The organism is Streptomyces sp. NPDC046881, assembly GCF_040645015.1.
GTDB lineage: Bacteria > Actinomycetota > Actinomycetes > Streptomycetales > Streptomycetaceae > Streptomyces.
Genome location: NZ_JBEYXJ010000007.1, coordinates 56,372 through 113,923, shown reverse-complemented (window position 1 = coordinate 113,923; position 57,552 = coordinate 56,372). Strand labels below are relative to the sequence as shown.

At 72.6% G+C, this 57,552-nt stretch carries 46 protein-coding genes, 1 tRNA gene and 1 pseudogene (2 of these 48 only partly in view); 20 read left to right on the top strand and 28 right to left on the bottom strand.

Translation table 11 applies throughout. The features are described 5' to 3' along the window. The 7 genes and pseudogenes from ABZ923_RS06140 to ABZ923_RS06110 all read right to left on the bottom strand — a co-directional run. A protein-coding gene (locus tag ABZ923_RS06140) for a CoA ester lyase (protein ID WP_361467423.1) crosses the window boundary here: on the bottom strand, positions 1-18 show its 5' end (the start). It extends 795 nt beyond the left edge of the window; 18 of the gene's 813 nt are visible here — the first part of the coding sequence; the start codon lies at positions 16-18; the stop codon falls past the left edge of the window. Continuing rightward, positions 15-1,238 (bottom strand): CoA transferase, encoded by a 1,224-nt coding sequence (locus ABZ923_RS06135; protein ID WP_361467420.1) that lies wholly within the window; start codon positions 1,236-1,238, stop codon positions 15-17. Before ABZ923_RS06135 ends, ABZ923_RS06140 begins: the two co-directional genes overlap by 4 nt. Further along, a complete protein-coding gene (gene rbsK, locus ABZ923_RS06130) occupies positions 1,235-2,128 on the bottom strand; it encodes a ribokinase (protein WP_361467418.1) in 894 nt (297 codons plus the stop codon). The genes ABZ923_RS06135 and rbsK overlap by 4 nt, the downstream gene beginning before the upstream one ends. Further along, positions 2,125-3,486 carry an ADP-ribosylglycohydrolase family protein gene (locus ABZ923_RS06125; protein WP_361467415.1) on the bottom strand — a complete coding sequence of 454 codons (1,362 nt, stop codon included), beginning with the start codon at positions 3,484-3,486 and terminating at the stop codon, positions 2,125-2,127. Before ABZ923_RS06125 ends, rbsK begins: the two co-directional genes overlap by 4 nt. Then, complete coding sequence (locus tag ABZ923_RS06120; RefSeq protein WP_361467413.1) at positions 3,474-4,703, bottom strand: ADP-ribosylglycohydrolase family protein; 1,230 nt, start codon at positions 4,701-4,703, stop codon at positions 3,474-3,476. The genes ABZ923_RS06125 and ABZ923_RS06120 overlap by 13 nt, the downstream gene beginning before the upstream one ends. 8 nt (positions 4,704-4,711) lie before the next feature. Then, a complete protein-coding gene (locus tag ABZ923_RS06115) occupies positions 4,712-5,830 on the bottom strand; it encodes an ADP-ribosylglycohydrolase family protein (protein WP_361467410.1) in 1,119 nt (372 codons plus the stop codon). Between the two features lie 875 nt (positions 5,831-6,705). Next, positions 6,706-7,692 (bottom strand): annotated as a pseudogene (locus ABZ923_RS06110) (ADP-ribosylglycohydrolase family protein); the annotation flags it as partial. A 262-nt stretch (positions 7,693-7,954) separates the two neighbouring features. Between ABZ923_RS06110 and ABZ923_RS06105 the strand changes: the two are divergent. The 4 genes from ABZ923_RS06105 to ABZ923_RS06090 all read left to right on the top strand — a co-directional run bounded on the left by ABZ923_RS06105 (position 7,955) and on the right by ABZ923_RS06090 (position 15,978). Further along, positions 7,955-8,686: a VIT1/CCC1 transporter family protein gene (locus ABZ923_RS06105; RefSeq protein WP_361467408.1), complete on the top strand. Its 732-nt coding sequence runs from the start codon at positions 7,955-7,957 to the stop codon at positions 8,684-8,686. A 472-nt stretch (positions 8,687-9,158) separates the two neighbouring features. Next, complete coding sequence (gene gltB, locus ABZ923_RS06100; protein ID WP_361467508.1) at positions 9,159-13,670, top strand: glutamate synthase large subunit; 4,512 nt, start codon at positions 9,159-9,161, stop codon at positions 13,668-13,670. Next, a complete protein-coding gene (locus ABZ923_RS06095; protein WP_361467405.1) occupies positions 13,663-15,126 on the top strand; it encodes a glutamate synthase subunit beta in 1,464 nt (487 codons plus the stop codon). The genes gltB and ABZ923_RS06095 overlap by 8 nt, the downstream gene beginning before the upstream one ends. 114 nt (positions 15,127-15,240) lie before the next feature. Further along, complete coding sequence (locus ABZ923_RS06090) at positions 15,241-15,978, top strand: VWA domain-containing protein (RefSeq protein ID WP_361467402.1); 738 nt, start codon at positions 15,241-15,243, stop codon at positions 15,976-15,978. Here ABZ923_RS06090 and ABZ923_RS06085 read toward each other — a convergent pair. Together ABZ923_RS06085 and ABZ923_RS06080 are read right to left on the bottom strand one after the other, a co-directional pair. Then, positions 15,975-16,928 (bottom strand): acyl-CoA dehydrogenase family protein, encoded by a 954-nt coding sequence (locus tag ABZ923_RS06085; protein ID WP_361467399.1) that lies wholly within the window; start codon positions 16,926-16,928, stop codon positions 15,975-15,977. The genes ABZ923_RS06090 and ABZ923_RS06085 overlap by 4 nt on opposite strands. Further along, positions 16,928-18,067: an acyl-CoA dehydrogenase family protein gene (locus ABZ923_RS06080; protein ID WP_361467397.1), complete on the bottom strand. Its 1,140-nt coding sequence runs from the start codon at positions 18,065-18,067 to the stop codon at positions 16,928-16,930. The genes ABZ923_RS06085 and ABZ923_RS06080 overlap by 1 nt, the downstream gene beginning before the upstream one ends. 66 nt (positions 18,068-18,133) lie before the next feature. Between ABZ923_RS06080 and ABZ923_RS06075 the strand changes: the two genes are divergently transcribed. The 3 genes from ABZ923_RS06075 to ABZ923_RS06065 are packed head-to-tail and all read left to right on the top strand — an operon-like array spanning position 18,134 to position 20,740. Next, positions 18,134-18,919 (top strand): SDR family oxidoreductase, encoded by a 786-nt coding sequence (locus tag ABZ923_RS06075; RefSeq protein ID WP_361467395.1) that lies wholly within the window; start codon positions 18,134-18,136, stop codon positions 18,917-18,919. Positions 18,920-18,945: 26 nt separating this feature from the next. Continuing rightward, positions 18,946-19,557, top strand: a complete 612-nt coding sequence (locus ABZ923_RS06070) for a TetR/AcrR family transcriptional regulator (protein ID WP_361467392.1) — start codon at positions 18,946-18,948, stop codon at positions 19,555-19,557. 25 nt (positions 19,558-19,582) lie between these two features. Next, complete coding sequence (locus ABZ923_RS06065; protein ID WP_361467390.1) at positions 19,583-20,740, top strand: acetyl-CoA C-acetyltransferase; 1,158 nt, start codon at positions 19,583-19,585, stop codon at positions 20,738-20,740. On the opposite strand, the gene ABZ923_RS06060 is transcribed toward ABZ923_RS06065, so the two are convergent. Genes ABZ923_RS06060 through ABZ923_RS06045 form a run of 4 tightly spaced genes read right to left on the bottom strand, consistent with a single transcriptional unit; the run spans position 20,724 to position 24,123 of the window. Continuing rightward, positions 20,724-21,782 (bottom strand): nitronate monooxygenase, encoded by a 1,059-nt coding sequence (locus tag ABZ923_RS06060; protein WP_361467388.1) that lies wholly within the window; start codon positions 21,780-21,782, stop codon positions 20,724-20,726. The two genes, ABZ923_RS06065 and ABZ923_RS06060, sit on opposite strands and share 17 nt — an antisense overlap. Beyond that, the gene (locus tag ABZ923_RS06055) at positions 21,782-22,522 is read right to left on the bottom strand and encodes a CoA-transferase (protein ID WP_361467385.1); all 741 of its coding nucleotides are present in this window, start codon (positions 22,520-22,522) and stop codon (positions 21,782-21,784) included. Before ABZ923_RS06055 ends, ABZ923_RS06060 begins: the two co-directional genes overlap by 1 nt. After that, positions 22,519-23,370, bottom strand: coding sequence for a CoA-transferase (locus ABZ923_RS06050; protein ID WP_361467382.1), 852 nt, complete (start codon positions 23,368-23,370; stop codon positions 22,519-22,521). Before ABZ923_RS06050 ends, ABZ923_RS06055 begins: the two co-directional genes overlap by 4 nt. Further along, positions 23,371-24,123 carry an enoyl-CoA hydratase family protein gene (locus ABZ923_RS06045; RefSeq protein ID WP_361467379.1) on the bottom strand — a complete coding sequence of 251 codons (753 nt, stop codon included), beginning with the start codon at positions 24,121-24,123 and terminating at the stop codon, positions 23,371-23,373. An 85-nt stretch (positions 24,124-24,208) separates the two neighbouring features. Here ABZ923_RS06045 and ABZ923_RS06040 point away from each other — a divergent pair, with 85 nt between their 5' ends. Together ABZ923_RS06040 and ABZ923_RS06035 are read left to right on the top strand one after the other, a co-directional pair. Then, positions 24,209-24,985 (top strand): SDR family oxidoreductase, encoded by a 777-nt coding sequence (locus ABZ923_RS06040; RefSeq protein WP_361467376.1) that lies wholly within the window; start codon positions 24,209-24,211, stop codon positions 24,983-24,985. A gap of 1 nt (position 24,986) precedes the next feature. Beyond that, positions 24,987-25,910: an SDR family oxidoreductase gene (locus tag ABZ923_RS06035; protein WP_361467374.1), complete on the top strand. Its 924-nt coding sequence runs from the start codon at positions 24,987-24,989 to the stop codon at positions 25,908-25,910. A 26-nt stretch (positions 25,911-25,936) separates the two neighbouring features. Here the strand turns inward: ABZ923_RS06035 and ABZ923_RS06030 are convergent, their stop codons facing one another. After that, the gene (locus ABZ923_RS06030) at positions 25,937-26,311 is read right to left on the bottom strand and encodes a hypothetical protein (protein ID WP_361467371.1); all 375 of its coding nucleotides are present in this window, start codon (positions 26,309-26,311) and stop codon (positions 25,937-25,939) included. 101 nt (positions 26,312-26,412) lie between these two features. Here ABZ923_RS06030 and sigJ point away from each other — a divergent pair, with 101 nt between their 5' ends. After that, entirely contained in the window at positions 26,413-27,327 is a 915-nt protein-coding gene (gene sigJ, locus ABZ923_RS06025; protein WP_361467370.1) for an RNA polymerase sigma factor SigJ, read from the top strand. Between the two features lie 42 nt (positions 27,328-27,369). On the opposite strand, the gene ABZ923_RS06020 is transcribed toward sigJ, so the two are convergent. Next, complete coding sequence (locus ABZ923_RS06020; RefSeq protein ID WP_361467367.1) at positions 27,370-27,840, bottom strand: MarR family transcriptional regulator; 471 nt, start codon at positions 27,838-27,840, stop codon at positions 27,370-27,372. A gap of 114 nt (positions 27,841-27,954) precedes the next feature. Between ABZ923_RS06020 and ABZ923_RS06015 the strand changes: the two genes are divergently transcribed. Continuing rightward, positions 27,955-29,394, top strand: coding sequence for an MFS transporter (locus ABZ923_RS06015; protein WP_361467365.1), 1,440 nt, complete (start codon positions 27,955-27,957; stop codon positions 29,392-29,394). A 52-nt stretch (positions 29,395-29,446) separates the two neighbouring features. Here ABZ923_RS06015 and ABZ923_RS06010 read toward each other — a convergent pair whose 3' ends face one another. Next, entirely contained in the window at positions 29,447-30,328 is an 882-nt protein-coding gene (locus ABZ923_RS06010; protein ID WP_361467363.1) for a hypothetical protein, read from the bottom strand. Positions 30,329-30,417: 89 nt separating this feature from the next. Beyond that, on the bottom strand, positions 30,418-32,175 hold the full coding sequence (locus ABZ923_RS06005; RefSeq protein ID WP_361467360.1) for a beta-galactosidase family protein: 1,758 nt from the start codon (positions 32,173-32,175) through the stop codon (positions 30,418-30,420). A gap of 124 nt (positions 32,176-32,299) precedes the next feature. Between ABZ923_RS06005 and ABZ923_RS06000 the strand changes: the two genes are divergently transcribed. The 6 genes from ABZ923_RS06000 (at position 32,300) to ABZ923_RS05975 (ending at position 40,087) form a co-directional block, all read left to right on the top strand. Continuing rightward, positions 32,300-33,190, top strand: a complete 891-nt coding sequence (locus ABZ923_RS06000; protein ID WP_361467358.1) for an AraC family transcriptional regulator — start codon at positions 32,300-32,302, stop codon at positions 33,188-33,190. Between the two features lie 34 nt (positions 33,191-33,224). Further along, positions 33,225-33,575 (top strand): chorismate mutase, encoded by a 351-nt coding sequence (locus tag ABZ923_RS05995; protein WP_030347791.1) that lies wholly within the window; start codon positions 33,225-33,227, stop codon positions 33,573-33,575. Positions 33,576-33,702: 127 nt separating this feature from the next. Then, on the top strand, positions 33,703-36,204 hold the full coding sequence (gene pepN / locus ABZ923_RS05990; protein WP_361467356.1) for an aminopeptidase N: 2,502 nt from the start codon (positions 33,703-33,705) through the stop codon (positions 36,202-36,204). A 115-nt stretch (positions 36,205-36,319) separates the two neighbouring features. Continuing rightward, positions 36,320-37,144, top strand: a complete 825-nt coding sequence (locus ABZ923_RS05985) for an NAD(P)H-binding protein (protein WP_361467353.1) — start codon at positions 36,320-36,322, stop codon at positions 37,142-37,144. 166 nt (positions 37,145-37,310) lie between these two features. Continuing rightward, complete coding sequence (locus tag ABZ923_RS05980; RefSeq protein ID WP_361467351.1) at positions 37,311-38,678, top strand: aminotransferase class V-fold PLP-dependent enzyme; 1,368 nt, start codon at positions 37,311-37,313, stop codon at positions 38,676-38,678. Continuing rightward, entirely contained in the window at positions 38,675-40,087 is a 1,413-nt protein-coding gene (locus tag ABZ923_RS05975) for a SidA/IucD/PvdA family monooxygenase (RefSeq protein WP_361467348.1), read from the top strand. Before ABZ923_RS05980 ends, ABZ923_RS05975 begins: the two co-directional genes overlap by 4 nt. A 181-nt stretch (positions 40,088-40,268) precedes the next feature. On the opposite strand, the gene ABZ923_RS05970 is transcribed toward ABZ923_RS05975, so the two are convergent. Continuing rightward, positions 40,269-42,074, bottom strand: a complete 1,806-nt coding sequence (locus ABZ923_RS05970; RefSeq protein WP_361467345.1) for a 5'-nucleotidase C-terminal domain-containing protein — start codon at positions 42,072-42,074, stop codon at positions 40,269-40,271. Positions 42,075-42,292: 218 nt separating this feature from the next. Here ABZ923_RS05970 and pyk point away from each other — a divergent pair, with 218 nt between their 5' ends. Then, on the top strand, positions 42,293-43,729 hold the full coding sequence (gene pyk / locus ABZ923_RS05965) for a pyruvate kinase (protein WP_361467342.1): 1,437 nt from the start codon (positions 42,293-42,295) through the stop codon (positions 43,727-43,729). A 156-nt stretch (positions 43,730-43,885) separates the two neighbouring features. On the opposite strand, the gene ABZ923_RS05960 is transcribed toward pyk, so the two are convergent. Next, positions 43,886-43,958 (bottom strand) — tRNA-Leu (locus ABZ923_RS05960). 102 nt (positions 43,959-44,060) lie between these two features. Here ABZ923_RS05960 and ABZ923_RS05955 point away from each other — a divergent pair. Further along, positions 44,061-44,717, top strand: a complete 657-nt coding sequence (locus ABZ923_RS05955) for a response regulator (protein WP_358639796.1) — start codon at positions 44,061-44,063, stop codon at positions 44,715-44,717. Positions 44,718-44,803: 86 nt separating this feature from the next. On the opposite strand, the gene ABZ923_RS05950 is transcribed toward ABZ923_RS05955, so the two are convergent. The 9 genes from ABZ923_RS05950 to ABZ923_RS05910 form a co-directional block, all read right to left on the bottom strand. Then, complete coding sequence (locus tag ABZ923_RS05950; protein WP_361467339.1) at positions 44,804-45,520, bottom strand: ABC transporter ATP-binding protein; 717 nt, start codon at positions 45,518-45,520, stop codon at positions 44,804-44,806. After that, a complete protein-coding gene (locus tag ABZ923_RS05945; protein WP_361467336.1) occupies positions 45,517-46,428 on the bottom strand; it encodes an ABC transporter ATP-binding protein in 912 nt (303 codons plus the stop codon). Before ABZ923_RS05945 ends, ABZ923_RS05950 begins: the two co-directional genes overlap by 4 nt. 5 nt (positions 46,429-46,433) lie before the next feature. Continuing rightward, positions 46,434-48,260: a branched-chain amino acid ABC transporter permease gene (locus ABZ923_RS05940; protein WP_361467333.1), complete on the bottom strand. Its 1,827-nt coding sequence runs from the start codon at positions 48,258-48,260 to the stop codon at positions 46,434-46,436. Positions 48,261-48,265: 5 nt separating this feature from the next. Further along, on the bottom strand, positions 48,266-49,195 hold the full coding sequence (locus tag ABZ923_RS05935; protein WP_361467330.1) for a branched-chain amino acid ABC transporter permease: 930 nt from the start codon (positions 49,193-49,195) through the stop codon (positions 48,266-48,268). Between the two features lie 111 nt (positions 49,196-49,306). Next, the gene (locus ABZ923_RS05930; protein WP_361467328.1) at positions 49,307-50,539 is read right to left on the bottom strand and encodes a branched-chain amino acid ABC transporter substrate-binding protein; all 1,233 of its coding nucleotides are present in this window, start codon (positions 50,537-50,539) and stop codon (positions 49,307-49,309) included. A 291-nt stretch (positions 50,540-50,830) separates the two neighbouring features. Then, positions 50,831-51,466, bottom strand: a complete 636-nt coding sequence (locus tag ABZ923_RS05925; RefSeq protein WP_361467325.1) for a Tat pathway signal sequence domain protein — start codon at positions 51,464-51,466, stop codon at positions 50,831-50,833. Continuing rightward, a complete protein-coding gene (locus ABZ923_RS05920; RefSeq protein ID WP_361467324.1) occupies positions 51,463-51,906 on the bottom strand; it encodes a hypothetical protein in 444 nt (147 codons plus the stop codon). The genes ABZ923_RS05925 and ABZ923_RS05920 overlap by 4 nt, the downstream gene beginning before the upstream one ends. A 54-nt stretch (positions 51,907-51,960) precedes the next feature. Then, positions 51,961-52,449 carry a hotdog fold thioesterase gene (locus ABZ923_RS05915; RefSeq protein ID WP_361467322.1) on the bottom strand — a complete coding sequence of 163 codons (489 nt, stop codon included), beginning with the start codon at positions 52,447-52,449 and terminating at the stop codon, positions 51,961-51,963. Between the two features lie 48 nt (positions 52,450-52,497). Beyond that, positions 52,498-54,810, bottom strand: a complete 2,313-nt coding sequence (locus ABZ923_RS05910; RefSeq protein WP_361467320.1) for an FdhF/YdeP family oxidoreductase — start codon at positions 54,808-54,810, stop codon at positions 52,498-52,500. A 201-nt stretch (positions 54,811-55,011) separates the two neighbouring features. On the opposite strand from ABZ923_RS05910, the gene polA reads away from it, so the two are divergent. Further along, positions 55,012-57,552, top strand: the 5' portion of a protein-coding gene (gene polA / locus ABZ923_RS05905; protein ID WP_361467319.1) for a DNA polymerase I. Its footprint extends 186 nt past the window's final position; the window shows 2,541 of its 2,727 coding nt (coding positions 1-2,541); it begins with the start codon at positions 55,012-55,014; its stop codon lies off the right edge, out of view.

The window sequence follows — 57,552 nt, the reverse complement described above, 5'->3', positions numbered from 1 at the left end:
GAGCGGGGTGCGGGTCACAGGGCGCCCTCCGCGCGCAGGGCCGCGATGTCGGCCGGGGCGAGGCCCAGTTCGGTGAGGACGGCGTCGGTGTCGGCGCCGTGCGGCCGGCCGGCCCAGCGGATCGCGCCGGGCGTGGCGGAGAGCCGGAAGAGGACGTTCTGCATGCGCAGCGGGCCCAGCTCCGGGTCGTCGACGGTGGTGACCGTGCCCAGGGCCTGGTACTGGGGGTCCGCGAGGACGTCCCGGACGTCCTGGACGGGTGCCGCCGCGGCCTCCGCCTTCTCGAAGGCGGCGAGCACCTCGGCGCGGGTGCGGGAGCCGATCCAGGAGCCGACCGCCTCGTCCAGGACGTCGGCGTGGGCGGCCCGGCCCGTGCCGGTGGCGAACCACGGCTCCTCGATCAGCTCCGGGCGGCCCACCAGGCGCAGCACGCGTTCGGCGACCGACTGCGCGGAGGTGGAGACGGCGACCCAGGTGCCCTCGGCGGTGCGGTAGGTGTTGCGCGGGGCGTTGTTCGCGGACCGGTTCCCGGTGCGCTCCTGGACGTAGCCGAGCTGGTCGTACCAGGTGGGATGGGGCCCGAGGACGGACAGGATCGGCTCGATGATCGCCATGTCGACCAGCTGGCCCGCGCCGGTGCGCTCGCGTGCGGCCAGCGCCGTCAGCACGGCGTACGCGGTCGCCAGGCCCGCGACCGAGTCGGCGAGACCGAACGGCGGCAGCGTCGGGGGCGCGTCCGGTTCGCCGGTGACCGCGGCGAAACCGCTCATCGCCTCGGCGAGCGTGCCGAAGCCGGGGCGGCGCGCGTACGGGCCGAACTGGCCGAAGGCGGTGACCCGGGCGAGCACCAGCCGGGGGTTGGCCGCCGACAGCTCGGGCCAGCCCAGGTCCCATTTCTCCAGCGTGCCGGGGCGGAAGTTCTCGATCACCACGTCGGCGGTGGCGGCGAGCCGCAGCAGGGTCGTCCGGCCGCCGGGCGTGGACAGATCGAGGGTGATGGTCCGCTTGTTGCGGCCGAGCACCTTCCACCACAGGCCGACGCCGTCCTTGGCCGGGCCGTGGCCCCGGGAGGGGTCGGGCCGCCCGGGATGCTCGACCTTGATCACCTCGGCGCCGAAGTCCCCGAGCAGGGTGGCGGCCATCGGCCCGGCGAAGAGGGTCGCCAGGTCCAGCACCCGCAGGCCGTCCAGGGCCGGGGCCGTGCGTGTCGTCTTACTCGGTGTGTTCGTCGTACTCATGCGCTGTACTGGGCCTCGATCTCCGGGCGGTACGGCATCGACGCCGACGCCCCTTCCCGCTGGACGGAGATCGCCGCCGCGGCGGCCGCCCAGGACAGGGCCTCGCGTACCGGTCTCTCCTCGGCGAGGGCCACCGCGAGTGTGCCGACGAAGGTGTCGCCGGCGCCGGTGGAGTCGACGGCCGTCACGTGCGGCGCGGGGATCACCAGAGGTTCGGTGCCCCGGGCCAGGTACAGGCAGCCCGTGGCCCCCAGCGTGACGACGACCTCCGGCACCAGGTCCAGCAGGGCGGCCGCGGCCTCCCGCGGGTCGGTGCGGCCGGTGAGGGTGACGGCCTCGTACTCGTTCGGCACCAACAGGTCGATGGCGTGCAGCAGTTCGGCGGGCAGCGGCTGGACCGGGGAGGGGGTGAGGACCGTACGGACGCCGTGCCGGCGGGCCGCCTCCGCGCCCGCGACGACGGCCGCCAGCGGGATCTCCAGTTGCAGCAGCAGCGCGTCGGCGGTGGCGATCACGCCCTCGTCGCCGGGGGAGAGGTGGTCGACCGTGCCGTTGGCGCCGGGGATGACGACGATCGCGTTGCCGCCCTCGTCGTCCACCACGATGTGCGCGGTGCCCGAGGGGCCCTCGACCGTGCGCAGGAAGTCGGTGTCCACGCCGGAGTGTTCGAGGGTGTCGCGCAGCCGCACGCCGTAGGCGTCGTTGCCGACCGCGCCGATCATCGAGACGGTGGCGCCGGCGCGGGCCGCGGCGATCGCCTGGTTGGCGCCCTTGCCGCCGGGGATGGTGCGGAACTCCCGCCCCGTCACGGTCTCCCCGCGCTGCGGGGCCTTGCCGACATAGGTGACGAGGTCCATGTTCGTGCTGCCGAGGATGACGATATGGGTCATGGGCGGGTCGCCTCCAGGTGGGTGAGGTGGGCGAGGGTGTCGAAGCCGGTGCCGTCGAAGTCGGCGACGGTGCTGGCGAGCCGGTTCTTCAGCGGGGCCCGCCAGTGGTCGGGGAGCGCGTCGGGACCGCCGGCCAGGAGCCCGGCGATGCTGCCGGCGGTCGCGCCGGCCGAGTCGGTGTCCCAGCCGCCCGACACGGCACGGCAGACGGAGCCGCTGAAGTCCCCGTCGGCGTGCGTGAGGGCGGCCGCGATCAGAGCGGTGTTGGGGATGGCGTGCACCCAGTGGTGGTCATGGGCGTAGCGGGCGTGCAGCCGGTCCACGACCTCCTCGAAGTCGGCGGTCTCCCGGGCCAGCCGGACGGCGTGGTCGATCGCCCGCGCCAGGCGGGAGCGGGCCGGGACCACCGCGCGGCCGGCGCGCAGGCAGGCGTGCACGTCGTGGCTGCCGGTGGCGGCCGTGGCGATGGCGGCGGCGGTGAACATCGCCGCGTAGACGCCGTTGGCGGTGTGGGTGAGGACCGCGTCCCGGTGCGCCTGTCCGGCGGCGGCCGCCGGGTCGCCGGGGTTGCTCCAGCCGTGCACGTCGGCACGGATCAGGGCGCCGATCCACTCGCGGAACGGATTGCGGTGGCGGGCCGTGTGCGGGGGTTCGATGCCGGCGAGGAGGTTGCGGTGGGCGAGGCGCTCGGCGGTGAAGGTACGGCCGGGCGGGAGTTCCTCCAGCCAGAGCCGGGCCACGTCGTCGGTGGTGAAGTCCCTGCCGTGGCGCTGGAGCAGCAGGAGGTTGAGCAGCGGGTAGTCGAGGTCGTCGTCCTCGGGCATGCCGTCGATGTTCTCGGCGAGCGAGGTGGCGGCCGAGCGGCGGTTCCAGGGGTGGGCGCGCAGGAGGTCCTCCGGGACGCCCCGGGCGGTGAAGTATCCGGTGAGAGGCCAGTTCCCGGCCGCCTTGGCGAGGGCGCGGATGCCGTCGAGAGGGAGCTTCTCGACGGGTTTGCCGAGGAGGCAGCCGACGGCCCGGCCGAGCCAGGCGGCCTCCAGGGCACGGGGGTCCGGTGCGGTGGCGGACCGTGCGGTGGGCCAGTCGGGGCACTGGGACCTGATCCGTTCCAGCTCCGTCGGCTCGTCCTCGGCGAACCGGCCGGGCAGGTCGGCGAGTTCGTCCAGCAGGTCCTCGGCCAGCAGCCGCAGATAGCGGGACGCCCGGCACGCGGACGCCCCCGCCCGCTCCGGGGCGTCCGGACCGCCCGCCGCCCGCCAGCGCGCCTCGATCGCCGCCGGCTCCCGCCCGTCCAGCCGGGCCTGGCGCAGTTCGTGGCCCAGCAGGTCCTCCGGCTGGACCCAGGTCAGTCGGAGCACGGCCGGCCTCCGAGCGCGGTGAACGCCTCCTCGTGGGCGCGCCGGCGGCGCACGTCCCGCTCGAAGACCTCGCGTGCGACCTCGGTGAGCGTCCGGGCCGGCGCCCACAGGTCGAGGCGGCTGGCGTCGGCGACCGTCTTCGCCCACTCCTCGGGAGGGGGTGAGCCGAGCGCGCCCGCGAGGGCGCCGGCCATCGTGGCGATCGAGTCGCAGTCCCGGCCGTAGTTGACCGAGCCGAGCACGGCCTGCCGGTAGTCGCCGCCGGACACGACCAGCATGCCCAGGGCGACGGGGAGTTCCTCGACGGAGTGCAGCCGGGAGGGGCGGCGGGCGGCGAGGGAGGGGGCGCGGTAGTCCGGGCCGACGGTGTCGTAGGGGGCCACCGCCGTGCGCAGCGGACCGAGCGCCGACTCGAAGTCCCGGTACCGGGCGGCGACTTCGCAGACCTTCTCGATCGCCGTACGGGTGCCGTCCTTCGCCAGCGACAGGCAGGCGCCCACCACCGAGTCCGGGGTCGCGCCGGGGGCGGTTGCGGCGGCCACCGCGGCGGCGAGGACCCCGGCCGCCTCACGGCCGTACGACGACTGGTGGGCGCCCGCGAGGTCCAGGGCCTCGGCGTAGGCGGCGGCCGGGTTGGCCGCGTTGACCAGGCCGACCGGGGCCGAGTACATCGCCGCGCCGCAGTTGACGATGTTGCCGGCGCCCGCCTCCCGGGGGTCGGCGTGACCGTAGGCCAGCCGGGCCACCAGCCACTTCTCGGCGAGGAAGAGGCGGTGCAGCGGCAGGGCCTCGGCCTCCAGCTCCGGGATCCAGCGGGGTGTGGTCATCAGGTCCGGGACCAGGTGCTCGGCGATCGCGTACGCGTCGAGGTGGTCGCGGACGCGGTCGTAGACCCGGATCAGCGCGTGCGTCATCAGGGTGTCGTCGGTGACGTGGCCGTCGCCCTTGTGGTACGGGGCGATGGGGCGGGCGGTGCGCCAGGCGTCGCCGTGCCAGGGGCCGACGATGCCGCGGACGCGGCCGCCGTGCCGCTCGGCGATCTGCTCGGGGGAGTAGCCCTCGACCGGGCCGCCGAGGGCGTCGCCGACGGCGGCGCCGACCAGGGCGGCGGTGATGCGGTCCGCGAGCGGGCTTCCGCTGTCCCGCGGCGCGCCTCGTGCGGGTTCCTGTGGGGGTTCTGCGGGTTGTGCGGGGTGTGTGGGGTGTTCGGGCGTCATGCCCCGAATCATCCTCCTGGGCGGGCCGGTTGTGCGGCTTCCAGGAGTCCGGCGAGTTCCACCAGGTCGGTGCCGGTGAGGCGGGGCAGGGTGCAGCCGGGCAGGATGCGGCAGGCGTCCCGCCAGGTTCCCGGGACGGCCGCGCCGCCGCCGAGGGCACCGGTGAGGGCGCCCGCCAGGGCGGGGGCGGAGTCGGCGACCCGGGACAGGCAGACGGCGGCCGGCACGGCCTCGGCGATCCGGCCCCGGGCGGCGGTGGCCAGGGCGAGCGCGACGGGGACGGTCTCGGCGGCGGCGATGCCGTAGCTGTAGACGTGGTCGACGATCTGGTGTTCCAGGAGGGGTACGAGGGCGAAGGCGGACTCGCTGTCCTCGGCCAGGGCGAGGGCGTGGCGGGTGTTGCGGCCGATCTCCGTGTCCGCGGGCAGCTCGGCGAGCGCGGCGGTCACGCAGGTGTCCGGTGCGGCGCCGGTGAGGGCGAGGGAGAGGGCCGCCGCCATGGCCCGGGCGCCGTGCACGCCGTCGCCGTCCTGGGTGTAGCGGGCGTCGAACTCGGCGAGCGCGGCGGCCTGTTGCGGGTCGCCGGGGTGGGCCACGGCGAGGACGCAGGCGCGGACGCAGGCCGCGTCGTCGAAGTAGTGCGGGTTGTCGTGGCCGGTGGCGGGCGGGCGCAGGCCGGTGGCGAGGTTGCCGAGACCGGCGCGGACGGAGATGCGGGCGCGCAGCGGCAGGACGGCGGACTCGACCTCCGGGGCGCGGTCCGCTGCGGCGGCGACCTCGGAGGCCACGGCGGTCCAGGTGAGGTCGATGGCGGCACGCATACGGCGGGCCCGGCTGAGGTCGCCGAGGGCGTCGTCGTCGCCGGCCCGCAGGACCGCCTCCGCGGCGAACACCGCCCACTCGGCGTCGTCGGAGGGGCCGAGGCGGAGGGGTTCGGGGGGCTGGTTGAGGGCGATCGGCACCGGGAGGGTGGTGGTGGCGTTCTGCTCGGCGAAGGTGTCCAGTTCGCGGGTGAGGCGGCGGGTCCACTCGGGCATCCGGGCGGCGCGGTGCCGGGCCGCGGGCCAGCCGGCGGCGTCTCCCGCGGCCAGGCCGAGGAGGAGTCCCTCGATACGGCGCGCTGTCATGACCGCCCCTCACCGTCCCCTTGCCCGGCATTCCCGGCCCCTACCAGGGGACTCCGCCCGCTGTCCGGTTGCCCGGCGCCCGTCAGGTGACTCCGCCCGCTGTCCGGTTGCCCGGCGTGCCCGGCACCCGCCAGGGGGCTCCGCCCCCCGGCCCCTCGCTCCTGCGCCCACCCGCCACCCGACTCGGTGGGCCGAGAGGTGAGGGCCGGGGGTGGGGAGGGCTCGGTGGGCCGGGTGGCGGCCGGTGGGGGTGGCAGAGGTCCGGGCCGGTCGGCGGGCGGAGGAGACAACCGCCCCGTCAGTGTCACGTCGTCCGGCACCACCTCCGGCGGAAGCTCCGCCAGTGTCATCTCGGCCGGCATGGCTTCCGGCGGCACCCCGGCCGGCATGGCTTCCGGCAGCGCCCGCGTCGGTACGGCGTCCGGTGGCGTCCGCGTCGGTACGGCGTCCGGTGGCGTCCGCGTCGGTACGGCTTCCGGCGGCGCCCCGGCCGGCATGGCTTCCGGCAGCGCCCGCGTTGGCATGGTCTCCGGCAGCGTCCGCGTCGGTACGGCGTCCGGTGGCGTCGGCGTCGGTACGGCTTCCGGCGGCGCCCCGGCCTGCATGGCTTTCGGCAGCGCCCGCGTTGGCATGGTCTCCGGCAGCGCCCGCGTCGGTACGGCTTCCGGCAGCGCCCCGACCGGCATGGCTTCCGGCAGTACCCGCGTCGGCATGGCTTCCGGCAGCGCCCGTGTCGGCGTGGTCTCCGGCAGCGTCCGCGTCGGTACGGCCTCCGGCAGCACCTCAGCCGGTACGGTCTCCGGCGGCGCCGCCCGCGGCGGAACCCGCGCCGCCTCCTCCGCCGCCCTGGTCCCGGTCTTTCCCCTGTCCCCGCCCACCAGCAACTCGGCGACCTCCAGCACGTGATGTCCGGCCACCGACGGCAGACAGCGCCCCCGGGCCGGGCCGATGGCCGTCGCCCAGGCGGAGGGAATGGCGGAGAGGCCCTGGGTGGCTCCGGAGAGGGCGCCGGCGACCGCTGCCGTGGTGTCGGCGTCGCGGCCCATGTTGACGGCCGTCAGGACCGCCTCCCGGAAGTCGCCGTCGGCCGCCGCGTACGCGCCGAAGGCGAGGGCGACCGCTTCGGGGGCCAGGTCGGTCCAGGGGTAGCCGCCGATGACGACCGCGGAGCGGACCGCGCGTTCGCCGCGGTGGGCCACGGCCACCGCGCGGCGTAGCGAGCGCGCCGTCCAGGAGTCGTCGGGGATCACCGCCAGGGCTGCGGCGATCACCACCGGGACGGACGCGCCGGTCATCGCCGCCGCCACTCCCGCCGCGACCGCCTGGCCGCCGTAGATCCCCTCGCCCTCGTGGCTGACCGAGCCGTCGATGGCCACCAGCCGGGCCGCCTCGGCGGGCCGCCCGGCGGCGAACACCCCGGACGGTGCCGCCCGCATCGCCAGGCCGTCGCTCCAGGCGTGCCGGTGCTGGGCCGAGATGGGGGCGGCGAGGCCGCGGCGCAGGTTCTCCAGCGTGCCCCGCTCGCTGAAGCCCGCGCCGCGGAAGGGGCCCTCGGCCCGGTCGGCGATCCACTCGTGCCAGGCCGCTTCCACGTGCGCCGGGGTGAGCGCCGAGCCGTGCCGGGCCAGCAGCAGCCCGGAGAAGATCGCGTACTCGGTGTCGTCCGTGCCGCACGGCTGCTCGCTGACGTACCCGGTGATGCGGCCCCAGCGGGCCCGGATCTCGGAGGGCCTGAGGTTCTCCGCGGGCGCCCCCAGCGCGTCCCCGACGGCCAGGCCGAGCAGCGCGCCCCGGGCCCGCTCACGAAGTCCGGCGGCCTCCCCGGGCGCCGGAACCGGGGGAGTGCAGGCGATCGATGCCATGGACGGCCTCCTTCGGCGGGTCGCACGGGACCCTTTGCGGATGTGTCCCACGGGAGGCGTCGGGGCGAGCGCGGGGTGGACGTCTGTCACCCGCTCGGCATCTGAGCACTCAATCGCACATGTGAGCGTCCACCGGGAAACGTGCAGGTTAGCCGAGCCTTTCCTTGCTGGCGGCGGCGGAAGGATAAGCGTAAGTTCAGTGTTGTCGAAAAGTAGAACTCGTCCAAAGTTAGCTTTGGCTAAGCTTCCCTGGGGGGCCCGCATGGCCATCATCGAAACCGAGGCCGCGCTGCACGTGGCGCACCGCGACAACCACACGCACCGCGATGTGAACGGGGGCTGGCTGCGGCCCGCCGTCTTCGGCGCCATGGACGGGCTCGTCTCCAACCTCGCCCTGATGACGGGCGTGGCCGGCGGAGCCGTGAGCCAGCACACCATCGTCCTCACCGGTCTCGCCGGGCTCGCCGCCGGCGCCTTCTCCATGGCGGCCGGCGAGTACACCTCCGTCGCCTCCCAGCGGGAGCTCGTCGAGGCCGAACTCGACGTCGAGCGCCGTGAGCTGCGCAAACACCCGCAGGACGAGGAGGACGAGCTGGCCGCGCTGTACGTGGCGCGCGGGGTCGAACCGGAGCTGGCCCGGCAGGTCGCCCGGCAGCTGTCCCGGGACCCCGAGCAGGCCCTGGAGATCCACGCCCGCGAGGAGCTGGGCATCGACCCCGGCGACCTGCCCTCGCCGCTGGTCGCCGCCGTGTCGTCCTTCGGCTCGTTCGCCCTCGGCGCCCTGCTGCCCCTCCTGCCGTACCTGCTCGGCGCCACCGCGCTGTGGCCCGCCGTGCTGCTCGCCCTCGCCGGGCTCTTCGGATGCGGTGCGGTCGTGGCCAAGGTGACGGCGCGCAGCTGGTGGTTCAGCGGTCTGCGGCAGCTCGCGCTCGGCGGTGCGGCGGCCGGTGTGACGTACGCCCTGGGCACCCTGTTCGGAACGGCCGTAGGATAGCCAGGCCGGTACGTATGCGATGGGCCGCATACATACCCGTTACTCGCTGGTTTCGATTGTGCGACCACCGGGCATGAGCCGTAAGCGCTGCGGGCAATGACGCCTGCCGCGCCCCGTGGGGCGAGCGACGACGCCCGTCCTGAATTCAGGACCGCCAGGCATTGATCTGTCCTGATTTGGTCCCTCATACTTTTCGCCACGGAGCCGCGCGCCACCCCCGCCCGCGCACCCCGCGGCGTCCGCATGCTGGAACGGTGTATCCGGTTCCCGAGAACCGCTCCATCATGTAACCTGCACGAAATTTTGATCTCACCGCAGATCTCACGCAGAGGGCCAACGTCGTCCCTCGGCACCTGCCACATGCCACATGACGACGACGGGAGAGCCGATGCGTACGCCGCGCCAGCCGTCCCAGCATTCCGAGAACGGCCAGAACTGGTCGTTCATGGATGCTCGCCCTGCTGCGCAGGGTATGTACGACCCCCGCAACGAACACGACGCGTGCGGCGTCGGTTTCGTCGCCACCCTCACCGGCGAGGCGTCCCACACCCTGGTCGAGCAGGCTCTCACCGTCCTGCGCAACCTGGAGCACCGGGGTGCCACCGGCTCCGAGCCCGACTCCGGCGACGGCGCGGGCATCCTCTCCCAGGTGCCGGACGCCTTCTTCCGCGAAGTGGCCGGATTCGACCTTCCGGCGGCCGGTGCCTACGCGGTAGGCATCGCGTTCCTGCCGGAGCAGGGGACCGAGGACGCCGTCTCGCGTATCGAGACGATCGCCGGCGAGGAGGGCCTCACCGTCCTCGGCTGGCGCGAGGTCCCGGTCGCTCCCGAGCTGCTGGGTGCCACCGCCCGCTCCACCATGCCGGTGTTCCGGCAGATCTTCGTCACCGACAGCGCCAGCGAGGGCATCGCGCTGGACCGCAGGGCCTTCGTGCTGCGCAAGCGCGCCGAGCGCGAGGCCGGGGTGTACTTCCCCTCCCTGTCCGCGCGGACGATCGTCTACAAGGGCATGCTGACCACCGGCCAGCTGGAGCCCTTCTTCCCGGACCTGTCCGACCGCCGCTTCGCCTCCGCGATCGCGCTCGTGCACTCCCGGTTCTCCACGAACACCTTCCCGTCGTGGCCGCTCGCACACCCGTACCGCTTCGTCGCGCACAACGGTGAGATCAACACCGTCAAGGGCAACCGCAACTGGATGGTCGCCCGCGAGTCGCAGCTGGTCTCCGACCTGTTCGGCCCGCAGGAGAAGCTGGACCGCATCTTCCCGGTCTGTACGCCGGACGCCTCCGACTCCGCCTCCTTCGACGAGGTGCTGGAGCTGCTGCACCTGGGCGGCCGTTCGCTGCCGCACTCCGTGCTGATGATGATCCCGGAGGCGTGGGAGAACCACACCTCCATGGACCCGGCCCGGCGCGCCTTCTACCAGTTCCACTCCACGATGATGGAGCCCTGGGACGGCCCCGCCTGCGTCACCTTCACCGACGGCACCCAGGTCGGCGCCGTGCTCGACCGCAACGGTCTGCGCCCCGGCCGCTACTGGGTCACCGACGACGGCCTCGTCGTCCTCGGTTCCGAGGTCGGCGTCCTCGACATCGACCCGGCCAAGGTCGTCCGCAAGGGCCGCCTGCAGCCCGGCCGCATGTTCCTCGTCGACACCGCCGAGCACCGCATCGTCGAGGACGACGAGATCAAGGCGGCCCTGGCCGCCGAGAAGCCGTACGCCGAGTGGCTGGAGGCCGGCGAGATCGAGCTGGGCGACCTGCCCGAGCGCGAGCACATCGTCCACACCCACGCCTCGGTCACCCGCCGCCAGCAGACCTTCGGTTACACCGAGGAGGAGCTGCGCGTCATCCTCGCCCCGATGGCCCGTGCCGGCGCCGAGCCGATCGGCTCCATGGGCACGGACTCGCCGATCGCGGCCCTGTCCGAGCGCCCGCGGCTGCTCTTCGACTACTTCACCCAGCTGTTCGCGCAGGTCACCAACCCGCCGCTGGACGCGATCCGCGAGGAGCTGGTCACCTCCCTGCGCTCGTCGCTGGGCCCGGAGGGCAACCTGCTGGACCCGACGGCCGCCTCCTGCCGCTCGGTCACCCTGCCCTTCCCGGTGATCGACAACGACGAGCTGGCCAAGCTCATCCACATCAACGCCGACGGCGACATGCCCGGCTTCAAGGCCGCGACCCTGTCCGGCCTGTACCGGGTCTCCGGCGGCGGTGACGCGCTCGCTGCCCGCATCGAGGAGATCTGCGCCGAGGCCGACGCGGCGATCGAGAACGGCGCCCGCCTGATCGTCCTGTCGGACCGCCACTCCGACGCCGAGCACGCGCCGATCCCGTCGCTGCTGCTCACCGCAGCCGTCCACCACCACCTCATCCGCACCAAGCAGCGCACCCAGGTGGGCCTGCTGGTCGAGGCCGGCGACGTCCGCGAGGTCCACCACGTCGCCCTGCTCATCGGCTACGGCGCCGCCGCCGTCAACCCGTACCTGGCGATGGAGTCCGTCGAGGACCTGCTGCGCGCGGGCACCTTCCTCAACGGCCTGGAGCCCGAGCAGGCCATCAAGAACCTGATCTACGCCCTCGGCAAGGGCGTCCTGAAGGTCATGTCCAAGATGGGCATCTCCACCGTCGCCTCCTACCGCGGCGCCCAGGTCTTCGAGGCCGTCGGCCTGGACGAGGCCTTCGTGGAGAAGTACTTCAACGGCACCGCCACCAAGATCGGCGGCGTCGGCATCGACGTCATCGCCCAGGAGGTCGCCGCCCGCCACGCCAAGGCCTACCCGGCCTCCGGCATCGCTCCCGCGCACCGCGCGCTGGAGATCGGCGGCGAGTACCAGTGGCGCCGCGAGGGCGAGCCGCACCTGTTCGACCCGGAGACGGTCTTCCGCCTCCAGCACTCCACGCGCACGGGCCGCTACGACATCTTCAAGAAGTACACGTCCCGCGTGAACGAGCAGTCCGAGCGCCTGATGACGCTGCGCGGCCTGTTCGGCTTCAAGTCCGACCGCGGACCGATCCCGGTCGAGGAGGTCGAGCCGGTCTCCGAGATCGTCAAGCGCTTCTCCACGGGCGCGATGTCGTACGGCTCCATCTCCAAGGAGGCGCACGAGACCCTCGCCATCGCCATGAACCAGCTGGGCGGCAAGTCCAACACCGGTGAGGGCGGCGAGGACCCGGAGCGCCTGTACGACCCGGCGCGCCGCTCGGCGATCAAGCAGGTGGCCTCCGGCCGCTTCGGCGTGACCTCCGAGTACCTGGTCAACGCGGACGACATCCAGATCAAGATGGCCCAGGGCGCCAAGCCCGGCGAGGGCGGCCAGCTGCCCGGCCACAAGGTCTACCCGTGGGTCGCCAAGACCCGTCACTCGACGCCGGGTGTCGGCCTGATCTCCCCGCCGCCGCACCACGACATCTACTCCATCGAAGACCTGGCCCAGCTGATCCACGACCTGAAGAACGCGAACCCGCAGGCGCGGATCCACGTGAAGCTGGTCTCCGAGGTCGGCGTCGGCACGGTCGCCGCGGGTGTCTCCAAGGCGCACGCGGACGTGGTGCTGATCTCCGGCCACGACGGCGGCACGGGTGCCTCCCCGCTGACCTCCCTGAAGCACGCGGGCGGACCCTGGGAGCTGGGCCTCGCCGAGACCCAGCAGACCCTGCTGCTCAACGGCCTGCGCGACCGGATCGTCGTGCAGACCGACGGCCAGCTGAAGACCGGCCGTGACGTGGTCATCGCCGCGCTGCTCGGCGCCGAGGAGTTCGGTTTCGCGACCGCTCCGCTGGTCGTCTCCGGCTGCGTGATGATGCGCGTCTGCCACCTGGACACCTGCCCGGTCGGCATCGCCACCCAGAACCCGGCCCTGCGCGACCGCTTCGCCGGCAAGGCCGAGCACGTGGTGAACTTCTTCCGGTTCATCGCCGAGGAGGTCCGCGAGCTGCTCGCGGAGCTGGGCTTCCGCTCCATCGAGGAGGCCGTCGGCCACGCCGAGGTGCTGGACGTCGAGCGCGCGGTCGACCACTGGAAGGCGCAGGGCCTGGACCTGGAGCCGCTGTTCCACGTGCCGGACCTGCCCGAGGGCGCCGTCCGCCACCAGATCGCCGCCCAGGACCACGGTCTGGAGAAGGCCCTGGACAACGAGCTGATCAAGCTCGCCGCCGACGCCCTGGCCGCGAACGACGCGACCGAGGCCCAGCCGGTGCGCGCCCAGGTCGCCATCCGCAACATCAACCGCACGGTCGGCACCATGCTCGGCCACGAGGTGACGAAGAAGTTCGGCGGCGCGGGTCTGCCCGACGACACCATCGACATCACCTTCACGGGCTCCGCCGGCCAGTCCTTCGGCGCGTTCCTGCCGCGCGGTGTCACGCTGCGCCTGGAGGGCGACGCCAACGACTACGTCGGCAAGGGCCTGTCCGGCGGCCGGATCGTCGTCCGCCCGGACCGGGCCGCCGACCACCTCGCCGAGTACTCGACCATCGCGGGCAACACCATCGCCTACGGCGCCACCGGCGGCGAGCTGTTCCTGCGCGGCCGTACCGGTGAGCGGTTCTGCGTCCGCAACTCCGGCGCGCTGGTCGTCTCCGAGGGCGTGGGCGACCACGGCTGCGAGTACATGACCGGCGGTCACGCGGTCGTCCTCGGCCCGACCGGCCGCAACTTCGCGGCGGGCATGTCCGGCGGTATCGCCTACGTCATCGACCTCGACCGCGACAACGTCAACGTCGGCAACGTCGAGTCGGTCGAGGCGCTGGACGACACGGACAAGCAGTGGCTGCACGACGTGGTGCGCCGCCACGCCGAGGAGACCGGCTCGACGGTCGCCGAGAAGCTGCTCGCCGACTGGGAGACGGCCGTGGAGCGGTTCAGCAAGATCATCCCCAGCACGTACAAGGCAGTGCTCGCCGCCAAGGACGCCGCCGAGCGAGCCGGTCTGTCCCAGACCGAGATCACCGAGAAGATGATGGAGGCGGCGATCAATGGCTGACCCGAAGGGCTTCCTGAACCACGGCCGTGAGGTCGCCAAGACCCGCCCCGTCGAAGAGCGCAAGAAGGACTGGAACGAGGTCTACGTCCCCGGCTCCCTGCTGCCGATCATCAGCAAGCAGGCCAGCCGCTGCATGGACTGCGGCATCCCGTTCTGCCACAACGGCTGTCCGCTGGGGAACCTGATCCCCGAGTGGAACGACTACGCCTACCGCGAGGACTGGGCCGCCGCCCAGGAGCGCCTGCACGCGACCAACAACTTCCCGGAGTTCACCGGTCGCCTCTGCCCGGCCCCCTGCGAGTCGGCGTGCGTGCTCGGCATCAACCAGCCGCCGGTGACCATCAAGAACGTCGAGGTCTCGATCATCGACAAGGCGTGGGAGACCGGGGACGTCGCCCCGCAGATCCCCGAGCGCCTGTCCGGCAAGACGGTCGCGGTCATCGGCTCGGGCCCGGCGGGTCTCGCCGCCGCCCAGCAGCTGACCCGGGCCGGCCACACGGTCGCCGTCTACGAGCGCGCGGACCGCATCGGAGGCCTCCTCCGGTACGGCATCCCCGAGTTCAAGATGGAGAAGCGGCACATCAACCGCCGTATCGAGCAGATGCGCGCGGAGGGCACCCGCTTCCGCACCGGTGTGGAGGTCGGCCGCGACATCAACGCGCGCGACCTGAAGAAGCGGTACGACGCGATCGTGATCGCCGCCGGTTCCACGACCGCGCGTGACCTGCCGGTGCCCGGCCGCGAACTCAAGGGCATCTACCAGGCGATGGAGTACCTGCCGCTGGCCAACAAGGTCCAGGAGGGCGACTACGTCACCGCGCCGATCTCGGCCGAGGGCAAGCACGTCGTCGTCATCGGCGGCGGCGACACCGGCGCGGACTGCGTAGGCACCGCCCACCGCCAGGGCGCGGCCTCCGTCACCCAGCTGGAGATCATGCCCCGCCCGAACGACGAGCGGCACCCGACGAACCAGCCCTGGCCGACCTTCCCGATGCTCTACAAGGTCACCAGCGCGCACGAGGAGGGCGGCGAGCGGATCTACTCCGTCTCCACCACCCACTTCGAGGGCGACGAGGACGGCAACGTCCAGTGGCTGCACCTGACCGAGGTGGAGTTCGTCGACGGCAAGCTGACCCCGAAGCCGGGCACCGAGCGCAAGATCCCCGCCCAGCTGGTCACCCTCGCCATGGGCTTCACCGGCACCGACCGGGAGAACGGCCTGGTGGAGCAGTTCGGCCTGGACCTCGACGAACGCGGTAACATCGCCCGCGACGCCGACTTCCAGACCAACGTGCCGGGTGTGTTCGTCGCCGGTGACGCCGGCCGCGGCCAGTCCCTGATCGTGTGGGCGATCGCGGAGGGCCGCTCGGCCGCCCGTGGAGTCGACCGCTTCCTGACCGGGGCCAGCGACCTGCCGGCCCCGATCCGCCCGACGGACCGCGCCCTGGCGGTCTGACGGCACCCCTGAAGACGTCCCGTACAACGGCGTGCGGAACACTGACGACGCCTGCCCCGTCCCCGACCGGACCCGGGCAGGCGTCGTTGCATGTCCGCACGCCGAGGGGGAGCCATGGCCGCGATCAGTCTGCGCAAGGTGGAGGAGACCGCGCCCGCGCTCGTCGGCGCGTACCGGTCCGCGGGCGTGTCCCTGCGCAAACACGGCCTCGACGGGCTGCGGGCCGCCGTCTACCTCGTGGTCGACTACTCCGGCTCGATGAAGCCGTACTACCGGGACGGCAGTGTGCAGGCGCTGGCCGACCGGGTCCTGGGGCTCTCCGCGCACCTGGACGACGACGGGCGCGTGCCCGTCGTGTTCTTCTCCACGGACGTCGACGCGGTCACCGACATCGCCCTCGCCGGGCACGAGGGCCGCATCGAGCGGATCGTGGCCGGGCTCGGGCACATGGGAAAGACCAGCTACCACCTGGCCATGGACGCCGTCATCGACCACTACCTGGACAGCGGCGCCACCGCTCCGGCGCTGGTCGTCTTCCAGACCGACGGCGGCCCGATCAACAAGCTCGCCGCCGAACGCTACCTCTGCAAGGCCGCCCGGCTCCCCCTCTTCTGGCAGTTCGTCGGCTTCGGCGACCCGGACAGCCGGCAGTTCGAGTTCCTGCGCAAGCTGGACGAGCTGGCCGTTCCCGGCAAGCGGATCCTGGACAACGCCGGTTTCTTCCACGCGGGCCGGGACCCGCGCCGGCTCTCCGACGCCGAGCTGTACGACCGGCTCGTCGGCGAGTTCCCGCAGTGGCTGTCGGCCGCCCGCGCCGCAGGCGTCGTACCCGGCGCCCCGACGGCCCCCTAGAGCCCCGCCGCGAGCACCAGGTCCCGGCACTCCTGCGGTGTCCCCCACGCCGAGCGCAGGGCCCGCGCCTTGGTGAGCCACAGCGACAGGTCGTACTCCGCCGTGTAGCCGATCGCGCCGTGCAGGTGCAGCGCCGTGCGGGCCGTCCGGTACGCCGCCTCGCACGCCGTGAGCTTGGCGGCGGCCACCTCGGCCGGGCGCAGCGACAGTGCCGCGCCGAACACCAGCGGGCGGGCGAACTCCAGGGCCGTCTTCGCGTCGGCCAGGCGGTGCCTGACGGCCTGGAAGGAGCCGATGCGGACCCCGAACTGCGTGCGCCGCCCGACATGGGCGACGGTCCGGTCGAGCAGGGCGAGGCCGACACCGAGCGCCTGGGCGGCGGTGGCCAGACGGATCCAGGTGAGCGCCCGGTCGTAGGGCGCGTCCCGGCCGAGGAGTTCACCGGCGGGGGCGAGCCGGGTCAGCCGGCGGGCGGGGTCCAGGGAGCGGCGCACCGGGCCGGGGTCCGCCGTGGCGAGGTACAGGCCGTCGGGGGCCGGGCACAGGCGCAGCGAGGCCGCGTCCCCGTCGACGGCGTAGCCGCCGGGCGCCGCCACGGTCGCCAGGTCCGCCCCGGCCGCGATCCCGGGCAGGAACCGCCGGCCCGGCGCGGGCCCTTCGAGGAGCACCGCCGCCCCGACCGTCTCCGCGAGCGGGCCGGGCACCGCGTGCCGGCCCAACTCCACGAAGGCGACGGCCAGCTCCACCGGAAGGGGGCCCAGCCCGCCGTACTTCCGCGGTACCGCGAGTCCGAACACCCCCGCCTCGGCCAGCCGCGACCACAGGGCGCGCCCGCGTGCGTGGTCGCCGCGGCTCCAGGCCCGGATCACCGCCGGGGTGTCCGCGGCGCTCAGCATCGCGTGCAGCGTGTCGGCGAAGGCGCGCTGCTCGGCGTCGAGGAGGAAGCGCATCAGCGGCGTCCCTTCGGCAGGCCGAGCAGCCGCTCGGCGACGATGTCCCGCTGGATCTCGTTCGTGCCGGCGTAGATGGGGCCGGCGAGGGAGAACACGTACCCCTCGGACCAGGCGCCGTCGGCGAGTTCGCCCTCCGCGCCCAGCAGGTCGAGCGCCGTCTCGTGCAGCGCGAGGTCCAGCTCGGACCAGAACACCTTGTTCATGCTGGACTCGGGGCCGAGCCGGGCGCCGTCCAGGACCCGGGAGGCGGCGGCGTAGGCGGACAACTGGTAGGCGCGGGCCGCGATCAGGGCGTCGGCCACCCGGGCCCGGGCGTGCTCGGGCGAGCCCTGGGCCCGCCACAGCTCGCGCAGCCGCGCGGCGGAGGCGAGGAAGCGGCCGGGGGAGCGCAGGGTGAGCCCGCGTTCGTCGCCGGTCGCGGACATCGCGATCCGCCAGCCCTGGCCCGGCTCTCCGATCACGTCCTCGTCCGGGACGAACACGTCGTCCAGGAACAGCTCGGCGAAGGCCGGCTTGCCGTCCAGGCGGCCGATCGGGCGGACGGTGACCCCGGGGGCCCGCAGGTCGAACATCAGATACGTCAGCCCCTGGTGCGGTTTCGGGGCCGCCGGGTCGCTGCGGAACAGGCCGAAGGCCCGGTCGGCGAACGCGGCGCGCGAGGACCAGGTCTTCTGTCCGCGCAGCCGCCAGCCGCCGTCCGTCCGCACCGCCCGGGAGCTGAGCGCGGCGAGGTCCGAGCCCGCCTCCGGCTCGGACCAGGCCTGCGCCCAGACCACCTCGCCGGTGGCCGTCGGCGGCAGCACGCGCGCGCACTGCTCCTGCGTGCCGTACGCGAACAGGGTCGGCGCGAGCAGGCTGATGCCGTTCTGGCCGACCCGGCCCGGCGCGCCCGCCGCCCAGTACTCCTCCTCGAACACCAGCCAGCGCAGCAGTCCGGCGTCCCGCCCGCCGTACCGCTCCGGCCACGACACCACCGACCAGCGGTCCGCGGCCAGTTCGGCCTCCCACGCGCGGTGGGCCGCGAAGCCCTCCTCCGTCTCCAGGGACGGCAGCGGCGTGCGCGGGACGTGCGCGCGCAGCCAGGCCCGGGCCTCGGCGCGGAACTCCTCGTCGGCCGGAGAGTGGGTCAGGTCCACGGGAGCCGCCTTCCTTCCGCGCCGGTCACCTTCCCTAACAAGTGTTTGGTAGGTTAGCGTGGCCCCATGACAGGCGTCGAGAGCCCGGACTACGTCCCCGGGCACGGACTGCTGCGCGGGCGCACCGCCGTCGTCACCGCGGCGGCCGGCACCGGCATCGGCGGAGCCACCGCGCGCCGCTTCCTGGAGGAGGGCGCCCGGGTGCTGATCAGCGACGCCCACCCGCGCCGGCTGACGGAGCACGAGGCCGAACTGGGCCGCCGGTTCCCCGGCGCGGTCACCGCGCTGCCGTGCGACGTCACCGACGAGGCCCAGGTGCGGGCCCTGTTCGACGCGGCCGTCGCCGCGCACGGGCGGCTGGACGTCGTCGTCAACAACGCCGGGCTCGGGGGCACTTCGGACCTCGTCGACATGACCGACGAGCAGTGGTCCCGGGTGCTGGACGTCACCCTGAACGGCACCTTCCGCTGCACCCGGGCCGCCCTGCGCGCCATGCGCGGCACCGGCGGCGGGGTCATCGTCAACAACGCCTCCGTCGTCGGCTGGCGCGCCCAGGCCGGACAGGCCCACTACGCCGCCGCCAAGGCCGGCGTGATGGCGCTGACCCGGTGCGCGGCCGTCGAGGCCGCCGCCTACGGCGTGCGCGTCAACGCCGTCGCCCCCAGCCTCGCCATGCACCCGCACCTGGCGAAGGTCACCTCCGCCGAACTCCTCGCCGACCTGACCGAACGGGAGGCCTACGGGCGGTACGCCCAGCCCTGGGAGGTGGCCAACGTGATCGTCTTCCTCGCCTCCGGCTACTCCTCCTACATGACCGGCGAGGTCGTCGCCGTCAGCAGCCAGCACCCGTGAACAGCGGAGCAGACCACAATGGGTGCGTGCCGACCAAGAAGAAGCCCCAGGTGACCGCGGCAGCGGCCCGGCGCGGAGAACTCCTCAACACCGCCGCCGAGGTCTTCGCTGAGCACGGCTACAACGCCACCACCGTCCGCCGGATCGCCGACCACGCCGGGATGCTCGCGGGCAGCCTCTACTACCACTTCGACTCCAAGGAGTCGATGCTCGAGGAGATCCTGCGGACCTTCCTCGACGAACTCTGGGACGGCTACGACACCGTCCTCGCCTCCGGACTCGGACCCCGCGAGACGCTGGAGGCGCTGGTCACCGAGTCCTTCCGGGAGATCGACCGGCACCGCGCCGCCGTCGCGATCTACCAGAAGGAGAGCAAACAGCTCGTCGCCCAGGACCGGTTCACCTTTCTCGCCGAGTCCCAGCGCCGGTTCGAGAAGGCGTGGCTGAGCACGCTCGAACGCGGGGTCGCCGAGCGGGTCTTCCGCGCCGACCTGGACGTCCGGCTCACCTACCGGTTCGTGCGCGACACCGTCTGGGTCGCCGCCTCCTGGTACCGGCCCGGCGGCCGGCACAGCCCCGAGGAGATCGCCCGCCAGTACCTGTCGATGGTGCTGGACGGGATCGCCGTACGCGAATAGCCCCTTTCCGTCACAGGGAGTTGCCATGGCCGAGGCCTACATCGTCGAAGCGGTCCGCACACCGGTGGGCCGGCGCGGAGGAGGGCTGAGCGCGGTCCACCCGGCCGACCTGGGCGCGCGGGTGCTCACCGCGCTGGTGGAGCGCTCCGGGATCGACCCGGCCGCCGTGGACGACGTGGTCTTCGGCTGTCTGGACACGGTCGGGCCGCAGGCCGGCGACATCGCCCGCACCAGCTGGCTGGCCGCCGGCCTCCCCGAGGAGGTGCCCGGCGTCACCGTCGACCGCCAGTGCGGCTCCTCCCAGCAGGCCGTGCACTTCGCGGCGCAGGCCGTGCTCTCCGGCACCCAGGACCTGGTGGTCGCGGGCGGCGTGCAGAACATGTCCCAGGTCCCCATCGCCTTCGCCTCCCGGCAGGCCGCCGTCCCCCTCGGGCTGACCGACGGCCCCTTCCTCGGCAGCACCGGCTGGCGCGCCCGCTACGGCGACCGGCCCGTCAACCAGTTCGCCGGCGCCGAGACGATCGCCGCCCAGTGGGGCATCGGCCGCGCCCGGCAGGAGGAGTTCGCCCTGGGCTCGCACCGGCGCGCGATCTGGGCGATCGACACCGGCCGCTTCGACCGCGAGACCGTCCCCTGCGGCCGGGTCACCGTGGACGAGGGGCCGCGCCGGGACACCTCCCTGGAGAAGATGGCCGCGCTGCGGCCCGTCCTCGACGGCGGCACCGTCACCGCGGCCTGCTCCTCCCAGGTCTCCGACGGGGCCGCGGCCCTGCTGCTCGCCTCCGAACGGGCGGTCCGGGACCACGGACTGCGCCCGCGCGCCCGCGTCCACCACCTCTCCGCGCGCGGCGAGGACCCCATCCGCATGCTCACCGCGCCCATACCGGCCACCGCGCACGCCCTGAAGAAGACCGGCCTGACCCTCGACGCCATCGACCTCGTGGAGATCAACGAGGCCTTCGCGCCGGTCGTCCTCGCCTGGCTGAAGGAGACCGGCGCCGACCCCGCCAAGGTCAACGTCAACGGCGGCGCGATCGCCCTCGGCCATCCCCTCGGCGCCACCGGAGCCCGGCTGATGACGACCCTGCTGCACGAACTGGAGCGCACCGGCGGCCGCTACGGCCTCCAGACCATGTGCGAGGGCGGCGGCCAGGCCAACGTGACGATCATCGAACGGCTCTGAGCCCCGCCAGCGCGGTCAGCGCCTCCTCCGCCTCCCGCAGGATCCGCTCCACCAGTTCCGCGCACGACGGCAGGTCGCCGATCACCCCGGCGACCTGGCCGGCCGCCATCACCCCCAGATCCGTCCGGCCGTCCACCATCGCCGACTTCAGCAGCATCGGCGTGTTGGCGGCGAGCAGCACCTGACTCCAGGACAGCTCCCTGCCGTGCCGGAGGGCGAGGCCGTCGCGGACCAGCTGCCGCCAGGTCAGCCCCGACAGCCGCCGGAAGCCGGCCGCCCGCCGCACCGCGTGCGCGAGGGCGCGTATCCGGCCCGACCGCTCCAGCGCCGCCACAAGGTCGGTGCGCAGCATCCGGTGCGGCAGCCCGTCCACCGCCCGGGTCACCGTGACGTCCCGGACCGTCGCCGCGAGATACCGGGCCTTCACCGCGTCCGGCACCGTCGAGTCGGAGGTGAGCAGGAACCGCGTGCCCATCGCCACCCCGGCCGCCCCGTACGCCAGCGCCGCCACCAGGCCCCGCCCGTCGAAGAAGCCGCCCGCCGCCACCACCGGTATCCGCACCGCGTCCACCACCTGCGGCAGCAGCACACTCGTCGCCACCTCACCGGTGTGCCCGCCGCCCTCGCCGCCCTGCACGAGCACCGCGTCCGCACCCCAGGCCGCCACCTTCTCGGCGTGCCGCCGGGCCCCGACGGACGGGATCACCACCACGCCCGCCGCCTTCAGTTCGGCGATCAGCCCGGGAGAGGGGGCCAGGGCGAAGGAGGCCACCCGGACGCCCTCCTCCACCAGGATCCGCACCCGGTCCGGTGCGTCGCCCGCGTCGGCCCGCAGGTTCACCCCGAACGGCGCGCCGGTCCTCGACCGCACCTCCCTGATCGCGTCCCGCAGCTGATCGAGCGTCATCGTCGCCGAGGCCAGGATGCCGAGGGCGCCGGCGTTCGCCGCCGCCGAGACCAGACGGGGCCCGGCCACCCAGCCCATCCCGGTCTGCACGATCGGGTGGCGGACCCCGACCAGCCGGGTCAGTGCGGTCTCCATCAGCCCCCCGCCCCCTGCGGCACCTCGCGCGTGCGCGCCCCCTGCGGGTCCAGCACCTCGCGGATCAGCCGCAGTTCCGCCGCCTCGGGTTCCCGGGTGTACGGCACCTCGTCCGGCACGGCCAGCTCGAACCCCGTCGCCTCCCGCACCTGCTCCACGCTCACCCCCGGATGCACCGAGGCCAGCCGCATCGAGTGGTCCGGGGTCGCGAAGTCGAGCACGGCGAGGTCGGTGACGACCCGGTCGATGCGGTGGAACCGGGCCGCGGCACCCAGGCCGGCCGCCCGGTCGTACCCCACCCCGCACACCAGGTCCACGCGCTCCACGAACACCCGCCGGGAGTGTCTCGGGACCCAGTAACTCGTCGGGTTGTTCAGTGTGTTCAGCGGTGCCCCGCGCACCCCGAGGAGCTGTCTGCGGGGCCGCGCCCAGTCGCCGATGCAGGAGATGTTCTGGTTGCCGTACCGGTCGAGCTGGCTCGCGCCCATCATCACGTGCCGCCGGCCGCCCGCCACCAGCTCCAGGTGCTGCCGGTAGGGAAGCCAGCCCTCCGGGGTGCCGTCCGGGCGGACCAGCAGGGCCTCGCCGTCGGTCAGCAGCAGCTCCGGCGCGAACGTCAGCCGGGCCAGCCGCGCGCCCAGCGACGGGATCAGGCCCATCGGGCTCGCCAGGACCTCCCCGGCGCCGCGCCAGGCCTCGGCGCAGGCGAGCACGCAGTACTCGGCGCGGGTGGCGCTCACCGCTCCTGCTCCGTCCGCCACTCCCGGACCGCCGCCCGGTAGGCGGCCTCGTCCGCGCCGAGGAAGCGTGCGGCGAACTCCGGCCAGGGCGTGCTCGCGTACCGCCGCTGGAACTCCTCGTCCCTGCCGTACTCGGGGGCGCAGGAGGTGAAGTGCGCGCCGTTGGGCGCCTCCACCACACCCGTCACCGCGAGCCGCTTGAGCAGCAGCGACTGCGGGACGGCCGCCTCGGCCAGCTCGGCGGTGTCCACGATCCGTTCGCAGGAGACGTAGGCCGCGTCCGCCGCCTCGCAGAACAGGTCGTCGAAGTACGGGTCCGGGCCCAGGCACTGGCCGTTGCCCAGCCGGTCGGCGCGGTGGACGTGCACCAGGGCCGCGTCCAGCCGCAGCGCGGGCATCGCCACGAGCGTCTCCCCGTCCGCGTACGGCGACGTCACCGTCCTCAGGTCCGGGCCGACCCGCATGACGTCCGAGCCGATTCCCGCCCGCACCGGCAGGAAGGGCAGGCGCTGTGCCGCCGCGCGCAGCCCGCTCTGGAACATCCCCTCGTCGACCTCCGTCAGCGCGAGGCCGCCGTGCTCGCGCGCGGCCCGGTAGTGCGGTTCCAGCGGGATCGAGTCCAGGGTGACGAACGCGGTGACCAGCCTGCGGATGCGGCCGGCGGCGGCCAGCATGCCGACGTCCGGGCCGCCGTACGCCACGACCGTCAGATCGCCGATGCCGGACCGCAGCAGCGCCCGGACCAGTGCCATCGGCTTGCGGCGCGAGCCCCACCCGCCGATGCCGAGGGTCATCCCGCTCGCCAGCCGGGACACCACCTCCTCGGCGGTCATCGTCTTGTCGGCCATCTACACCCCCTCCTTCCCCTGCCGCCCGAACGTGTCGCGGACCCGGGCCGCCAGTCCGCCGAGGTTGGCCTCGAAGGTGAAGCCCTGCTCGAAGCGGTAGCTGCGGCGCACGTCGACCGGATCGATGCCGTTGATGGCGGCCTTGGCCATGCGCAGCAGCCGTCCGTCCTTCGCGGCTATCTGCCGGGCCAGCTCCAGCGCCGCCCCCGGCAGCTGCGCGCGCGGCACGACCCGCCACACCGAGCCGTGCGCGTGCAGTTCGGCGGCGCTCGCCGTGCGCCCGGTGTAATACAGCGCGCGCATCAGGTGCTGCGGGACCAGCCGGGCCAGATGGGTCGCCGCGCCCAGCGCGCCCCGGTCCAGCTCGGGCAGTCCGAAGGCCGCGTCCTCGCTCGCCACCACCGCGTCCGCGTTGCCCACCAGGCCGATCCCGCCGCCCAGGCAGAAGCCCTGCACCGCCGCGACCACCGGTGTCTCGCACTCGTAGACCGCCGCGAAGGCCTCCGCGCAGCCCCGGTTGGCGCCGATCAGGGCCTCCTGGCCGGCCGTCCGTATCTCCTTGATGTCGACGCCCGCGTTGAACCCGCGCCCCTCGGCGGCCAGGACCACGCAGTGGATCCCCGGGTCCCGGCCGGCCGCGCGCACGGCGTCGGCCAGGGCGAACCAGCCGCGCACCGGCAGCGCGTTGACCGGCGGGTAGTCGACGGTGACCACGGAAATCCCCTTTTCTGGGGACGAACAGGAGACACCCATGGGCGCATCAGCTACCTTTCCACCAAACATTTGTTAGGTGCGAGGCTTCGAAGCTAGCAGTCGGCGCGGACAACCGGGAGGCCCTGTGGACAACTCACTGCGCGGCAGCACGGTCGTGGTCACCGGCGGCACCCGAGGAGTGGGCGCGGGCATCGCCCGGGCCTTCGCGGACGCGGGCGCCCGGGTCCTGGCCTGCGCCCGCCGGCCTCCCGAACAGCTCTCGCCCGGCGTCGAGTTCGCCCCGCTCGACCTGCGCGACCCGCCCGCCGTCCGGGCCTTCTTCGCCGCGCTGCCCCGGCTGGACGTGCTCGTCAACAACGCGGGCGGCACCCCGTACCGGCGCCTGGCCGACGCCGACGCCGAACGGCACGCCAGGGTCGTCGAGCTGAACCTGGTCACCCCGCTCACCGCGTCCCTCGCCGCCTACGACCACCTCCGGCGCAGCAGGGGCTCGATCGTGATGGTCGGCAGCGTCAGCGGGGGCCGCCCCTCGCCCGGCTCGGCCGCCTACGGCGCGGCCAAGGCGGGGCTCGCGAACCTGGCCGCCTCCATGGCCGTGGAGTGGGCGCCGGAGGTCCGGGTCAACACGCTCGTCGTCGGCATGGTCCGCACCGGCCTGGCCCACCTGCACTACGGCGGCCCCGACGGCCTCGCCGCCGTCTCCCGCACCGTCCCGCTGGGCCGCCTGGCCCTCCCCGCCGACATCGGGGCCGCCGCCGTCTTCCTCGCCTCGGACGCCGCCGCCTACATCAGCGGGGCGAGCCTGCACGTGCACGGAGGCGGGGAGAGGCCGGCGTTCCTGGACGCGGCCACCGCCGGATCCGACACCCCCGAAGCCCCGACCGCCGACAGGGAGAGCTGAGATGAGCGTGCCCGCGAGGACGAACGGAATCTGCTCGGGCCGGGTCGTGGCCGTCACCGGTGCCGGTCGTGGACTGGGCCGGTCGCACGCGCTCGCCTTCGCGGCCGAGGGTGCCCGGGTGGTCGTCAACGACCTGGGCGTCGCGCTGGACGGCGCGCCCGACGCCGAGCGGCCCGCGGACGCCGTCGTGGCGGAGATCCGGGCGGCGGGCGGTGACGCGGTCGCCCACGGCGCCGACATCGCCACCGGCACGGGCGCGGCCGGCCTGGTCCGCACCGCCGTGGAGACCTACGGCCGGCTCGACACCCTCGTCAGCAACGCCGGTTTCCTGCGCGACCGGATGCTGGTCGGTCTCGGCGAGGACGACTGGGACGCCGTGATCCGGGTCCACCTCAGAGGACACTTCCTGCCGCTCAGGCACGCCGCCGCGTACTGGCGCGCCGAGGCCAAGGCCGGCCGCACCCCGGTGGCCCGCGTCGTCCACACCAGCAGCGGGGCCGGTCTGCTCGGCTCGGTCGGTCAGGGCAACTACAGCGCCGCCAAGGCCGGGATCGTCGGCCTCACCCTGGTCGCGGCGGCCGAACTGGCCCGCTACGGCGTCCAGGTCAACGCCGTGGCGCCGGCCGCCCGCACCCGCATGACGGAGCGTGTCTTCGCCGCGGCCATGACCGCACCGGACGCCGGTTTCGACGCCATGGCACCCGAGAACGTCTCCCCGCTCGTGGTCTGGCTCGGCTCGGCCGGCAGCGCGGGGGTGACCGGCCGGGTGTTCGAGGCGGAGGGCGGCCGGATCACCGTCATGGAGGGCTGGCGCCCCGGGCCCACGGCCGACAGGGGAGCCCGCTGGACCCCGGCCGAGGCGGGCCGGGCGGCCCGGCGCCTCCTGGCGGAGGCGGAGCCGCCGGGCCGGGTGTACGGGACGTAGGAACCCGCGGGTGCCGTGGGCGTTCCCTACCGCCGGGCCAGCGCCAGCACACTCAGGCCGAACATCAGCACGCCCAGGGGCAGGTGGACCGACGGGACGTGCGCGATGCCGAGCACGACCTGGACCGAGGCGAGGACGAGGAAACCCGACGCGTGCCAGACGGGCCGGGGCGAGCCGCCGCCCGGCTTCCACGCCAGCACCGCCGCGAGCAGGTACAGCATCGACGCCCCGTACATCACCCGGGCGCCGACGCCGTGCAGCGTCTCCCCGTAGGACGAGGTCAGCAGCAGTCCGGCGGACACCGCCTGGAGGAAGATGGTCAGGGTCTGCAGGGCGATCGCGATGCGCAGGAACGAGGAGCCGCGCCGTGCGTTCGCCGTCGCCGTCATCTGAGTGGCCATGTCACAGTCCCCTTGTCCGCCCTAGGGCAGTGGATCGATAAGGTCTCACCAGTCCGACGACACGGGCCTGCGAAAGGTAAGGCGAGGGGGCGGCCGGAAGCATGGGAACGGTCGGGACCGGCACGGACGTGGCCGGCGAGCGACGCCAACTGATCAATGTCGCCTACCGGTTGCTGGGTTCGGTGACCGAGGCGGAGGACGCCGTACAGGACGCCTACGCACGCTGGTACGGGCTCCCGCCGAGCCGGCAGAAGGAGATCCTGTCCCCCGGCGCCTGGCTGACGACGGTGACCAGCCGTATCTGCCTGGACCTGCTCGGCTCGGCGCGGGCCCGCCGGGAACGCTATGTCGGCGTGTGGCTGCCCGAGCCGCTGCCCGGCCGTGCCGAGGAGGACCACGCGGGCGGCGCCGACGCGGCCGGCCCCGCGGATCCCGCCGACCAGATCGTCCTGGACGAGTCGGTGACCATGGCCTTCCTCGTCGTGCTGGAGTCGATGACGCCCGCGGAGCGGGTGGCGTTCGTCCTGCACGACGTCTTCCGGTACCCGTTCGCCGAGATCGCCGCCGTTCTCGGCCGGACCCCCGCGGCCTGCAAGCAGCTGGCGGCCTCCGCCCGGCGGCGGGTGGGCGGCGCGCCCGCCGCGGTGCCGGGCGCCGGCCGGGCCGACGTGGTGCGGCACGTCAAAGCGGCGTGGGAGACCAAGGACATCGCGGCCCTCGTCGGTCTCCTCGACCCGGCCGCCGTGATGGCCGCCGACGGCGGCGGCATGGTCGGCGCCGTCCTGCGCCCGGTCGAGGGCGGTGCGCGCATCGCCCAGTACATGGTCGCGATCGCCGACAGGGCTCCGGGGCTCGAACTCCTGGAGCGGTCGGTCAACGGGCTGCCGGGCCTGGTGGCCCGGCGCGCCGGCGTCGTGGTGACCGTGGCCGCCTTCGACGTCACCGGCGGACGCGTCACCCGCATCTGGGCGGTCCGCAACCCGGAGAAACTGCGGCCGTGGACACGGGAGGGCTAGCGAGCCCCCGGTCCGCTCGCCGGAGGGTGCGCCGGGCGGGCCTCAGCCGGAGGTGAGCCGGGCGGCGGCCGCGCGCTGCCGCTCCGCCATCACGCCCAGGAAGCGGACCACCGTCTCCAGCTCCTCGGTGCTGAACTCCTCGCACGCCGCCACGATCTCGCGGGCCCAGTCCGCGAAGAACCCGGCGAGTTCGCCGATCTTCTCCTGGTTCGGCTCGACCAGCACCCGGCGCTTGTCCGTGGGGTGACCGACCCGGCGTACGAAGCCCTTGGCCGCCAGGCGGTCGACGAGGCCGGTGACGGAGGCGGGGGCCAGACCGGTGAGCCGGGCCAGGTCCTTCGCGGTCAGCGGGCCGTGCCGCTCCAGCAGGTCGAGGGTCTTCTCCTCCGTGGCGTTCAGCCCCTGCTTCGCGGCGATCGCCGAATGGAACATCACGGTGACACCGCTGTGGACGCGGCCCACCTCCATCAGCCGCCGGAGCGTCTCGTCCCGCTTGTCGTCTCCCTCGGTCATGGGCTCAGGCTAGCAAATATTTCGTTCGGTCGAACTAAGTACTTGCGGGGCAGGGCTCTGCGGTGGAACTCTTTCGTTAGGTCGAACGAAATAAATCGAGCGAGGGGGGACCCCATGTCCACGACCGCCACCGCACACCCGCCGGCCACCGCGCAACCCCATCCGCGCCGCTGGGCCGCCGCCGTCGTGATGATGACCGCGGCCCTGATGGACCTGCTGGACACCACGATCGTCAACGTGGCCGTCCCGTCCGTCAGCCGCGACCTGCACGCCTCCGCGAGCGACCTGCAATGGATCGTCTCCGCCTACCTGCTGGGCTTCGCCGCCGCCCTGATCGTCTCCGGCCACCTCGGCGACCGCGTCGGCCGCCGCCCGCTCTTCCTCGCCGGTACGGCCGGGTTCGGCCTGGCGAGCCTGGCGTGCGGCATCGCCCAGTCACCGGGCCAGCTGATCGCCGCCCGAGCCGTCCAGGGCGTCCTGGCGGCCGTACTCGTCCCGCAGGTGATCGGCTCCTTCCGCACCCTGTTCCAGGGCAAGGAGCGCGGCGCCGCCTTCGGGATGTACGGCGCCGTCGCGGGGTTCGCCTCGGCGGTCGGACTGCTGCTCGGCGGGGTCCTCACCGACGCCGACCTGTTCGGCTGGGGCTGGCGCTCGGTGTTCCTCGTCAACGTGCCGGTCGCGGCGGCCACGTTCGTGGGCGGACTGCTGCTGGTGCCGGCCACGCGGGAACGGTCGGCGGGACGGCCGGACGCCCTCGGCAGTGTGGTCCTGGCCGGCGGCCTCGTCGCGATCGTGCTGCCGCTGGTGCAGGGCCGGGAGAACGGCTGGCCGCTGTGGGGCTGGCTCTGCCTCGCGGCGGGCGTGGTGACCGTGGCCGGCCTCGGCCGGTACGAGGCCCGGCGGCACCGGCCCGGAACCGTGCCGTTGCTGCCCGCGCGCGCGTTCTCGCTCCCCGCCTTCTCGGTGGGCGTGCTCGTGCAGCTGCTGTTCTCCGTCGGCATGCAGGGCTTCTTCCTGGTCTTCGCGGTCTGGCTGCAGGGCGGCGAGGGATACACGCCGATGCAGGCCGGCGTGGTCACGGTCGCGTTCTCCGCCGGCGGCTTCCTGACCGCACCGGCCGCCGACGGGCTCGCCGTCAGGTACGGGCGGCTGGTGCTCGGTGCCGGGGCGCTGCTGATGGCCGGCGGCTTCGGCTGGGTGTGGGCCGCCACCGACGGCGCGCCGGCACCGCACGCGGGCGCGTGGCCGCTGGTGCCGGGCCTGGTGGTCGCCGGCGCCGGGCTCGGGTTCCTGGTCGTGCCGCTGGTGAACGTGGTGCTCTCGGCGGTGCCGGCGGAGCTGGCCGGGGGCGCGTCCGGGATCTTCTCCACGGCTCAGCAGTTCGGCGGTGCGCTGGGCGCGGCGGTGATCGGCACGGTGTTCTTCGGGGCCGCGGGGCAGGGGCTGTCCGAGGCACTGTCCGAGTCGATGCCCTGGGTCGTGGGGGTGTTCGCGGGGTGCGCGGTGCTGTGCGCGGCACTGCCCCGCCGGGCGGTGCCGGACCACCAGGACTGACCCCGCGCGGCTCAGCCGGACGGGCAGGGAGGCGTGCAGGGGGCGTGCGCGGCTACGTGTCGCACTCCAGCACCGTCCGGCACAGCCCGCACCGCGCCCGCACCCGCCCCTGCACCGGCACCCTGATCCGCTGGTGGCAGGTCGGGCACGGGAAGCTCACCCGGAGGCGGCCACCGCTGTCGGGGGCGAAGGAGTAACCGGCCGCCGGCGCCGCCGAGGCGGCGTTCCGGCGGTCGTGGGCGTAGCGGCGGCGGCCCGCCCAGCCGGCCCCGGTCAGCGGCGGCTGCTGCCCGTCCCGGCGGGCCAGGTCCAGGCCCTCGGCGTAGGCGGTGTAGGCCTGCGGGCTGGTGAACCACGGGGACGGGTCCTCGCCGAACAGCAGCGCCCGCTTGGCCAGGACGTACCCGAACTCCTCCGGGGTGAGATAGCCGAGCTTCTGCGACGACACCCCGTCCTCCCGGTAGGCATCCAGCAGCAGCCAGCCCGCGCCCAGGTAGGTCGTCGCCGTGTCCGTCAGGATCTCGTTCTCCGCCGTGGTGGGGAAGGCGAGGTCCAGGCGGTGCAGGTAGACGTGCGCCACCTCGTGGGCGAGGGCCGCGCCGATGTCCCTGCGATGGGTGCGGAACCGGTCGTTCAGCTCGACGAAGTACTCCGGGCCCGCCGCCAGTTCGACGTTCGCCGCGTGGGTCATCTCCCGGAAACCGACGATCAGCCGCGCGTCCGGCAGCCGGAAGTGCCGCACGATCTCCCGCGCCACCCGCTGCGCGCCCAGGTACAGGTCGTCGGTGTCGCAGAAGGCCACGTCGGCGGGGGCCACGCTGACGGAGAACGCCTCGACGGTGTCACGGGACAGCCGCCGGTACAGCGCGGTGACCGCCGCCCGCACCGTCTCCAGGTGCGGGTAGCCGTGCCGGACCGGTCCGCCGTTCGCCACGTCGGCACCCCCAAAGACGCCGGAACTCCTCTCCACTGTAGGCGGGAAGGACCCCGGCGCGGACGAGGACGACCCCGGCGGCCGGCCGGTCACACGGGCAGCAGACGCGGCGCCGACGGGCCCGCCGCGCCCCCGTCCAGCTCCAGCAGCCACACCTCGTTCGCGCCCTCCCGCAACACCGGCCCGGGCACGTACAGCGACCGCTGCGGCCCGGCCGACCAGTAGCGGCCCAGGTTGAAACCGTTGACCCAGACGAAGCCGCGGGTCCGGCCCGGCAGCTCCAGCCGGGCGTCCCCGGCCCCGCGGACCGTGACCGAGCCCCGGTACAGCCCCGGCGCCCCCTCCCCGGGCACCGCGCCGAAGGACACCGCGCCCACCCCGCCGGCGAACGCGTCCAGATCCAGCCCCCGCGCGCGTACCCCGTGCAGATACTGCCGCTCGTGCAGGACACCGCCGGTGACGCCCTTCGCCTCACCGAGCCGCGGCCCGTAGTTCACCCGCCCCAGGGACTCCACCCACAGCTCCACGCGCGCGGGGCCCGCGACGGGCTCCTCCAGCACCGCCTCCTCCTCGGTGAGCACCCCGGCCCGCACCCCGTCGACGTACACCACGGCGAGATCCCGCAGCCCGCGCACGGTCAGCGGGTACGGCTGCCGCGGTCCCGGCACGTCCACCGTGTAGCGCACGAGACCCCGGGTGACGCCCAGCTCCTCGAACGTGGGCGGCACCGGGGCGAGCGTCTCCGGGCCGCCCAGCGCCTCCAGCACCCCGGCCAGGGGCGCCCAGCCGGTGAGCACGGCCCCGGCCGGGGCGCCGAGCACGGCGGGCCGCGGCGGCGGGTCCGGCAGCGGACCGGGATGGTACGCGGACAGCACCTCGCGAAAGCGCCGGAACTTCTCCGTGGGCCTGCCGTACTCGTCCACCGGCGCGTCGTAGTCGTAGGAGGTCACGTCCGGCTCCAGCGGGCCCTCGTGCAGCGCGCCGCCGCCCCGGTTCGCGCCCGCCCAGCCCCCGAAACTCGTGCCCCCGTGCGCCATGTAGAGGTTCACCGACGCCCCGCACTCCAGGATCTCCCGCAGCGCCTCGGCGGCCCCGGCCGGATCCCGTACGACGTGCTCGCCGCCCCAGTGGTCGAACCAGCCGCACCAGAACTCCATGCACATCAGCGGGCCCCCGGGACGGTGGCGGCGCAGTGCGGCGAACGCCTCGCGCGCGTGGGAGCCGAAGTTCACCGTGGCGAGCACCCCGGGCAGCGAGCCCCCGGTCAGCATGTGGTCCTCGGGCCCGTCCGAGGTGAAGAGGGGAACGGCGACCCCCTCCGCGCGCAGCAGGCCGGCCAGTTCCGCCGGATAGCCGGTGTCACTGCCGTAGCTGCCGTACTCGTTCTCCACCTGCACCATGATCACCGGTCCGCCGCGGTCGGTCTGGCGGGCCACGATCCCGGGCAGCAGCCGGCGGAACCAGTCCCGGACATGGCCCAGAAACCGCTCGTCACGCGTACGCGCGCGCGTGACCGGCTCGCCCGTCAGCCACGCCGGCAGCCCGCCGTTCTCCCACTCGGCGCAGATGTAGGGCCCCGGCCGCACGATCGCCCACATCCCCGCCGCCCGGACCGCGTCCAGGAACCGGCCGACCGCCCCCACGTCCCGGACCACCCCCGGGCGCGGCTGGTGCAGATTCCACGGGACGTACGTCTCCACGCAGTTCAGGCCCATCGCCCGCAGCATCGCCAGCCGGTGCCCCCACTGCGCCTCGTGCACCCGGAAGTAGTGCAGCGCCCCGGACAGCAGCCGCACCGGCCGCCCGTCCAGCAGAAACCCGGACTCCCCGACCGCGAACTCGCCCACGCACCCTCCCGCCACGACCCCGCCCGTCCCTCCACCCTCACCCCTTCCGGCGGCCCGCGCCATGGACGAAGATCGGCGCTGCTTGGACAAAAACGCGCCGCGCAGCACACCGCAGGGAGCGCCGATGTACCGGACCTGGATGCGGTTCTTCAGCCCCGGCCCCGCCCACCACCGCCTCGGCCTGGTCTGCCTCGGCGTCGGCCTCCAGCACGGCGCGCTGCCCACGGTCGGCCCGCGCACCCTCGGCCACCACGTCGCCGTCGTGATCAGCGCCGGCCGCGGCTGGTACCGCGGCACCGACGGCCCCCGTACGACCGTCACCGCGCCCGCCCTGCTGTGGCTCACCCCCGGCGTCCCCCACCACTACGCGCCCGACCCGGACACCGGCTGGGACGAGGGCTTCGTCGACTTCACCGGACCCGCCACCGCCGCCTACCGCGACCTCGGCTGCATCGAACCCGACCGGCCCGTCGTCCCGCTGACCGACGCCGCCGGCCCCCGCGCGGTCATCGCCCGCATCGCCCGGGCCGCCCGCCCGGGCAACCCCCTGCTGGAGGTCGAGACCGGCGCCGCCGTCCACGAACTCCTCGTCGCCCTGCGCCGCGCCCGCGCCGGCCTCGCCCCCGACGGCGACCGGCTGCTGGCCGCCCTCGCCCGGGACGCCTGCACACCGCTGACCGTCGCCGACCACGCCGCCCGGCACGGGATGACCACCGCCGAGCTGCGCGACGCGGTCCGCCGGGCGGCCGGCCGCACCCCGAAGGACTACCTGCTCGGCATCCGGCTCGCCCGGGCCAAGGACCTCCTCGCCGCCACCGAACTGCCCGTCGCCGCCGTCGCCCGCCGCGTCGGCTACGACGACCCCGCCTACTTCTCCCGGCTCTTCACCCGGCGCGTGGGCCTCGCCCCCGTCCGCTTCCGCGCCCAGCAGGGCCGCACCGTCCCCGGTGGCTGGCACGACCGCGTCCCCGACCCCGCCGATCCGCCGCTGATCCACTCCCCGGACACCCCGTAGGAACCGGCCCCCGCAGCGCATAGGGTGGGCCCCCATGACCACCAGCAACACCGGCAACGGTGCCGTCGACCCCGAGGTCCGCCAGGAACTGGACCGGCTGCGCGACAGCATCGACAACATCGACGCGGCCGTCGTCCACATGCTCGCCGAGCGCTTCAAGTGCACCCAGCAGGTCGGCCGGCTCAAGGCGCTGCACCAGCTGCCGCCCGCCGACCCGGCCCGCGAGGCCCGGCAGATCGAACGGCTGCGCAGCCTCGCCGAGAACGCCAAGCTCGACCCGGCGTTCGCCGAGAAGTTCCTGAACTTCATCATCGCCGAGGTGATCCGGCACCACGAGCGGATCGCCGAGGACACCCACGGCGGACAACCGGCGCACGACGCCTGAACCCGCGACCGACCAGGGCCTCACCCGGGCCCGGCACGGCCGCCGGACAGGGGCGCGCACAGGGGACAAAAGCCATGTACCGATCCGCCCCTGTGCGCTGCCGGTCCCATCAGGCAGCATGTCCTGCATGTCCGTACTCACGCGCGACGAAGCGCAGCTCCGTGCACAGTTCCTCGACGTCCACCACTACACGGTCGAACTGGACCTCACCACCGGTGCCGAGACCTTCGACTCCCGTACCGCGATCCGGTTCACCGCGCGGTCCGACGGGGACACGTTCGTCGAGCTGAAGCCCGCCGAGCTGCGCAGCGTCACCCTCGACGGACAGCCGCTCGACCCGGAGTCGCTGAGCGAGGGCCGGCTCCCGCTGAAGAACCTCACCGCCGGCGCACACGAACTGCGCCTCGACGCGGCCATGCGCTACTCCCGCACCGGCGAGGGCATGCACCGCTTCACCGACCCCAGCGACGGCGAGACCTACGTCTACACGCAGATGTTCATGGACGACGTCCAGCGCGTCTTCGCCGCCTTCGACCAGCCCGACCTCAAGGCCGTCTTCGAGGTCTCGGTCAAGGCGCCCGAAGGCTGGACCGTCCTCGCCAACGGCGTCACCGACCACCGCGGCGACGGCCTCTGGCGGGCCGCACCCACCCCGCCGGTCTCCACCTACCTGGTCGCCGTCGCCGCCGGCCCCTGGCACTCGGTGCGCACCGAACACCGCGGACTGCCCTTCGGCATCCACTGCCGCCGCTCCCTCGCACCCCACCTCGACACCGACGCCGAGGAGATCCTCGACATCACGCGGGCGTGCTTCGACCGCTACCACGAGAAGTTCGAGGAGCCGTACCCCTTCGACTCCTACGACCAGGCCTTCGTCCCCGAGTTCAACGCGGGCGCCATGGAGAACCCGGGCCTGGTCACCTTCCGCGACGACTTCGTCTACCGCTCCGCCGTCACCGACACCGAACGGCAGACCCGCGCCATGGTCATCGCGCACGAGATGGCCCACATGTGGTTCGGCGACCTCGTCACCCTCAAGTGGTGGGACGACATCTGGCTGAACGAGTCCTTCGCCGAGTACATGGGCTACCAGACCACCGCCGAGGCCACCCGGTTCACCGACCCCTGGACCGAGTTCGGCGTCACCCGCAAGGCCTGGGGCTACGACGCCGACCAGCGGCCCACCACCCACCCGGTCGCCCCCGAGAACGTCGACGACACCGCCTCCGCCCTGCTCAACTTCGACGGCATCTCGTACGCCAAGGGCGCCTCCGCGCTGCGCCAGCTGGCCGCCTGGCTCGGCGAGAAGGACTTCCTCGCCGGCATCAACACCCACTTCAAGCGGCACCGGTTCGGCAACGCCACCCTCGCCGACTTCATCGACTCCCTCGCCTCGGCCACCGACCGCGACGTGCCCGCCTGGGCCGACAGCTGGCTGCGCACCACCGGCGTCGACACGCTCATCCCCGCGATCGCCTCCGCCGGCGGCACCTGCACCCTGACCGCCGACCGCACCGGCAGCCGCCCGCACCGCCTGACCGCCGGCCTGTACGACCACGACGTCGCCGGCGAAGGCCGGCTGGTCCTGCGCGAACGCATCGACCTCGACGTCCCGCAGACCGCCCCGCAGCCCATCGGCAAACGCCCCGCACTCGTCCTCCTCAACGACGGCGACATCACCTACGCCAAGGTCCGCTTCGACGCCGCGTCCTTCGAGACCGTCCGCACCGCCCTGTCCGGCCTGCCCGACCCGCTCACCCGCGCGGTCGTCTGGAACGCCCTCCGGGACGCCGTCCGCGACGGCGAACTCCCGCCCGCCGCCTACCTGGAGACGGCCCGCACCCACCTGCCCCACGAGACCGACCTGGCCGTCGCCCAGGGCGTCCTCGCCTTCGCCGCCGGCCAGCTCGCCGACCAGTACCTGACCCCCGAGGACCGCCCGGCCGCCCTGGCCACCCTCACCTCGCTCTGCCGCGACCTGCTGCGGCGCACCGAGGACGGCGACCACCCCGGCCTGCGCCTGATCGCCGTACGGCACCTGATCTCCGTCGCCGCCCACCCCGAGACCATCGCCGCCTGGCTCGCCGACGGCACGGTGCCCGGCGGCCCCGAACTCGACCCCGAACTGCGCTGGCGCATCCTCGCCCGGCTCGCCGTGCTCGGCGCCACCGACGAGGACGCCATCGCCGCCGAACTGGCACGCGACCCGAGCGCCAGCGGCCAGGAGGGCGCCGCCCGCTGCCGCGCCGCACTGCCCGACCCGGAGGCCAAGCACACCGCCTGGGAGGCGATGTTCGCCGGCGACGACCTGTCCAACTACCTGTTCACCGCCACCGCCCAGGGCTTCTGGCAACCCGAACAGGCCGAACTGGTACGGCAGTACGTCCCGCGCTTCTACCCGGACGCGGCCGCCGTCGCCGCCCGCCGCGGCCCCGCCATCGCCGTCGCCGCCGGCCGCTGGGCCTTCCCGGCCCACGCCGTCGACACCGAGAACCTGGCACTCGGCGAGGCCTGCCTGCGCGACGCCGACCTCACCCCGGCCCTGCGCCGCACCCTCGCCGACCGCCTGGACGACCTGTCCCGCGCCCTGAACGTGCGCGACGGACAGCGGGCGGAGCAGGGGGAGTAGGACGGCGTAGGTCCTGCGACGTAGGACGCGGCTGGTCCCTGCCGACGATGCGGCGGACCGGCCGCGTTCCTAGGCTCGGGCGGTCAGCCAACCCCCCAGCACCGGAGGCAGCACCGTGATCGTAGTGACCGGCGCGACCGGCAACGTCGGCCGTGCCCTCGTCGACCGACTCCTCACCGCGGGACAGCCCGTCCGGGCGCTCACCCGCGACCCGCGGCGGGCCGCACTGCCCGAGCGGGCCGAGGTGGTGCCGTTCCGGCCCGACGACCCCGCCGCCCTGTTCACCGGCGCCACCAAGCTCTTCCTGTACGCCCAGGCCGGCACCGCCCCGCTGCTGGCGGCCGCCCGCCAACACGGCGTACGGCACGTCGTACTGCTCTCCAGCGGCATCATCCAGGAGGGAGCCGACGAGACCCACCCCATCCACGTCATGCACGCCACCGCCGAGCAGCAGATCCGCGACAGCGGACTCGACTGGACCTTCCTGCGCCCCAACGCCTTCGCCACCAACGCACTCCAGTACGCCCCGCAGATCCGCGCCGGCGACACCGTCCGCGGCGTCTTCGCGGACGGACTGTCCGCACCCATCCACGAGGACGACATCGCCGCCGTCGCCGAACGCGTCCTCCTCGACAGCGGCCACGAAGGCGCCGTGCACCGGCTCACCGGACCCGAGACGACCAGCAACGCCGACCAGGTCGCGGCGATCGGCGAGGCCCTCGGCCGCACGCTCACCTTCGTCGAGACCGACCCGGCCGAAGCGGGCCGGGAACTGTTCCCGCACGTACCGCCGCAGATGCTCGAACGACTGCTGCAGACCTTCGCCGAGACCGTCGGCGTCCCCCCGGAGATCACCACCACCGTGCGCGACCTCACCGGCACCCCCGCCCGCACCTTCGCCCGGTGGGCCCGCGACCACGCCGACGACTTCCGGGCCTAACCCCGCACAGGCCCCCAACACCTCCGCCGCGCACGGCAGTACACACTTTCGGGTTCCGTTCGCCGGGCTTCCGGGACACCGGGCTCCCTTCCGGTACAAGCTGGAACTCCACCCCCGAACCGGAAGCCCCGGACCCGAGGCGGGGTGCGCGAGCGGAGGAGGGTTCATGAGCACGCCACCCCTGGCCTCGGGCCCCGGCGGCCCCGACGCCCTGCGGCCCCTCCTCGACACCGTGCTCGACGCGCTCGCGGCCGGCGGCCGCGAGCGCGGCGGACCCCTGCCCGCCGGCGGACCGGACGCCGTCGCCGCCCGCGTCGCCGACGCCCTCGGAGACGTCCTGCCGGACACCGGCGACCCCGACGCCCTGCACACCCTCGTCCAGGTGCTCGCAGCGGGCGCCGCCGACCCCGCCGACCCGCTGTGCGCGGCCCATCTGCACGCCCCGCCGCTCGCCGTGGCCGCCGCCGCCGACCTCGCCGCCAGCGCCCTCAACCCCTCCCTGGACTCCTGGGACCAGGCCCCCTCCGCCTCCGCCCTGGAAGCCGCGGTCGCCCGCACCCTCGCCCGCACCGCCGGCCTCGCCGACGCCCTCGTCACCACCGGCGGCACCGAATCCAACCAGCTCGCCCTGCTGCTCGCCCGCGAGGCACACGGAGGCACCGTGCGCCTCGTGTGCGGCACCAACGCCCACCACTCCCTGCCCCGCGCCGCCTGGCTGCTCGGCCTGCCCGACCCGGTCGTGATCCCCACCCCGACCGGCACCCTGGACCCGGCCGCCCTCGACGAGGCCCTCACCGCACTCCCCGGCCCGCTGCTCGTCGCCGCCACCGCCGGCACCACCGACGCCGGCCTCATCGACCCGCTGCCCGAGATCGCCGGCCTGTGCACCGCCCACGGCGCCCGGCTGCACATCGATGCGGCCTACGGCGGCGGCCTCCTCTTCAGCGACCGGCACCGCGACAAACTCGCCGGCCTCGAAGCCGCCCACACCCTCACCCTCGACCTGCACAAACTCGGCTGGCAGCCGGTCGCCGCCGGACTCCTCGCCCTCGCCCGCCCCCACGAACTCGCCGCCCTCCACCAGCGCGCCGACTACCTCAACGCCGAGGACGACACCGAAGCCGGATACCCCGACCTGCTCGGCCGCTCCCCGCGCACCACCCGCCGCCCCGACATCCTGAAGATCGCCGTCACCCTCAAGACACTGGGCCGCAGCGGACTCGGCGCCCTGGCCGACCAGGTCTGCACCCGAGCCCGCGAATTCGCCGCGCTCATCCGGGAACACCCCGGCTTCGAGCTGTACGACCACCCCGTCATCAGCACCGTCCTGTTCCGCCCGGCCGGCGCCGCCGACGACGCCGTGGCCGCCGTCCGCCGCACACTGCTGCACGACGGCCGGGCCGTCCTCGGCCGCGCCCGGGCCGACGGCCGGCTCTGGCTCAAAGCCACCGTCCTCAACCCCCACACCCGGCCGGACGACCTGGCCCAGCTGCTCAAACTCGCCGAACTCGCCGAAGGAAACACCCCCGCATGACCCACCCCCCACGCCACGACCCCGCCGCACCCCGCGACCTGGTCGGCATCGGCATCGGCCCGTGCAACCTCTCCCTCGCCGCCCTCGCCCACCCCCTCGCCGAACTCGACACCGTCTTCTACGAACAACGCCCCCGCTTCGACTGGCACCCCGGACTGCTCATCGAGGGCGCCACCGTCCAAGTCCCCTTCCTCGCCGACCTGGTGACGCTCGCCGACCCCACCAGCCCCTGGACCTTCCTCAACTACCTCAAAACCCGCGAACGGCTCTTCCCCTTCTACTTCGCCGAACGCCTCCACACCCAGCGAGCCGAGTACGACGCCTACTGCCGCTGGGTCGCCCAGTCCCTCCCCGGACTGCACTTCCGCCACCAGGTCGACGCCGTCCGCTGGAACCCCGAACACGACGTCTTCGAAGTCGACTTCACCCAACTCGACGCCGACGGCGAGGCCCAGGCCCTCGGCCGCACCCACACCCGCAACATCGCCCTCGGGATCGGCACCGCCCCCTACGTCCCCGACCCCCTCCGCCCCCTCGTGGACGCGCCCGGCGTCCCCGTCGTCCACGCCGCCGACTACCTCGACCACCGCGCCGACATCCTCACCGCCGGCCACGTCACCGTCGTCGGCTCCGGACAGTCCGGCGCCGAGGTCTTCCTCGACCTGCTCCGGCACCGCCCGGCCGGCCGGGAGAAACTGCACTGGATCGGCCGGACCGAGGCCTTCGCCCCCATGGAGTACTCCAAGCTCGGCCTGGAACACTTCACACCCGACTACACCCGCTACTTCCACGCCCTCGCCGAACCCGTCCGCGACCGGCTCACCGCCGCCCAGTGGCAGCTCCACAAGGGCATCGACGCCGGCACCCTCGCCGCCATCCACGACGAGCTGTACCGGCGCACCCTGGACGGCGGCTGGCCCGACACCGTCCTCACCCCCGGCGTCCGCGTCCGCACCGCCGGACGCATCGCCAACACCCGGATCGAACTGCACCTGGAACACCTCCAGCAGGACAGCCGCTCCCGGCTCACCACCGACGCCGTCGTCCTCGCCACCGGCTACCGGCAACGCCCCCTCGGCCGCCTCCTCGCCGGACTCGACCCCTACATCCGCCGCGACAGCAGCGAACGCCCCCGCATCGACACCGAGTACCGCCTCGACCTCGACCCCTCGGTCACCGGCTCCGTCTACGTCCAGAACGCCGAACTGCACACCCACGGCGTCGGCGCCCCCGACCTCGGCCTGGCCGCCTGGCGCAGCGCCACCATCCTCAACTCGCTCACCGGCAAAGAGCCGTACCCGCTCCCGCAGCGCACCGCCTTCACCTCCTTCGGACTGGACCAGCCGGCCGCCCGCGTCCCACGGGCCGGCCAACCCCGCCGGCTCACCCCGCTCGTCGACGGAAGATGAACGGCCGCCGGCGGTCGGGGCGCCCGCGTTCGACGCGGTCGTGGACGTCGCCGCCGCCGACGCCGACCCGGCCGCACCCGAACGCACCCGCGCCGCGCTCGACAGCGGCGACGGTCTGCACGTCAACGGCGTCGGCGCGCAGGCGATCGCCGACGCCGTCGACCCGTCACTCCTGATGGCTCTAGAAGACCGGCTTGCCCTCGCGCACCAGCTTCCAGTCCGCCGACGCGAAGTCCTTCGGGTCCAGGACACCCTTCGCCGTCACCCACTCCGCGATCCGGGTACGGATCTCCGTCGACTCCGACCACAGCTCCTTGGCGGTGGCGACGTGCGGGAAGGCACCGCCGCCGTTCGCCCGGTAGTTGTTCACCGCCAGCACGAACTGCCGGTCGTCCTGCAGCGCGGCCCCGCCGAACGTCAGGTTCCTGATCCGCGACCCGGCCGGCTGGGCGATGTCGATGTCGTACGACAGACCCGACACGTAGTCGTAGTTGTAGTCCGGACGGCCCCCCGCGTTGGTCAGCTTCTCCACGTCGACCGCGGCATCGGCGGCCGTCTGGACGTAGTACTCCGCCGAGTACTCCAGGTACGCGCGCACCTGGGCACCCGTCAGCAACTTCGCGACCAGCGTGTTGTCGTAGACGTACAGGCTCGACAGGTCCCGGATGGTGACGTCGCCGGCCGGGATCTCGGAGGTCCGGGAGAACGGCGAGGCCTGGGCGATCACCGGCAGCGAGGCGTACTCGGTGCCCGCGAGCGCCGCCTTGACCACGTCCTCCTGGACCCTGGTGATCAGGTCGATGATCGGCGCGTCCTTGTAACGGGCCTCGACGGTCGTCAGGGTCTCGGTGGCCCGGCCCACGACCTGGTTGACGTACGCCACGACCTTCCGGTGCTCGTCGGTGAGCAGCTTCGTGATCTTCGGGTCGTCGGCGACGGAGTTGGAGTTGCGCAGCGACGCGGAGACCGACTCCACCTCCCAGCGGCCCTTGGCGAACACCAGCTCGATGTCGAAGAGGGTGAGCCGCTCGGCGTAGCACAGCGGCTCGGACAGCACGACCGTCCTGCCGGTCTGCTCGTTGACGACCTTCAGCTCCGGGATCTCCACGTGCGCGTGCCCGACCAGGATCGCGTCGATCCCGGGCACCTGCCTGGCCACATTGGCCGCCGCGTTCTCCACGTACGGCACCTGGTCACCGTACGACGACGTGCCCGAGGTACCCGAGTGCGCCGAGACGACGACCACGTCCGCGCCCATCGACCTCAGCTTCGGCACCCACTTGGCGGCCTGCTCCTCCAGGCCCGGGAACGCCAGCCTGCCCTGGACGTAGGCCTTGTCCCAGATCGCGATGCCCGGGTTGGTCAGGCCGAGCACGGCGACCTTCACCGGCTTCGCGCCCGGCACGTGGAACGTCTTCATGAAGTACGGCGGGAAGGCGGGCTTCAGCGTCTTCGCGTCCACCGCGTTGGCACCGAGCAGCGGGAAGTCGAGCTGGTCCTCGAACTTCCGCAGCGTCTCGATGCCGTAGTTGAACTCGTGGTTGCCGAGGGCCGCCGCGTCGTACCCGATCGCGTTCATCGCCTGCGCCATCGGGTGCACCGGGCCGCCCTTGGCGGTGATCGGGTCCACCTTGGCGTAGTAGTAGGTCAGCGGGGTGCCCTGGATGGTGTCACCGGCGTCCAGCAGCAGGGTGTTGCAGCGGCCCTTCTCCTTGCGCACCTGCTCGACCAGGGTGGAGATCCGGGCGAGGCCCATCGCGTTGCCCGCCTTGTCGGCGTACTCCGCGTTCTTGAAGTAGTCCCAGTTGAAGACGTGCCCGTGCAGGTCGGTGGTGCCCATGACGGTCAGGGAGTACCGCTTCACGGGGTGCCCGGGCTTCGTGACCTCCGCCGCCTCGGCCGCCGGGGCCGCCGCCGTACCGGCGATCGCCACTCCCGCTCCGGTGACGGCGGACTTCTTCAGGAACTTCCGGCGGTTCAACGGCATCTCTCGGTTCTCCTTGGCGGTGATCGAACAACGCGCGTAGATTCTGACCTGAGCATGACTGCCCACAACAGGTCCGGAAGGTTGCGATCTGGTGACCATCGCTCATAGGAGCGAACCACCGCACAATTCAACAGTTGTCAATAAGCCTTTGCCTAAAGTCTGTTGAGTAGTCATACGGCGCCAATTCTCTACCCACGGGTAAGCCATAGGCTCGACTCATGCGCCGAGCAAAAATCGTCTGCACACTGGGACCCGCCACCGACTCGTACGACCAGATCAAGGCACTGGTCGAAGCCGGAATGGACGTCGCCCGCTTCAACCTCAGCCACGGCACGCACGCCGAGCACGAGGAGCGCTACCACCGCGTACGAAAGGCGGCCGACGAAACCGGCCGCAGCGTCGGAATCCTCGCCGACCTTCAGGGCCCGAAGATCCGGCTCGGCCGTTTCACCGAAGGACCCGTACTCCTTGAACGCGGCGACGCCTTCACCATCACCGTCGAGGACGGCGCCGAAGGCGACCGCCACCAGTGCGGCACCACCTACGCCGGCCTCGCCGCCGACGTCACCCCCGGCGAACGCATCCTGGTGGACGACGGCAAGGTCTGCCTCGAAGTCACCGCCGTCGACGGCCCCCGCGTCCGCACCCGGGTACTCGAAGGCGGCGTCGTCTCCGACCACAAGGGCCTCAACCTGCCCGGCGTCGCCGTCTCCGTCCCCGCCCTGTCCGAAAAGGACCGCGACGACCTGCGCTGGGCACTGCGCACCGGCTTCGACGTGATCGCCCTCTCCTTCGTCCGCAGCGGCGACGACGCCGCGGACGTCCACCGCATCATGGCCGACGAAGGCCGCCGCCTCCCGGTGATCGCCAAAATCGAGAAACCCCAGGCGGTCCAGAACCTCGACGGCATCATCGCCGCCTTCGACGGCCTCATGGTCGCCCGCGGCGACCTCGGCGTCGAGATGCCCCTGGAACAGGTGCCGATCGTCCAGAAGCGCGCCGTCACACTCGCCAAACGCAACGCCAAGCCGGTGATCGTCGCCACCCAGATGCTCGACTCGATGATCGAGAACTCCCGGCCCACCCGCGCCGAAGCCTCCGACGTCGCCAACGCCGTCCTCGACGGCACCGACGCCGTGATGCTCTCCGGCGAGACCAGTGTCGGCAAACACCCCGTCGAGACCGTACGCACCATGGCGAAGATCGTCACCGCGGCCGAAGAGGACATGCTGGCCAAGGGCCTGCCACCGCTCACCGAGCGGAACAAACCGCGCACCCAGGGCGGCGCGGTCGCCCGGGCCGCCGCCGAAATGGGCGACTTCCTCGGCGCCAGGTTCCTGGTCGCCTTCACCCAGTCCGGCGACACCGCCCGCCGCCTCTCCCGCTACCGCTCCCCGATCCCCCTCCTGGCCTTCACCCCCGAACCGGCCACCCGCTCCCAGCTCAGCCTCACCTGGGGCACCGAGACCTTCCTCGGCCCGCACGTCGACTCCACCGACGCCATGGTCGACCAGGTGGACGAACTGCTCCTGAAGTACGGCCGCTGCCGCAAGGGCGACGTGGTGGTGATCACGGCAGGCTCCCCACCCGGCGTCTCCGGCTCGACCAACATGGTCCGCGTCCACCACATCGGCGAGGACGACAGCCCGAAGTAGGGACGGGGCCTGATCAGTGCTTGGGGCCGACGTGGGTGTTTATGAGCGCCACGTGACAATCCTGCGAGGCCGAGCGCGGCGACACGCGGAAAAGGTGGAGATTCACGAGAACGTGAACCTCCACCTTTCGAGCGAATCTTCGTTTCTTAGGAAAAGTACCCCGGGTCGGATTCGAACCGACGCTGGATGGTGTTTGAGACCATTGCCTCTACCGCTGGGCTACCGGGGCTCCCTTGAAAAGCAAGGTCGACGGGCACCCGCCGTGCCCCCACCTTACCGTAGCTAGGTAGGCTCTTGTCAGCAGTACCCCTGCCCTGAACGAGGAGCCCCCGTGACCGCCGAGTCGCCCCAGCCCGTAGACGTGCCCGACGACGACAAGTCGCACGTGCCTCCGCTGACGACCCGTGTCGTCATCGCCGAGGACGAGGCCCTGATCCGGCTCGACCTGAAAGAGATGCTGGAGGAGGAGGGGTACACCGTCGTCGGCGAGGCCGGGGACGGTGAGCAGGCCGTCGAGCTGGCCCGTGAGCACCGGCCGGACCTGGTGATCCTGGACGTGAAGATGCCGAAGCTGGACGGCATCTCCGCGGCCGAGAAGATCGCCGAGGAGTCCATCGCGCCGGTCCTGATGCTCACCGCCTTCTCGCAGCGCGACCTCGTCGAGCGTGCCCGGGACGCCGGTGCCATGGCGTACCTGGTCAAGCCGTTCAGCAAGAGCGACGTCGTGCCGGCGATCGAGATGGCCGTCTCCCGGTTCACCGAGCTGAAGCAGCTGGAGAAGGAGGTCGCCGACCTCTCGCAGCGGCTGGAGACCCGCAAGCTGGTCGACCGCGCGAAGTCCATTCTGCAGACGGAGTACGGCCTGACCGAGCCGGCCGCCTTCCGCTGGATCCAGAAGACGTCGATGGACCGCCGCATGTCGATGCAGCAGGTCGCGGAGGCGGTCATCGCGGACAGCGAGGAGAAGAAGGCGGCCAAGAAGAGCTGAACGGTCCCCGCGTACGACGAGGCCCGCGCCCCGGAGAAGAGGGCGCGGGCCTCGTCGTCGTATACGGACGGATCCGTGCGGACGGATCAGTCCTCGCCGAGGTAGGCCTTGCGGACGGACTCGTCGTGCAGCAGGTCCTGTCCCGTGCCGGACAGGACGATGTTGCCGATCTCCATGACGTGACCCTGGTCGGCGAGGGAGAGCGCCGCCTGGGCGTTCTGCTCGACCAGCAGGATCGTGGTGCCCTGTGCCTTCAGTTCGGCGATGGTCGCCATGATCTTCTGCATCATGATCGGCGACAGGCCCATCGACGGTTCGTCCAGCATGAGCAGTTTCGGCTGGGACATCAGTGCTCTGCCCATGGCCAGCATCTGCTGCTCACCGCCCGAGAGGGTGCCCGCGGCCTGCTTGCGCCGCTCCCCGAGGATGGGGAAGAGGTCGTAGGCGCGCTGGATGTCCTTCTCGATGCCCGGTTTGTCGTTGCGCAGGAACGCGCCGAGGCGCAGGTTGTCCTCGATGCTCATGCGCGGGAAGATGTGCCGGCCCTCGGGGGAGTGGGCGAGGCCCAGGGAGACGACTTGGTGGGCGGGGACCTTCTTCAGCGACCTGCCGTTGAACTTGATCTGGCCGCCGACCGGCTTGAGGAGTCCGGACAGGGTGCGCAGGGTGGTGGTCTTGCCGGCGCCGTTGGTGCCGATGAGGGTGACGACCTGGCCGGCGTCGACCTTGAAGGAGATGCCCTTGACGGCCTCGATCTTGCCGTAGGCGACGCGCAGGTCCTCGACTTCCAGCAGTGTGGTCATCGGTCGTCCTCCTTGCCGGGCGCGGCGTCCGTGGTGGTGTCGGCGTGTGCCTCGGCGGCTTCCACTTCGGCGGCCTCTTCGGCGCCGGGTGCGTTCTCGAAGGGTTCGCCGAGGTAGGCCGCGACGACCCGTTCGTCGCCCTGGACGGTGGCGCTGTCGCCCTCGATGAGCTTTTCGCCCTGGACGAGTACGGCGACGCGGTCGCACAGGTTGAAGATGAAGCGCATGTCGTGCTCGATGACGAGGACGGCGATGCCCATGTCGCGGATGGCGAAGACCAGTTCCTCGGTGGTTCGGGTCTCCTGCGGGTTCATGCCGGCCGTGGGTTCGTCGAGGAGCAGCAGTCCGGGTTCGCTGGCCAGGGCGCGGGCGATCTCGAGTTTGCGCTGTTCGCCGTAGGGCAGGTTGCGGGCGAGGTGTTCGGCCTTGTGGTCGAGGCCGACGAAGGCCAGCAGTTCCATGGCGCGGTCTCTGGAGGCCTTTTCGGCCTTGTGGAAGCCGGGGCCGCGGAGTACGGCGGACCAGAAGCCTTCCTTGGTGCGGGTGTGCCGGCCGACGAGCACGTTTTCCAGGACGGTCATGTTGGCGAACAGCCGGATGTTCTGGAAGGTGCGTGCGATGCCGGCCGCGGTGACCTTGAAGGACTTGGGCGGCAGGACGTTGCCTTTGTAGCGGACTTCGCCCTCGGTGGGGACGTACAGGCCGGTGAGGCAGTTGAAGAAGGTGGTCTTGCCGGCGCCGTTGGGGCCGATGAGGCCGACGATCTCGCCGGCGCCGACGGTGAGGTCGACGCCGCGTACGGCGGTGAGGCCGCCGAAGCGCATGGTGACGCCGCGGGCGTCGAGGACGGTTTCGCCGGGCGCGGCGGCGCCGGGGGTGGTGTTCTTGGTGGTGGTGTCGGTGGTCATGGTGGTCAGGCCCCCGCCTTCGTCAGGAGGGTGGGCGCTTCGGCGTCTTCGTGGAATTCGAGCTGGCGGCGCCGGTTGGGGATGAGGCCCTCGGGGCGGAACCGCATGAGCAGGATGAGCGCGAGGCCGAAGGCGAAGAGCTGGTAGTTGCCGAGGAACTGGAGCTTGTTGGGGATGAGGAAGAGCAGGGCGGCGCCGATGAGCGGTCCGCTGATGGTGCCCATGCCGCCGAGGACGACCGCGGCGAGCAGGAAGGCGGAGTTGGGCGGGATGGGGCCGGCGAACAGGTACTGCTCGGGGGTCACGGTGTAGGTGACGTGGGCCTGGACGGTGCCGGCGAGGCCGGCGAGGGAGGCGCCGACGGCGAAGGCGATGAGTTTGACGCGGAAGCCGTTGATGCCCATGGCGAGGGCGGCGGTCTCGTCCTCGCGGATGGCGACCCAGGCGCGTCCGATGCGGGAGTTGCCGCTGCGGCGGAAGACCAGCACCACGACGGCGGTGATGATCAGCATGAGGAAGAAGTAGTTGGCGAACCGGCCGATGGTGAAGCCGCCCATGTCGTGCTGGGCGCCGAAGTCGAAGCCGAGGACGTCGAGGTTGGGGATGGAGGAGACGCCGTTGGAGCCGTTGGTGAGGTCGGGTCCGGAGGTGCCGTCGAGGTTGTTGGCGGTGATGCGGAAGATCTCTCCGAAGCCGAGGGTGACGATGGCGAGGTAGTCGCCGCGCAGTCGGAGGGTGGGGGCGCCGATGAGTACGCCGAAGACGAGGGAGGCGACGGCGCCGACGAGGACGGCGGCCCAGAACGGGAAGTGGACGTCGAAGGGGGAGCTGGGGGAGCCGGAGACCAGGGCGGCCGCGTAGGCGCCGACGCCGAGGAAGGCGACGTATCCGAGGTCGAGGAGGCCGGCGAGGCCGACGACGATGTTCAGGCCGAGGGCGACGGTGGCGAAGATGAGGATGTAGACGCCGAGGGTGGCGTACTGGTCGTCGGTCTGGGTGAAGGGGAACAGGGCCGCCGCGACGAAGGCGCCGCAGATGGTGATGTTGGTGTGCCGGGAGGCGATCTGCGAGGCGTGGGCGATGACGCCGGCCTTGTTGAGGGCGGCGAAGCCGAGGCCGGCGGTGATGAGGAAGCCGATGAACAGTTCGTCGTACTCGGTGCCGATGCCGTAGGTGAAGACGACGAGGCCGAGCGAGAGCATCGCGACGATGATGAGGATCTCGGCGTACGAGGGGAGGGCGGCGACGGGCCGGGGGGAGCCGCCGGCGAAGACCGCCTTGGTGATCTCCCACTTGTGTGCGGCGCCGTGCTTGAACTTCTCCCAGCCGGTGTCGTCGGGGTCGATCGGGTCGGGCTCGGGCCGCTGGAACGGCAGGGAGAGGGCGCCGGCGAGGGCGGCGAGGCTGGCGACGGCGACGAGGTAGCCGCCGGGTTCGAGGTTGACGACTCCGCCGAGGTCGGTGCTGATCGCGATGACCGTGTACCAGGCGGTGGCGAAGGTGGCCAGGGTCGCGAACTTCAGGGCGGGGGCGGGGCCGGCGGGTACCAGCCAGGCGAGGCCGCGCAGGCCGTAGGAGGCCAGGGCGAAGACGGTGGCGAGGGCCGCGCCGATGAGGACGAGGACCTGCAGGCCGCCGGGGTAGCCGTAGACGGTGAGGTCGCCGGGGAAGGCGGAGGTCCAGGTCCAGGCGAGGAAGGTGGAGGCGATCGTGAGGACGCTGCCGCCGAGGGCGAGGGCGCGGGCGGCGTTCTCCGGCAGGGGGAGCAGACCGGAGGGGGTGTCGGCGTTGCGGGCGCCGGGGGTGTCGGGTGCGGTGGTCTGTGTGGTCATCGGTCTCACGCCCTGTCCGCGACGCGCTCGCCGAGCAGGCCCTGTGGCCTGAACAGCAGTACGAGGATGAGGAGTACGAAGGCCCAGACGTCGGCCCAGGACTGGCTGCCGAACTTGTCCATGCCGGGGATGTCGGCGATGTAGGCGGTGGCCAGGGTCTCTGCCACGCCGAGGACGACGCCGCCGATCATGGCGCCGTAGATGTTGCCGATGCCGCCGAGGACGGCCGCGGTGAACGCCTTCAGGCCGAGGATGAAGCCCATGCGGAAGTTGATCTCGCCGTACTTCAGGCCGTAGGCGACGGCTCCGACGGCGGCGAAGGCGGCGCCGAGCGCGAAGGCGATGACGATGATGCGGTCGGTGTTGACGCCCATCAGCTTGGCGGTGTCGGGGTCCTGTGCGGTGGCCTGCATGCCGCGGCCGGTGCGGGTCTTCATGACGAAGTAGGCGAGGACGGCCATGCTGATGGGGGCGGCGACGACGAGGAAGATGTCGCCGGTCTGGATGGTGACGCTGCCGATCTCGAAGGGGCCGCCGGCGATCTGCGGGAAGGTGCGCGCGGACTTCGCCTCGGGGTACCAGGCCCATACGGCCTGCTGGAGCGCCAGGGAGAGGCCGATGGCGGTGATGAGGGGGGCGAGGCGGGGCGCGTTGCGGAGGGGCCGGTAGGCGAACCGTTCCGCTCCGACGGCGATGGCGACCGCGACGATGACGGCGCCGACGATCATCAGCGGCAGCGCGAGCCACATGCTGGTGCCGCCGGGGAGCCAGAGCCAGACCGTGAGGGCGCCGAACGCGCCCGTCATGAAGATCTCGCCGTGGGCGAAGTTGATGAGCTGGACAATGCCGTAGACCATTGTGTAGCCGATGGCGACCAGCCCGTACATGGATCCTAGTAGCAGGCCGTTGACCAGCTGCTGCGGCAGTTCGTTCACCGCATGTCCTCCGAGCGTTCGGAAAGTGCGAGGGATGTGGCCGGATGCGAGTCCGCGCGGGACGCCAGTGGAACAGCGCCCCGCGCGGCTCTTGAGTGGGTCGGGCGTGGATCAGCCGGTGTAGGTACCGGACTTGACGGGAACCCAGGCACCGTTCTTCACGGCGTAGACGGTCAGCTGCTTGTTGGTGGCGTCGCCGTACTCGTCGAAGGAGACCTTGCCGGTCACGCCGTCGAAGGCCACGCCCTGCATCGCCTCGGTGATCTTGGCGCGGGCGTCGGAGGGCAGCTTGCCGCCGTTGGCGTCGACGACCTTCTTCACGGCCTCGATGACGGCCCAGGCGGAGTCGTAGGCGTAGCCGCCGTAGGCGGAGTACTCCTCCTTGTAGCCCGCGGCCTTGTAGTCGGCCACGAACTGCTTGGCGGAGGGCAGGTCCTCGACCGGGGCGCCGACGGAGGTGGCCAGGTCGCCGGTGGCCTCGGAGCCCGCCAGCTTCATGAAGGTGTCGTCCTTGATGCCGTCGCCGCCGACCAGCGGGATCTTGGCGCCGGCGGCCTTGATCTGCTTGCTGAGCGGGCCGGCCTGCGGGTACTCGCCGCCGTAGTAGACGACCTCGGCACCGGAGTTCTTGACCTTGGTGGCGACCGCGGAGAAGTCCTTGGCGTCGGGGTTGATGTGCTCGGTGCCGACGACCTTGCCGCCGAGCTTCTTGAACTCGGTGGTGAAGGTGGCGGCGAGGCCGGAGCCGTAGGTCTTCTTGTCGTCGATGACGAAGACCTTCTTCTTCTTGGCGGTGTTGTAGACGTACTGGGCGGCGAACGGGCCCTGGATGGCGTCCGTGGTCGCGGTGCGGAAGTACGCCTTGTACGGGCGGACCTTCTTGGTCTGCCAGTCCGGGCCCTGGGTCAGGGCCGGGCCGGTGTTGGCCGGGGAGACCTGGACCAGCTTGGCGTCGTCGAAGACCTTCTGCATGGACTCGGCGACCGAGGAGTTGAGCGGGCCGACGACGCCGAGGACGCTCTTGTCCGAGACGAAGGTGGAGGCGTTCTGCTGGCCGGCGGAGGGCTGGGCCTGGTCGTCGCGGGCGTCGATCTTGAAGGTGACGCCCTTGACCAGGTTCTGCTTGTTGGCGTTCTTGGCGGCGAGGTCCGCCGAGTTCTTGATGCCCAGGCCCATGGCGGACAGGTCGCCGGTCAGGGGGGCGTCCACGCCGATGACGACGGTGGTGCCGCCGTTGCCCGAGTCGGAGCCCTTGTCGCCGCTGTCGCGCGAGCCGCAGGCGGTGAGGGTGAGCGCTCCCGCCGCCAGCGCGGCGGTGATGGCGATAAGCGAACGTTGACGCACGATCAGTCCTTTCCCCAGGCACAACCGCCTCCCCGTGGAAGCGGTCGAGTCGCGCGCCGCGCTGATTTTGGACAATCTGAAGGCGCGGTGACTGGCCGTGACTCTAAGCGTGTGTGGGGAACGTGGAGGAGTGTCTGACCGAGGCTGTGACGCTCTTGTTATGACACGACGTAATGCAGAGCGGTACTGGGTGGGGTGGAAGGTGGAATTCAGGTGGATTCGCGCTGTCCACATTTTGAGAACCCGCAGGACTCGCCATGATCTTTCCAGGTGTCTCAGCTGTTTTGGTGATTACCTGGATCTGTTGCTGCAGGCGACTTCCAGGGCGTGGGAGAGGTCCTGTGCGTAGCGTGCTCCGGGGATGAAGCTCTGTGTCTGTATTGCACGCGTATTACGCAGAGTTACGTCGAGGAAAGGGAGCCCGGCGTCCCTGGGGGCTTTTTCGCAATCCGTCACGTGCATGGTTATTGTGATCTTGCGGGCCGAATTCGCCCGGGTTCGGAACGGTGTGGGCGGGTTCGTCGTCAGGGCCAGCCCCGCGTACGGCTGGCCGACCCGGATCACGGTGACCGGCGGCCCCGACGCCACGCTCACCAGGACGGTGAAGCTGAAGCTGCGCGGCGGGGCGCCCGCCGGGGGCCTCCGGGCGTCGAGGTAGGTCACGTCCACGACTTGGGCGGGGTAGGGCGCCTGCGCCGGCCTGTGCGGCGGGTGCGGGGGCGGCTGCTGCGGCCGGGTGGCGTAGAGGTATCCGCCGCCCCCCGACAGGACGGCCGCGGCGGCGAGGGCGAAGGCGATGCGGCGGTGGCGGGCGTACCGGGCCGCGAGCAAGGCGCGTGTCCGGCCGGCCGGGAAGGCGGCCTCCGGCTGCCGGTCGTCCCAGGCGCGCGTGCCCTCGCCGGGCTCCGGGGGGCCGATGCCGCTCATGTCCAGGGGCCTCCGCTCGGAGTCCCGTGGCGGTAGCGCTCGGTACACGCAGCACGTGCCTGACGGCCGATCAACTGGTCGGCCGCCGCAGCGCCTTGACGGTGTTTCAGAGTCCGCGCGGCGTCCACGACGTCCCGCAGGATCTCGTACTGCCCGTGGGACAGGCCCATGGACTGGTAGTCGCCGTAGGAGTCACCGTCGAGAACCTCGTGCGCCCAGTGGGTGATGAGCCGCGCGCACAGTTCTGCGTCGGAGGTCGGCCGGGCGGGGGCCGGCGTGCGGGGAGAGGCGGCCGCGGAACCCGGACCGGGTGTGGCGGCGGCCGGGGAGTGCGGGGAGCCGCTCGGTCCGGCGCAGCCCGTCGCGGACAGCACCGCCGGCACCGCCAGCCCGAGCACCAGGAACCTCAGCCCCGGCCGGGGGCCTCCTCGCCGTCCCATGTGCCGAAGCTAAGGGCAGGGAGGGCGAGGGGCAACGCTCCGGCGGGGCCGGGCTCAGCTTCCGGCGGGCTCCGCGGGACCGTCGCCCGGCCGCACGTCCCGCAGCAGGCAGGTCAGCCGGGCGGTGCAGACCCGGCGGTCCGCCTCGTCGCTGATCACGATCTCGTACGTCGCCGTGGACCGGCCCCGGTGCACCGGCGTGGCCACGCCCGTCACCAGGCCCGAGCGGACCCCGCGGTGGTGCGTGCAGTTCAGGTCCACCCCGACCGCGATCTTCGAGGCGCCGCCGTGCAGCATCGAGCCGACCGAGCCCAGGGTCTCGGCGAGCACCGCCGAGGCGCCGCCGTGCAGCAGGCCGTACGGCTGGGTGTTGCCCTCGACCGGCATGGTCCCGACGACCTTGTCCGCCGAGGCCTCCAGGATCTGCACCCCCATGCGCGTGCCCAGATGCCCGGCCGAGAACAGGGCGGGCAGGTCCACACCGAGTGCCGCGTACTCGTCGATGACCTCCTGCGGGAACTTCACTCGCTGCTGCTCACCCATGGGCCCGGCTCCGTTCGTCGTCCAGCTGGCTGCTCACTGAGCAAACGCTCAGTCGGTCGCCGATTGTTCCAGACGGCTCCGGGCGTCCTCGGTGTGGTCCTCCAGCCGTACGACGACGGACTTGCTGGCCGGGGTGTTGCTGGTGTCGGCGGTGGCGTCCAGCGGCACCAGCACGTTCGTCTCGGGGTAGTACGCCGCCGCGCACCCCCGGGCCGTCGGGTACAGCACCACCCGGAAACCGGGCGCCCGCCGCTCCACCCCGTCCCGCCACTCGCTCACCAGGTCGACGTACGACCCCTCGGCGACCCCGAGGGCGCGGGCGTCCTCCGGGTGCACCAGCACCACCCGGCGCCCGCCGGTGATGCCCCGGTACCGGTCGTCCAGGCCGTAGATCGTGGTGTTGTACTGGTCGTGCGAGCGCAGGGTCTGCAGCAGCAGCCGGCCCTCGGGCAGCGCCGGGTACTCCACCGGCGCCGCCGTGAAGTTCGCCTTGCCCGTGGCGGTCGGGAAGCGGCGCTCGTCGCGCGGGGCGTGCGGCAGCGCGAAGCCGCCGGGCCGCGCCACGCGCGCGTTGAAGTCCTCGAAACCGGGGATCACGCGCGCGATGCGGTCACGGATCGTCGCGTAGTCCTTCGCGAACTCCTCCCACGGCACGACACTGCGCTCGCCGAGCACCCGGCGCGCGAGCCCGCAGACGATGGCCGGCTCGGACCGCAGGTGCGCACTCGCGGGCTTCAGACGTCCGCGCGAGGCGTGCACCATGCCCATGGAGTCCTCGACCGTCACGAACTGCTCGCCGCCGTCCTGCACATCGCGCTCCGTGCGGCCCAGGGTGGGCAGGATCAGCGCCCGCGCGCCCGTGACCACGTGCGAGCGGTTCAGCTTGGTCGACACGTGCACCGTCAGCCGCGCGCGGCGCATCGCGGCCTCGGTGACCTCGGTGTCGGGCGAGGCGGAGACGAAGTTGCCGCCCATGGCGAAGAACACCTTCGCCTCGCCGTCGCGCAGCGCGCGGATGGCCCGCACGACGTCGAAGCCGTGCGCACGCGGCGGCGCGAACCCGAACTCCTTCTCCAGGGCGTCCAGGAAGGCAGGGGCGGGCCGCTCGAAGATGCCCATGGTGCGGTCGCCCTGGACGTTGCTGTGCCCGCGCACCGGGCACACGCCGGCGCCCGGGCGGCCGATGTTGCCGCGCAGCAGCAGGAAGTTGACCACCTCACGGATGGTCGGGACGGCGTGCTTGTGCTGGGTGAGGCCCATCGCCCAGCAGACGATGGTCCGCTTCGAGGCGAGGACCATGCCGAGGGCCCGCTCGATCTCCGCGCGCGTGAGGCCCGTCGCGGTCAGCGTCTCGTCCCAGTCGGCGGCACGCGCGGCCGCCGCGAACTCCTCGAAGCCGTGCGTGTGGTCGCGGACGAACTCCTCGTCGACCGCGCCCTCGGTCTCCAGGACCAGCTTGTTCAGGAGCCGGAAGAGGGCCTGGTCGCCGCCGATGCGGATCTGCAGGAACAGGTCCGTGAGGGCGGCGCCCTTGAGGAGGCCCTGCGGGGTCTGGGGGTTCCTGAACCGCTCCAGGCCCGCCTCGGGCAGCGGATTGACGCTGATGACCTTCGCGCCGTTCGCCTTGGCCTTCTCCAGCGCGGAGAGCATCCGCGGATGGTTCGTGCCCGGGTTCTGGCCCGCGACGATGATCAGGTCGGCCTGGTACAGGTCCTCCAGCAGGACGCTGCCCTTGCCGATGCCGATGGTCTCGCTCAGCGCCGACCCGGACGACTCGTGGCACATGTTCGAGCAGTCCGGCAGGTTGTTCGTGCCCAGCTCGCGCGCGAAGAGCTGGTACAGGAACGCGGCCTCGTTGCTGGTACGGCCCGAGGTGTAGAAGACGGCCTCGTCCGGGGAGCCGAGGGCGGCGATCTCCTCGGCCACGATGTCGAAGGCCCGCTCCCAGGAGACCGGCTCGTAGTGCGTGCCGCCCTCGGGGAGGTACACGGGGTGCGTGAGCCGGCCCTGCTGGCCCAGCCAGTAGCCACTGCGGCCGGACAGGTCGGCGACGGAGTGCGCGGCGAAGAACTCGGGCGTGACCCGGCGCAGGGTGGCCTCCTCGGCCACCGCCTTGGCGCCGTTCTCGCAGAACTCCGCCGCGTGCCGGTGGTCCGGCTCCGGCCAGGCGCAGCCCGGGCAGTCGAAGCCGTCCTTCTGGTTCACGCGCAGCAGCGTCAGCGCCGTGCGCCGCACCCCCATCTGCTGCCGGGCGATGCGCAGCGTGTGCCCGATGGCCGGCAGCCCGGCCGCCGCGTGCTTCGGCTCCGCGACCTGCGGCGCGTCCTGAACCGGATCACCCTTGGGCGGCTTCGTCGCCATCGCACGGTCCCCTTCGACTGCGTGTGAGAAGTACGCGGACGATCCTCCCACGGCCCACCGACAACGGAACCGGGCGGTAGCGGCCGGCCGCACCGCCCGCGCGGCGTCGCCGTCACGCCACGTGAGCGGAACGCGTCAGTCCGTACCCGCGGAGGAACCGCCCGGGCCGGAGTGTCGGTGCGGCGTGGCAGGATCGGGGACGTGGCAGAGACAGCACCGAAGCAGACCGACAAGACCCCCGGCGGCACCCGTCCCCGGCTGATGCTCATGGACGGGCACTCGCTGGCCTACCGCGCGTTCTTCGCGCTGCCCGCGGAGAACTTCACGACCGCGACCGGCCAGCCGACGAACGCGATCTACGGCTTCGCGTCGATGCTGGCCAACACCCTGCGTGACGAGGCGCCCACGCACTTCGCGGTGGCCTTCGACGTCTCCCGCAAGACCTGGCGCTCCGAGCGGTTCACCGAGTACAAGGCGAACCGCTCCAAGACCCCGGACGAGTTCAAGGGCCAGGTCGAGCTGATCGGCGAGCTGCTCGACGCGATGCACGCGCCGCGCTTCGCCGTCGAGGGGTACGAGGCGGACGACGTCATCGCCACCCTCGCCACCCAGGCCGAGGCCGAGGGCTTCGAGGTGCTGATCGTCACCGGTGACCGCGACTCCTTCCAGCTGGTCACCGAGAACACCACCGTGCTCTACCCCACGAAGGGCGTCTCGGAGCTGACCCGGTTCACCCCGGAGAAGGTTTTCGAGAAGTACGGCTTGACGCCCGCCCAGTACCCGGACTTCGCGGCCCTGCGCGGCGACCCGTCCGACAACCTCCCCGGCATCCCCGGCGTCGGCGAGAAGACCGCCGCGAAGTGGATCAACCAGTTCGGCTCGTTCGCCGAGCTGGTCGAGCGGGTCGAGGAGGTCAAGGGCAAGGCCGGGCAGAACCTCCGCGACCACCTGGAGTCCGTCAAGCTCAACCGCGTCCTCACCGAGCTGGAGCGCGAGGTGGAGCTGCCCAGGACGGTCGCCGACCTGGAGCGGGCCCCGTACGACCGCAAGGCCGTCGCGATGGTCCTGGACACCCTGGAGATCCGCAACCCGTCCCTGCGCGAGCGCCTCTTCGCCGTCGACCCCGGCACCGAGGAGGCCGAGACCACCCCGGTCACCACCGACGGCGTGGAGATCGACGGCCGCATCCTGCGCACCGGCGAGGTGGCCCCCTGGCTCGCCGAGCACGGCGCCGGGACCCTGGGCGTCGCCACCGTCGACACCTGGGCGCTGGGCACCGGCTCGGTCGCCGAGGTCGCCCTCGCCACGGCCGGGGGAGCGGCGGCCTGGTTCGACCCGTCCGAGCTGGACGAGGCCGACGAGAACGCGTTCGCGGCCTGGCTGGCCGACGCCGACCGCCCCAAGGTGCTCCACAACGCCAAGGGCGCCATGCGCGTCTTCGCCGAGCACGGCTGGAGCGTCGAGGGCGTGACCATGGACACCGCGCTCGCCGCCTACCTGGTCAAGCCCGGCCGCCGCTCCTTCGACCTGGACGCGCTGTCCCTGGAGTACCTGCACCGCGAGCTGGCCCCCGCCGCCGCAGCCGACGGCCAGCTGGCCTTCGGCGCGGACGAGGGCGCCGAGGCCGAGGCCCTGATGGTCCAGGCCCGCGCCGTCCTGGACCTCGGCACGGCCTTCGAGGCCCGTCTGACCGAGGTCGGCGCCGCGGACCTGCTCCGGGACATGGAGCTGCCCACCTCCGCGCTGCTCGCCCGGATGGAGCGCCACGGCATCGCGGCGGACCGTCCGCACCTCGAAGCGATGGAACAGATGTTCGCGGGCGCGGTGCAGCAGGCCGTGAAGGAGGCGCACGCCGCGGCCGGCCACGAGTTCAACCTCGGCTCGCCCAAGCAGCTCCAGGAGGTCCTCTTCGGCGAGCTGGCGCTGCCGAAGACGAAGAAGACCAAGACCGGCTACACCACCGACGCCGACGCGCTGGCCTGGCTCGCCACCCAGACCGACAACGAACTGCCGGTGATCATGCTCCGGCACCGGGAGCAGGCGAAGCTCCGCGTCACCGTCGAGGGCCTGATCAAGACCATCGCGGGCGACGGCCGTATCCACACCACCTTCAACCAGACGGTGGCCGCGACCGGACGCCTCTCCTCCACGGACCCCAACCTCCAGAACATCCCCGTGCGCACCGACGAGGGCCGGGCGATCCGCCGGGGCTTCGTCGTCGGCGAGGGCTTCGAGTCCCTGATGACGGCGGACTACAGCCAGATCGAACTGCGCGTGATGGCCCACCTCTCCGAGGACGAGGGCCTGATCCAGGCGTTCACCTCCGGCGAGGACCTGCACACCACCGCCGCCTCCCAGGTGTTCGGCGTCGAGCCCGGCGCGGTCGACGCGGAGATGCGGCGCAAGATCAAGGCGATGTCGTACGGCCTGGCCTACGGCCTGTCCGCGTTCGGCCTGTCCCAGCAGCTGAACATCGAGGCGGCCGAGGCCCGGTCGCTGATGGACGCGTACTTCGAGCGCTTCGGCGGGGTCCGGGACTACCTGCGCCGGGCGGTCGACGAGGCGCGGGCGACGGGCTACACGGCGACGCTCTTCGGGCGCCGCCGCTACCTCCCCGACCTCAACAGCGACAACCGCCAGCGCCGTGAGGCGGCCGAGCGCATGGCCCTGAACGCGCCCATCCAGGGCACGGCGGCGGACATCGTGAAGATCGCCATGCTCAAGGTGGACAGCGCGCTGCGG

Bases quoted from the DNA above. Each gene is read 5' to 3' on its own strand.
- ABZ923_RS06135 (WP_361467420.1), bottom strand. From the start codon at position 1,238: ATGAGTACGACGAACACACCGAGTAAGACGACACGCACGGCCCCGGCC.
- rbsK (WP_361467418.1), bottom strand. From the start codon at position 2,128: ATGACCCATATCGTCATCCTCGGCAGCACGAACATGGACCTCGTCACC.
- ABZ923_RS06120 (WP_361467413.1), bottom strand. From the start codon at position 4,703: ATGACGCCCGAACACCCCACACACCCCGCACAACCCGCAGAACCCCCA.
- ABZ923_RS06115 (WP_361467410.1), bottom strand. From the start codon at position 5,830: ATGACAGCGCGCCGTATCGAGGGACTCCTCCTCGGCCTGGCCGCGGGA.
- ABZ923_RS06105 (WP_361467408.1), top strand. From the start codon at position 7,955: ATGGCCATCATCGAAACCGAGGCCGCGCTGCACGTGGCGCACCGCGAC.
- gltB (WP_361467508.1), top strand. From the start codon at position 9,159: ATGTACGACCCCCGCAACGAACACGACGCGTGCGGCGTCGGTTTCGTC.
- ABZ923_RS06095 (WP_361467405.1), top strand. From the start codon at position 13,663: ATGGCTGACCCGAAGGGCTTCCTGAACCACGGCCGTGAGGTCGCCAAG.
- ABZ923_RS06090 (WP_361467402.1), top strand. From the start codon at position 15,241: ATGGCCGCGATCAGTCTGCGCAAGGTGGAGGAGACCGCGCCCGCGCTC.
- ABZ923_RS06085 (WP_361467399.1), bottom strand. From the start codon at position 16,928: ATGCGCTTCCTCCTCGACGCCGAGCAGCGCGCCTTCGCCGACACGCTG.
- ABZ923_RS06075 (WP_361467395.1), top strand. From the start codon at position 18,134: ATGACAGGCGTCGAGAGCCCGGACTACGTCCCCGGGCACGGACTGCTG.
- ABZ923_RS06065 (WP_361467390.1), top strand. From the start codon at position 19,583: ATGGCCGAGGCCTACATCGTCGAAGCGGTCCGCACACCGGTGGGCCGG.
- ABZ923_RS06060 (WP_361467388.1), bottom strand. From the start codon at position 21,782: ATGGAGACCGCACTGACCCGGCTGGTCGGGGTCCGCCACCCGATCGTG.
- ABZ923_RS06050 (WP_361467382.1), bottom strand. From the start codon at position 23,370: ATGGCCGACAAGACGATGACCGCCGAGGAGGTGGTGTCCCGGCTGGCG.
- ABZ923_RS06045 (WP_361467379.1), bottom strand. From the start codon at position 24,123: ATGGGTGTCTCCTGTTCGTCCCCAGAAAAGGGGATTTCCGTGGTCACC.
- ABZ923_RS06035 (WP_361467374.1), top strand. From the start codon at position 24,987: ATGAGCGTGCCCGCGAGGACGAACGGAATCTGCTCGGGCCGGGTCGTG.
- ABZ923_RS06030 (WP_361467371.1), bottom strand. From the start codon at position 26,311: ATGGCCACTCAGATGACGGCGACGGCGAACGCACGGCGCGGCTCCTCG.
- sigJ (WP_361467370.1), top strand. From the start codon at position 26,413: ATGGGAACGGTCGGGACCGGCACGGACGTGGCCGGCGAGCGACGCCAA.
- ABZ923_RS06020 (WP_361467367.1), bottom strand. From the start codon at position 27,840: ATGACCGAGGGAGACGACAAGCGGGACGAGACGCTCCGGCGGCTGATG.
- ABZ923_RS06015 (WP_361467365.1), top strand. From the start codon at position 27,955: ATGTCCACGACCGCCACCGCACACCCGCCGGCCACCGCGCAACCCCAT.
- ABZ923_RS06000 (WP_361467358.1), top strand. From the start codon at position 32,300: ATGTACCGGACCTGGATGCGGTTCTTCAGCCCCGGCCCCGCCCACCAC.
- ABZ923_RS05995 (WP_030347791.1), top strand. From the start codon at position 33,225: ATGACCACCAGCAACACCGGCAACGGTGCCGTCGACCCCGAGGTCCGC.
- pepN (WP_361467356.1), top strand. From the start codon at position 33,703: ATGTCCGTACTCACGCGCGACGAAGCGCAGCTCCGTGCACAGTTCCTC.
- ABZ923_RS05980 (WP_361467351.1), top strand. From the start codon at position 37,311: ATGAGCACGCCACCCCTGGCCTCGGGCCCCGGCGGCCCCGACGCCCTG.
- ABZ923_RS05975 (WP_361467348.1), top strand. From the start codon at position 38,675: ATGACCCACCCCCCACGCCACGACCCCGCCGCACCCCGCGACCTGGTC.
- ABZ923_RS05970 (WP_361467345.1), bottom strand. From the start codon at position 42,074: ATGCCGTTGAACCGCCGGAAGTTCCTGAAGAAGTCCGCCGTCACCGGA.
- pyk (WP_361467342.1), top strand. From the start codon at position 42,293: ATGCGCCGAGCAAAAATCGTCTGCACACTGGGACCCGCCACCGACTCG.
- ABZ923_RS05950 (WP_361467339.1), bottom strand. From the start codon at position 45,520: ATGACCACACTGCTGGAAGTCGAGGACCTGCGCGTCGCCTACGGCAAG.
- ABZ923_RS05945 (WP_361467336.1), bottom strand. From the start codon at position 46,428: ATGACCACCGACACCACCACCAAGAACACCACCCCCGGCGCCGCCGCG.
- ABZ923_RS05940 (WP_361467333.1), bottom strand. From the start codon at position 48,260: ATGACCACACAGACCACCGCACCCGACACCCCCGGCGCCCGCAACGCC.
- ABZ923_RS05925 (WP_361467325.1), bottom strand. From the start codon at position 51,466: ATGAGCGGCATCGGCCCCCCGGAGCCCGGCGAGGGCACGCGCGCCTGG.
- ABZ923_RS05920 (WP_361467324.1), bottom strand. From the start codon at position 51,906: ATGGGACGGCGAGGAGGCCCCCGGCCGGGGCTGAGGTTCCTGGTGCTC.
- ABZ923_RS05915 (WP_361467322.1), bottom strand. From the start codon at position 52,449: ATGGGTGAGCAGCAGCGAGTGAAGTTCCCGCAGGAGGTCATCGACGAG.
- ABZ923_RS05910 (WP_361467320.1), bottom strand. From the start codon at position 54,810: ATGGCGACGAAGCCGCCCAAGGGTGATCCGGTTCAGGACGCGCCGCAG.